The 53,544-nt window shown below is 72.1% G+C and carries 58 protein-coding genes and 1 tRNA gene (2 of these 59 cut by a window edge); 38 read left to right on the plus strand and 21 right to left on the minus strand.

All coding sequences use genetic code 11. From position 1 onward, the window contains the following. On the minus strand, window positions 1–149 hold the 5' end (the start) of the coding sequence (locus ACFWP2_RS12905) for a GNAT family N-acetyltransferase (RefSeq protein WP_380450421.1). It extends 424 nt beyond the left edge of the window; 149 of the gene's 573 nt are visible here — the first part of the coding sequence; the start codon lies at window positions 147–149; its stop codon lies off the left edge, out of view. Between the two features lie 211 nt (window positions 150–360). Here ACFWP2_RS12905 and ACFWP2_RS12910 point away from each other — a divergent pair, with 211 nt between their 5' ends. After that, window positions 361–957 (plus strand): DinB family protein, encoded by a 597-nt coding sequence (locus ACFWP2_RS12910; RefSeq protein ID WP_380450422.1) that lies wholly within the window; start codon window positions 361–363, stop codon window positions 955–957. 57 nt (window positions 958–1,014) lie between these two features. On the opposite strand, the gene ACFWP2_RS12915 is transcribed toward ACFWP2_RS12910, so the two are convergent. After that, the gene (locus ACFWP2_RS12915; protein WP_380450423.1) at window positions 1,015–1,455 is read right to left on the minus strand and encodes a hypothetical protein; all 441 of its coding nucleotides are present in this window, start codon (window positions 1,453–1,455) and stop codon (window positions 1,015–1,017) included. A 566-nt stretch (window positions 1,456–2,021) separates the two neighbouring features. Then, on the minus strand, window positions 2,022–2,699 hold the full coding sequence (locus ACFWP2_RS12920) for a hypothetical protein (protein ID WP_380450424.1): 678 nt from the start codon (window positions 2,697–2,699) through the stop codon (window positions 2,022–2,024). Between the two features lie 256 nt (window positions 2,700–2,955). On the opposite strand from ACFWP2_RS12920, the gene ACFWP2_RS12925 reads away from it, so the two are divergent. Further along, window positions 2,956–3,966: a hypothetical protein gene (locus tag ACFWP2_RS12925; RefSeq protein ID WP_380450425.1), complete on the plus strand. Its 1,011-nt coding sequence runs from the start codon at window positions 2,956–2,958 to the stop codon at window positions 3,964–3,966. Window positions 3,967–4,083: 117 nt separating this feature from the next. On the opposite strand, the gene ACFWP2_RS12930 is transcribed toward ACFWP2_RS12925, so the two are convergent. Together ACFWP2_RS12930 and ACFWP2_RS12935 are read right to left on the minus strand one after the other, a co-directional pair. Further along, window positions 4,084–4,674: an isochorismatase family protein gene (locus ACFWP2_RS12930; protein ID WP_380450426.1), complete on the minus strand. Its 591-nt coding sequence runs from the start codon at window positions 4,672–4,674 to the stop codon at window positions 4,084–4,086. Between the two features lie 252 nt (window positions 4,675–4,926). Beyond that, window positions 4,927–6,261, minus strand: a complete 1,335-nt coding sequence (locus tag ACFWP2_RS12935) for a nicotinate phosphoribosyltransferase (RefSeq protein WP_380450427.1) — start codon at window positions 6,259–6,261, stop codon at window positions 4,927–4,929. A gap of 141 nt (window positions 6,262–6,402) precedes the next feature. On the opposite strand from ACFWP2_RS12935, the gene clpS reads away from it, so the two are divergent. From clpS to ACFWP2_RS12970, 7 genes are all read left to right on the plus strand, one after another. Next, entirely contained in the window at window positions 6,403–6,696 is a 294-nt protein-coding gene (clpS, locus tag ACFWP2_RS12940; protein ID WP_360345960.1) for an ATP-dependent Clp protease adapter ClpS, read from the plus strand. A gap of 149 nt (window positions 6,697–6,845) precedes the next feature. Further along, window positions 6,846–7,418 (plus strand): DUF2017 domain-containing protein, encoded by a 573-nt coding sequence (locus ACFWP2_RS12945; protein ID WP_380450428.1) that lies wholly within the window; start codon window positions 6,846–6,848, stop codon window positions 7,416–7,418. Between the two features lie 199 nt (window positions 7,419–7,617). After that, window positions 7,618–9,072, plus strand: a complete 1,455-nt coding sequence (locus ACFWP2_RS12950) for an amino acid permease (protein ID WP_380450429.1) — start codon at window positions 7,618–7,620, stop codon at window positions 9,070–9,072. Window positions 9,073–9,238: 166 nt separating this feature from the next. Continuing rightward, a complete protein-coding gene (locus ACFWP2_RS12955) occupies window positions 9,239–9,670 on the plus strand; it encodes a M67 family metallopeptidase (protein WP_280680035.1) in 432 nt (143 codons plus the stop codon). A gap of 139 nt (window positions 9,671–9,809) precedes the next feature. Continuing rightward, window positions 9,810–9,929 (plus strand): putative leader peptide, encoded by a 120-nt coding sequence (locus ACFWP2_RS12960; RefSeq protein WP_310593142.1) that lies wholly within the window; start codon window positions 9,810–9,812, stop codon window positions 9,927–9,929. Window positions 9,930–10,053: 124 nt separating this feature from the next. Beyond that, complete coding sequence (locus ACFWP2_RS12965) at window positions 10,054–10,332, plus strand: MoaD/ThiS family protein (protein ID WP_380450430.1); 279 nt, start codon at window positions 10,054–10,056, stop codon at window positions 10,330–10,332. Window positions 10,333–10,405: 73 nt separating this feature from the next. Next, a complete protein-coding gene (locus tag ACFWP2_RS12970) occupies window positions 10,406–11,374 on the plus strand; it encodes a PLP-dependent cysteine synthase family protein (RefSeq protein WP_380450431.1) in 969 nt (322 codons plus the stop codon). A 10-nt stretch (window positions 11,375–11,384) separates the two neighbouring features. Here ACFWP2_RS12970 and ACFWP2_RS12975 read toward each other — a convergent pair whose 3' ends face one another. After that, window positions 11,385–11,834 carry a type II toxin-antitoxin system PemK/MazF family toxin gene (locus ACFWP2_RS12975; protein WP_380450556.1) on the minus strand — a complete coding sequence of 150 codons (450 nt, stop codon included), beginning with the start codon at window positions 11,832–11,834 and terminating at the stop codon, window positions 11,385–11,387. Between the two features lie 196 nt (window positions 11,835–12,030). Here ACFWP2_RS12975 and ACFWP2_RS12980 point away from each other — a divergent pair, with 196 nt between their 5' ends. From ACFWP2_RS12980 to ACFWP2_RS12990, 3 genes are all read left to right on the plus strand, one after another. Further along, window positions 12,031–12,222: a MarR family transcriptional regulator gene (locus tag ACFWP2_RS12980; RefSeq protein ID WP_380450432.1), complete on the plus strand. Its 192-nt coding sequence runs from the start codon at window positions 12,031–12,033 to the stop codon at window positions 12,220–12,222. Between the two features lie 245 nt (window positions 12,223–12,467). Then, window positions 12,468–13,214: an MBL fold metallo-hydrolase gene (locus ACFWP2_RS12985; protein WP_380450433.1), complete on the plus strand. Its 747-nt coding sequence runs from the start codon at window positions 12,468–12,470 to the stop codon at window positions 13,212–13,214. 227 nt (window positions 13,215–13,441) lie between these two features. Beyond that, entirely contained in the window at window positions 13,442–14,782 is a 1,341-nt protein-coding gene (locus tag ACFWP2_RS12990) for an LPXTG cell wall anchor domain-containing protein (protein WP_380450434.1), read from the plus strand. Window positions 14,783–14,965: 183 nt separating this feature from the next. On the opposite strand, the gene ACFWP2_RS12995 is transcribed toward ACFWP2_RS12990, so the two are convergent. The 4 genes from ACFWP2_RS12995 to ACFWP2_RS13010 form a co-directional block, all read right to left on the minus strand. Continuing rightward, window positions 14,966–16,252 carry an LLM class flavin-dependent oxidoreductase gene (locus ACFWP2_RS12995; protein WP_380450435.1) on the minus strand — a complete coding sequence of 429 codons (1,287 nt, stop codon included), beginning with the start codon at window positions 16,250–16,252 and terminating at the stop codon, window positions 14,966–14,968. Next, window positions 16,249–17,334, minus strand: a complete 1,086-nt coding sequence (locus ACFWP2_RS13000) for an LLM class flavin-dependent oxidoreductase (RefSeq protein WP_380450436.1) — start codon at window positions 17,332–17,334, stop codon at window positions 16,249–16,251. Before ACFWP2_RS13000 ends, ACFWP2_RS12995 begins: the two co-directional genes overlap by 4 nt. Before the next feature lie 414 nt (window positions 17,335–17,748). After that, the gene (locus ACFWP2_RS13005; protein ID WP_380450437.1) at window positions 17,749–19,026 is read right to left on the minus strand and encodes a PTS transporter subunit EIIC; all 1,278 of its coding nucleotides are present in this window, start codon (window positions 19,024–19,026) and stop codon (window positions 17,749–17,751) included. A 384-nt stretch (window positions 19,027–19,410) separates the two neighbouring features. After that, a complete protein-coding gene (locus tag ACFWP2_RS13010) occupies window positions 19,411–20,700 on the minus strand; it encodes a PTS transporter subunit EIIC (RefSeq protein ID WP_380450438.1) in 1,290 nt (429 codons plus the stop codon). A gap of 401 nt (window positions 20,701–21,101) precedes the next feature. Here ACFWP2_RS13010 and ACFWP2_RS13015 point away from each other — a divergent pair, with 401 nt between their 5' ends. The 4 genes from ACFWP2_RS13015 to rdgB all read left to right on the plus strand — a co-directional run bounded on the left by ACFWP2_RS13015 (window position 21,102) and on the right by rdgB (window position 23,548). Continuing rightward, window positions 21,102–21,335 (plus strand): glucose PTS transporter subunit EIIB, encoded by a 234-nt coding sequence (locus ACFWP2_RS13015; RefSeq protein WP_030060521.1) that lies wholly within the window; start codon window positions 21,102–21,104, stop codon window positions 21,333–21,335. Window positions 21,336–21,516: 181 nt separating this feature from the next. Continuing rightward, a complete protein-coding gene (rph, locus tag ACFWP2_RS13020) occupies window positions 21,517–22,242 on the plus strand; it encodes a ribonuclease PH (RefSeq protein WP_359915203.1) in 726 nt (241 codons plus the stop codon). 258 nt (window positions 22,243–22,500) lie between these two features. Then, a complete protein-coding gene (locus ACFWP2_RS13025; RefSeq protein ID WP_360356384.1) occupies window positions 22,501–22,890 on the plus strand; it encodes a hypothetical protein in 390 nt (129 codons plus the stop codon). A 52-nt stretch (window positions 22,891–22,942) separates the two neighbouring features. Beyond that, window positions 22,943–23,548: an RdgB/HAM1 family non-canonical purine NTP pyrophosphatase gene (gene rdgB, locus ACFWP2_RS13030; protein ID WP_380450439.1), complete on the plus strand. Its 606-nt coding sequence runs from the start codon at window positions 22,943–22,945 to the stop codon at window positions 23,546–23,548. 69 nt (window positions 23,549–23,617) lie between these two features. Here rdgB and ACFWP2_RS13035 read toward each other — a convergent pair. After that, window positions 23,618–23,701: transfer RNA gene (locus tag ACFWP2_RS13035), tRNA-Leu, on the minus strand. A 7-nt stretch (window positions 23,702–23,708) separates the two neighbouring features. After that, the gene (locus ACFWP2_RS13040; RefSeq protein ID WP_380450440.1) at window positions 23,709–24,371 is read right to left on the minus strand and encodes an HNH endonuclease signature motif containing protein; all 663 of its coding nucleotides are present in this window, start codon (window positions 24,369–24,371) and stop codon (window positions 23,709–23,711) included. A gap of 334 nt (window positions 24,372–24,705) precedes the next feature. Between ACFWP2_RS13040 and ACFWP2_RS13045 the strand changes: the two genes are divergently transcribed. Next, a complete protein-coding gene (locus tag ACFWP2_RS13045; RefSeq protein ID WP_380450557.1) occupies window positions 24,706–27,045 on the plus strand; it encodes a chitinase C-terminal domain-containing protein in 2,340 nt (779 codons plus the stop codon). Between the two features lie 101 nt (window positions 27,046–27,146). Here ACFWP2_RS13045 and bcp read toward each other — a convergent pair whose 3' ends face one another. Continuing rightward, window positions 27,147–27,620 (minus strand): thioredoxin-dependent thiol peroxidase, encoded by a 474-nt coding sequence (gene bcp / locus ACFWP2_RS13050; protein ID WP_380450441.1) that lies wholly within the window; start codon window positions 27,618–27,620, stop codon window positions 27,147–27,149. A gap of 166 nt (window positions 27,621–27,786) precedes the next feature. On the opposite strand from bcp, the gene ACFWP2_RS13055 reads away from it, so the two are divergent. The 3 genes from ACFWP2_RS13055 (at window position 27,787) to ACFWP2_RS13065 (ending at window position 29,982) form a co-directional block, all read left to right on the plus strand. Continuing rightward, window positions 27,787–28,128 (plus strand): DUF3618 domain-containing protein, encoded by a 342-nt coding sequence (locus ACFWP2_RS13055; RefSeq protein WP_380450442.1) that lies wholly within the window; start codon window positions 27,787–27,789, stop codon window positions 28,126–28,128. 219 nt (window positions 28,129–28,347) lie between these two features. Then, window positions 28,348–28,650 carry a co-chaperone GroES gene (locus ACFWP2_RS13060; protein ID WP_049655715.1) on the plus strand — a complete coding sequence of 101 codons (303 nt, stop codon included), beginning with the start codon at window positions 28,348–28,350 and terminating at the stop codon, window positions 28,648–28,650. 162 nt (window positions 28,651–28,812) lie between these two features. Continuing rightward, window positions 28,813–29,982, plus strand: coding sequence for a winged helix DNA-binding domain-containing protein (locus ACFWP2_RS13065; RefSeq protein ID WP_380450443.1), 1,170 nt, complete (start codon window positions 28,813–28,815; stop codon window positions 29,980–29,982). Window positions 29,983–30,017: 35 nt separating this feature from the next. Here ACFWP2_RS13065 and ACFWP2_RS13070 read toward each other — a convergent pair whose 3' ends face one another. Further along, window positions 30,018–32,357, minus strand: coding sequence for a transglycosylase domain-containing protein (locus tag ACFWP2_RS13070; RefSeq protein ID WP_380450444.1), 2,340 nt, complete (start codon window positions 32,355–32,357; stop codon window positions 30,018–30,020). Between the two features lie 265 nt (window positions 32,358–32,622). On the opposite strand from ACFWP2_RS13070, the gene ACFWP2_RS13075 reads away from it, so the two are divergent. The 13 genes from ACFWP2_RS13075 to ACFWP2_RS13135 all read left to right on the plus strand — a co-directional run bounded on the left by ACFWP2_RS13075 (window position 32,623) and on the right by ACFWP2_RS13135 (window position 45,366). Then, complete coding sequence (locus tag ACFWP2_RS13075; RefSeq protein WP_380450558.1) at window positions 32,623–33,480, plus strand: ABC transporter permease; 858 nt, start codon at window positions 32,623–32,625, stop codon at window positions 33,478–33,480. Then, window positions 33,473–34,360, plus strand: coding sequence for an ABC transporter permease (locus ACFWP2_RS13080; RefSeq protein ID WP_380450445.1), 888 nt, complete (start codon window positions 33,473–33,475; stop codon window positions 34,358–34,360). The genes ACFWP2_RS13075 and ACFWP2_RS13080 overlap by 8 nt, the downstream gene beginning before the upstream one ends. A 26-nt stretch (window positions 34,361–34,386) precedes the next feature. After that, window positions 34,387–35,349 (plus strand): ATP-binding cassette domain-containing protein, encoded by a 963-nt coding sequence (locus tag ACFWP2_RS13085; RefSeq protein WP_380450446.1) that lies wholly within the window; start codon window positions 34,387–34,389, stop codon window positions 35,347–35,349. A 179-nt stretch (window positions 35,350–35,528) separates the two neighbouring features. Next, on the plus strand, window positions 35,529–36,806 hold the full coding sequence (locus ACFWP2_RS13090) for a glycosyltransferase family 2 protein (protein ID WP_380450447.1): 1,278 nt from the start codon (window positions 35,529–35,531) through the stop codon (window positions 36,804–36,806). A gap of 2 nt (window positions 36,807–36,808) precedes the next feature. Continuing rightward, window positions 36,809–38,104 (plus strand): nucleotide sugar dehydrogenase, encoded by a 1,296-nt coding sequence (locus ACFWP2_RS13095; protein WP_380450559.1) that lies wholly within the window; start codon window positions 36,809–36,811, stop codon window positions 38,102–38,104. Between the two features lie 190 nt (window positions 38,105–38,294). Continuing rightward, a complete protein-coding gene (locus ACFWP2_RS13100; protein WP_380450448.1) occupies window positions 38,295–39,590 on the plus strand; it encodes a DUF445 domain-containing protein in 1,296 nt (431 codons plus the stop codon). Between the two features lie 122 nt (window positions 39,591–39,712). After that, window positions 39,713–40,831 (plus strand): adenosine deaminase, encoded by a 1,119-nt coding sequence (locus tag ACFWP2_RS13105; protein ID WP_380450449.1) that lies wholly within the window; start codon window positions 39,713–39,715, stop codon window positions 40,829–40,831. Window positions 40,832–40,997: 166 nt separating this feature from the next. After that, a complete protein-coding gene (locus ACFWP2_RS13110) occupies window positions 40,998–41,561 on the plus strand; it encodes a toxin-antitoxin system HicB family antitoxin (RefSeq protein WP_380450450.1) in 564 nt (187 codons plus the stop codon). Between the two features lie 129 nt (window positions 41,562–41,690). Beyond that, window positions 41,691–42,530, plus strand: coding sequence for a DUF4097 domain-containing protein (locus ACFWP2_RS13115; protein WP_380450451.1), 840 nt, complete (start codon window positions 41,691–41,693; stop codon window positions 42,528–42,530). Beyond that, window positions 42,530–43,474: an ATP-binding cassette domain-containing protein gene (locus ACFWP2_RS13120; RefSeq protein WP_380450452.1), complete on the plus strand. Its 945-nt coding sequence runs from the start codon at window positions 42,530–42,532 to the stop codon at window positions 43,472–43,474. The genes ACFWP2_RS13115 and ACFWP2_RS13120 overlap by 1 nt, the downstream gene beginning before the upstream one ends. Beyond that, window positions 43,471–44,250, plus strand: coding sequence for an ABC transporter permease (locus ACFWP2_RS13125; RefSeq protein WP_380450453.1), 780 nt, complete (start codon window positions 43,471–43,473; stop codon window positions 44,248–44,250). Before ACFWP2_RS13120 ends, ACFWP2_RS13125 begins: the two co-directional genes overlap by 4 nt. A 110-nt stretch (window positions 44,251–44,360) precedes the next feature. After that, window positions 44,361–44,951 (plus strand): hypothetical protein, encoded by a 591-nt coding sequence (locus ACFWP2_RS13130; RefSeq protein ID WP_380450454.1) that lies wholly within the window; start codon window positions 44,361–44,363, stop codon window positions 44,949–44,951. Window positions 44,952–45,015: 64 nt separating this feature from the next. Further along, the gene (locus ACFWP2_RS13135) at window positions 45,016–45,366 is read left to right on the plus strand and encodes a hypothetical protein (RefSeq protein ID WP_380450455.1); all 351 of its coding nucleotides are present in this window, start codon (window positions 45,016–45,018) and stop codon (window positions 45,364–45,366) included. A 69-nt stretch (window positions 45,367–45,435) separates the two neighbouring features. Here ACFWP2_RS13135 and ACFWP2_RS13140 read toward each other — a convergent pair whose 3' ends face one another. From ACFWP2_RS13140 to ACFWP2_RS13150, 3 genes are all read right to left on the minus strand, one after another. Beyond that, the gene (locus ACFWP2_RS13140; RefSeq protein ID WP_380450456.1) at window positions 45,436–46,320 is read right to left on the minus strand and encodes a M4 family metallopeptidase; all 885 of its coding nucleotides are present in this window, start codon (window positions 46,318–46,320) and stop codon (window positions 45,436–45,438) included. 115 nt (window positions 46,321–46,435) lie between these two features. After that, on the minus strand, window positions 46,436–46,834 hold the full coding sequence (locus ACFWP2_RS13145) for a hypothetical protein (protein ID WP_380450457.1): 399 nt from the start codon (window positions 46,832–46,834) through the stop codon (window positions 46,436–46,438). 238 nt (window positions 46,835–47,072) lie between these two features. After that, complete coding sequence (locus ACFWP2_RS13150; RefSeq protein WP_380450458.1) at window positions 47,073–47,516, minus strand: nuclear transport factor 2 family protein; 444 nt, start codon at window positions 47,514–47,516, stop codon at window positions 47,073–47,075. A 100-nt stretch (window positions 47,517–47,616) separates the two neighbouring features. Between ACFWP2_RS13150 and ACFWP2_RS13155 the strand changes: the two genes are divergently transcribed. Both ACFWP2_RS13155 and ACFWP2_RS13160 read left to right on the plus strand, forming a co-directional pair. Beyond that, on the plus strand, window positions 47,617–48,234 hold the full coding sequence (locus ACFWP2_RS13155; protein WP_380450459.1) for a TetR/AcrR family transcriptional regulator: 618 nt from the start codon (window positions 47,617–47,619) through the stop codon (window positions 48,232–48,234). Window positions 48,235–48,264: 30 nt separating this feature from the next. Beyond that, window positions 48,265–48,678: a hypothetical protein gene (locus ACFWP2_RS13160; RefSeq protein ID WP_380450460.1), complete on the plus strand. Its 414-nt coding sequence runs from the start codon at window positions 48,265–48,267 to the stop codon at window positions 48,676–48,678. Window positions 48,679–48,975: 297 nt separating this feature from the next. Here the strand turns inward: ACFWP2_RS13160 and ACFWP2_RS13165 are convergent, their stop codons facing one another. The 3 genes from ACFWP2_RS13165 to ACFWP2_RS13175 form a co-directional block, all read right to left on the minus strand. Then, window positions 48,976–49,431 carry a GNAT family N-acetyltransferase gene (locus ACFWP2_RS13165; RefSeq protein ID WP_380450461.1) on the minus strand — a complete coding sequence of 152 codons (456 nt, stop codon included), beginning with the start codon at window positions 49,429–49,431 and terminating at the stop codon, window positions 48,976–48,978. 429 nt (window positions 49,432–49,860) lie between these two features. Continuing rightward, window positions 49,861–50,046, minus strand: a complete 186-nt coding sequence (locus ACFWP2_RS13170) for a DUF397 domain-containing protein (protein ID WP_380450462.1) — start codon at window positions 50,044–50,046, stop codon at window positions 49,861–49,863. 3 nt (window positions 50,047–50,049) lie between these two features. After that, window positions 50,050–50,901 carry a helix-turn-helix domain-containing protein gene (locus ACFWP2_RS13175; protein ID WP_380450463.1) on the minus strand — a complete coding sequence of 284 codons (852 nt, stop codon included), beginning with the start codon at window positions 50,899–50,901 and terminating at the stop codon, window positions 50,050–50,052. Window positions 50,902–51,129: 228 nt separating this feature from the next. Here ACFWP2_RS13175 and ACFWP2_RS13180 point away from each other — a divergent pair, with 228 nt between their 5' ends. From ACFWP2_RS13180 to ACFWP2_RS13190, 3 genes are all read left to right on the plus strand, one after another. Beyond that, the gene (locus ACFWP2_RS13180) at window positions 51,130–51,498 is read left to right on the plus strand and encodes an ATP-binding protein (protein ID WP_380450464.1); all 369 of its coding nucleotides are present in this window, start codon (window positions 51,130–51,132) and stop codon (window positions 51,496–51,498) included. Continuing rightward, window positions 51,495–51,764: a hypothetical protein gene (locus ACFWP2_RS13185; RefSeq protein ID WP_380450465.1), complete on the plus strand. Its 270-nt coding sequence runs from the start codon at window positions 51,495–51,497 to the stop codon at window positions 51,762–51,764. Before ACFWP2_RS13180 ends, ACFWP2_RS13185 begins: the two co-directional genes overlap by 4 nt. A 92-nt stretch (window positions 51,765–51,856) precedes the next feature. Then, complete coding sequence (locus ACFWP2_RS13190; protein WP_380450466.1) at window positions 51,857–52,660, plus strand: hypothetical protein; 804 nt, start codon at window positions 51,857–51,859, stop codon at window positions 52,658–52,660. A gap of 49 nt (window positions 52,661–52,709) precedes the next feature. Here ACFWP2_RS13190 and ACFWP2_RS13195 read toward each other — a convergent pair whose 3' ends face one another. Then, on the minus strand, window positions 52,710–53,544 hold the 3' portion of the coding sequence (locus ACFWP2_RS13195; protein ID WP_380450467.1) for a tryptophan dimethylallyltransferase family protein. The gene runs 293 nt beyond the window's last position; 835 of the gene's 1,128 nt are visible here — the last part of the coding sequence; its start codon lies off the right edge, out of view; it ends in the stop codon at window positions 52,710–52,712.

Below are 53,544 nucleotides of genomic sequence, written 5' to 3' on the forward strand. Positions count from 1 at the left end.
GTGCCGGTGAGCCGGTTGGTCTCCTTGTCGGTGCAGAGCTCCCACATCGGGTCGGTGTGTCGTTCGTCGAGGGGGACGAGCCGGATGGTGGGCCCGTGCAGGGTGGGCTTCACGGCGAGGGCGGCCAGGTCGGTGGCGTCGGCGGTCATGGCCCCCAGGATGGTCGGTCGGCTTCCGTTCGTCCACGCATTTCGTGCTGGTCGTGCGGGTGCGCAGCGGGCTGGAGTGCGGGCGGCGATGGGGGCGCGTGAGGGGGGAACGCGCCGGTGAGTGCGCCGGGGGTGGGGGTGGCAGCATTTCGGCGGCCGCTGGCGGCATTGCCACTGGTGGGGCCCGCCGGGTCGCGGGGATGCTGGGGTCATGAGCACTCCTGAGAGCACGCCGGCAGGGAACACGTCGATCGCCGCCACCGACGGCACCGGAGACGGCATCGTCCCGGACACCAAGGACTGGACCTGGGTGCTGGAACGCCCTTGTCCGGACTGCGGGTTGGACACCCCGCGGGTGGCCCGGGAGGACGTCGCCGGGATGGTCAGGGCCAATGCGGAGGGCTGGCTGACGGTGCTGGCGGGGGACGTGGACGGGCTGCGCCGCAGGCCCGCCCCGGGGGTGTGGTCGGCCCTGGAGTACGCGTGCCACGTGCGGGACGTCTTCCGGCTGTTCGACGTCCGGCTGGGCCTGATGCTGGACCGGGACGACCCGCTGTTCCCCAACTGGGACCAGGACGAGACGGCCGTCGCCGAGCGCTACGGGGAGCAGGATCCGGAGGTGGTGGCCGGGGAGCTGGCGGAGGCCGCGGAGCGGCTCGCCGGGGCCTTCGGGCGGGTGGCCGGGAAGCAGTGGGGGCGGACCGGGAACCGCAGCGACGGGGCGCGGTTCACGGTCGAGTCGTTCTCCCGGTACCTGATCCACGACCCGGTGCACCATCTGTTCGACGTGACGGGCGGGCGGGTCTGAGACCGGCGGGTCCCGGGCGGGCGGGTCTGAGGCCGGGCCGGCGGCGGGGGCGCGGGGTCACCAGCCGGAGGCCTCGCGCAGCATGGTGCGGCGCAGCCGTCCGGCGACGCTGGCGGCGTCGGTGCCGATGACGTCGGCGATCTCGGGGGCGGCGAGGCCGACCACGTAGTGCAGGATCGCCAGGTCGTCGTCGGCCGGGTGGCGGTCCGGGTCGGGGGTCACCTGGCGGGTGTGTGCGGCGACGGTGCCGCGCAGGATCTCCCAGGCGTGCGCGGTCGGGTTGGAGCTGCCCATCAACTCCCGCCAGTGCACCGCGATTTCCGCGAAGGCCTGCTGGACGGCGACGGCTGCGGCGCTGTGCTCGGTCAGCCACACGTGGGCATAGCTGAGGTACCGGGGGCGGTGGAGTTCGCAGAACGCGGTGAACTCCAGTGGTACGTCCGCCGGCTCGCCGGGCCCCGGGGGCGGCTCGGCGGAACTCTCGTGACGGTTGGTCATCTCGGCTTCTCGAAAAGGGAGATGGGTTTCTGACGGTCGATCATCTGTGCTCACTCTACGGTAGGCCCTCGGTGCGCTGGGTGACCAATCCGATGGAATGCCCGGAACCCGCCGCCGCCAGGCCGGTTCCGGTGGCGACCGGGTGCGACGCGGCGGCGGGACGGCCCGGGCGGGGGCCGGCGAGGGCCGGCGGGGCAGTACTGCGCAGTGGCGTGGGAGTCGTAGGTGCGAGCGTGTCGCAGCTGGTCAGAGAGTGTAGGGCGGCTGTGACTGCAAGGCAGTTGATGTGACACCGTAGGGCCTGGGGAGGCTGGCGTCCACGCTCAGGGCGCGAACCTGCGCCCGCACAACCACCCGCACAACCGCACTCACGATCATCGCGGAGATCACCGCGGACGGGGCGCGGTCGCCCTCACGGTGACGGTCGTACGCGTGGTGTTGACGGCGCGCGTGGAGCGGGTGGGGTGGGCGCGCTGCGGGGTCGGGGCCGGGTGGGCACATCGACCGCGCCCCGGCGGCCTGAACGGGACCGGCCGGGGCGGGATGGCGGGTGGGGCGGCCGCCGGTCAGGAGGTCGGCCGGGCCTCCGTGGGGGTGATCCGGTCGGCGGCGGTGCCCCGTTCGACCTGGGTGGGGAAGGCTTCGACGGCCCGCCGCCGGGCCGCCTGCGCCGCTGCGGCAGCCGCGGCCGCCGCAGCAGCAGCGGCAGCCCCGGCGGCGGCCTCCTCGCACTCACGCCGGTGCGCCGCGCCCGAGGCGTGCGTACCCGAGGTGTGCGTACCGGAGGCGTGCGTACCCGCCGAGAGCGTGCCCGAGGCGTGCGTACCCGCCGAGAGCGTGCCCGGGGTGTGCCCGCCGCCCGTGAGGGCTCCGGGGGCGTGCCCCCCGGCGGGCCGTCCCGCGGCTCGTCGTCGGCGGCCGAGCGCGGCCCGGGCGGCGTGTTCCTCGGCGGCCTGTCTAGCGGCCAGGTAGGCCTGTACGGCGGCCATGCCGTAGACGGGCTGGATGAGCTGGTGGCCCTTGAAGAAGGGTCTGGCCGGGGCGAACCCGGCGGCGACCACGAGGTCGCGGATCTCTGCTATCTCGGCCTCACTGCGGGCGGTGAAGCGGACCTCCCAGCCCTTCTTGTACGTATGCCCCTTCTCGCCGCTGCGGCGGGCGGGGTCCGGGCGGCGGACGTATCCGGGCAGACGGCCGAGGCGGAGCTGGGCCGCGCGGAGGCCGGCGGTCTCGTCACGTGACATGACGTAAGCCTAGGCAATCCCCGGGGCGGGATTGACGCCTTGGGGGTCCCTCGCCGTATGCCTTTGATCACTCTGGGTCAGGCGACCAGGTCGGCGATCGTTTTCGATCACATATGACAACCTGATGAGCGTCAATTACTCCAAATGAGTGAGGGTATGAGGACTTTAGTGCGAGCTGGTCCCGGTTTCGCGACGGTTGAGTAACAGTGCGTCAGGGTCCCGGTCGCGGGTCCGGACGGGCGGGGATGGTGTCGGCATGAGCTACCGGATTCCGTCGCCGCCGCCGTCCCTGGAGGAGCTGGCGAAGCGTCAACAGAACGTCGTCACCGCGAGCCAGCTGCGCGCCCGGGGCGTGCCGGCCCGGATCATCACCGAGCACTGCCGTCGGGGCGGCCCCTGGCGGCGGATGCTGCCCAGGGTCTACCTGCTGCAGGCCGCCGAGCCCACCCCCGAGCAGCGGATGTGGGCCGCGCTGCTGTACGCCGCGCAGAACGGCCGCGAGGAGGGGCGCCGGGAGGGTGCGGTGATCACCGGTACGGCCGCGCTGGCGCTGTACGGATTCACCGTCGTGCCCCGGCTGCCTGCGGTGACGGGGGTGGACGTCCTGGTGCCCCGGCAGCGCCGGCTGAAGGACGTCGGTGAGGTCCGGATCCGGCGCACCGAACGGGAGTTGGTGGCCCGATCGGTGCACGGGCTGGCCTGCGCGCCGGTGGCCCGGGCGGTCGCCGACGCGCTGGTCGAGTGGACGGCGGCGGGGCCGTCCGGCGGTCCGGCTCCGGTGCGCGAGGTGCTGAGGGAGGCCGTCGCCCTGCCCGGGAACCGCTGCACAGTACGGGAGTTGGTGGTCGAGCTGACCGACTCCGGGTTGACCTGCGAGCCCCGGGTGCGCGCCGCGCTGGACGAACTGATCGCGGCCGAGCGGGACTTGGTGCTGGAGCAGGTGGGGCAACTGGTGGACGAGCGGCTGCTCCCTGCGCCGCTGAGCGCCCCCGAGCTGCGGATGCGCGGCGGCACGTACATCGCCGTCCCGGACCTCTACTGGCCGGAGCGGGGCGTCGCGGTGGAGGTGGACTCGGAGCTGCGCTGCGTGAGCGAGGGCGAGGCCGCCTGGGTGCGCGGCGGCCAGCACCGGATGGAGTACCTGGGGATCCGCGTGGTGTACGTCTGCGGGGCCCGGCTGGCCGCCGACCCGGACGTGGTCGGCGGCGAACTGCGGGAGGCGTACCGGACGGGCGGGACGGACGTGGTGGAGCTGCTGGTGGTCTGATCGGCCCCGCGAGCCCGCACCGAGCCCATCCCGAGCTCGCACCGAGCGCCCTCCGAGCACCCCCCCCGCAAGCGCGGCCCCGCGACCGCGGAGCCGCACCCGAGGCCCCGGAACCCGCTACGAACGGACCACCGGTGTGCCGACCAGCTCGACCCCGGCCGCCCGCAGCTCCGCCAGCGCGGCGGCGGTGGTCTCCGCGCCGACCCCGGCGGTGAGGTCCAGCAGCACGCGGGTGGTGAAGCCCGCCCGGGCCGCGTCCAGCGCGGTCGCCCGGACGCAGTGGTCGGTGGCGATGCCGACCACGTCGACCTGGTCGACCTGCCGTTCGCGCAGCCACCCCACCGGGCCGCGGTTGTTCTCGTCCAGTCCCTCGAAGCCGCTGTACGCCGCCGAGTGGGCGCCCTTGTCGAAGACCGCCTCGATCGCGCCGGAGATGACGGCGGGTGCGAAGTTGGGGTGGAAGCCCACGCCCTCGGTGCCGGCCACGCAGTGCGGCGGCCAGCTGTCGACGTAGTCCGGCTCGGCGGAGAAGTGGCCGCCCGGGTCGATGTGGTGGTCGCGGGTGGCGAGGATGTGCTGGTAGCCGGGGGAGGACTCGGCGATCAGGTCGGTGATGGCGGCGGCCACCTCGGCGCCGCCGGCGACGGCCAGGCTGCCGCCCTCGCAGAAGTCGTTCTGCACGTCGACGACGATCAGTGCCCGGTGCATGGCTCGCATCCTCGGATCTCGGGGGCCCGCGGGAGGCGGCGCCCCGGTGGGGGAGCCCTCGGGAGTACGCGGCCCGGCCGCGCCGGGCGCGGGGGTACTCGGGGAGCTCCGGGGGAACTCGGGGAACTCTACGGCTGACTCTAGGGAGTGACGCGCGGGGGCGGAAGTCCCCGGGCCGGTCCGGTGGCCCGGCCCCGGCTCAGGCCAAGGCCCGGCTCAGGCCAGGGCCTCGGCTCCGGCCCCGGGCTTCCGTCAGTGGCCCGGCCCGGTCGGCAGGACCAGTTCGGTCGGCAGCACCGGGTCCCCCTTGGACAGCTGGGTGGCCGACAGCGGCAGCGCGGCGCGGGCGCGCACGTGCCGGTCGCGGGCGGCGCTGAGCGGCTCCCGGCCGACGGTCTCGCCGTTCAGCACCAGCGGCACCTGTGTCAGGTGCGGCCGCAGGTCGTCCGGGACGGGTCCGGTGCCGACCACCTCGGCCTCGGCGACCCCGTCGGCGTCGGGCCGGCGGGCCGCCCACTTGCGGCCGCCGATGCTGGTCTTGCCGCCGGCCGCGCGCTTGGCCACCGGCACCAGCGGCCCGCCCTCGGTCTCGGCCCGGGCGACCAGCTTGTAGACCATCGCGCAGGTCGGGTGGCCGCTGCCGGTGACCAGGCTGGTGCCGACGCCGTAGCCGTCCACCGGCGCGGCGGCCAGGGCGGCGATCGCGTACTCGTCGAGGTCCGAGGTGACGATGATCCTGGTCCGGTCGGCGCCGAGTTCGTCCAGCTGGCGGCGGACCCGGTGGGCCAGCAGGGTGAGGTCGCCGGAGTCGATCCGGACGGCGCCCAGTTCGGGGCCGGCCACCTCGACCGCGGTGCGCACGGCCTCGCGCAGGTCGAAGGTGTCGACCAGCAGCGTGGTGCCCTTGCCCATGGAGGCGATCTGCGCCGTGAAGGCGTCCCGTTCGCTGTCGTGCACCAGGGTGAAGGCGTGGGCGGCGGTGCCGGTGGTCGGGATGCCGTGGGTGAAGCCGGCCTCCAGGTCGGAGGTGGCGGCGAAGCCGGCCACGTAGGCCGCGCGGGCGGCGGCGACGGCGGCCTGCTCGTGGGCCCGGCGGGCTCCCATCTCGATCACCGGGCGGCCGCCGGCGGCGGCGGTCATCCGGGAGGCGGCGGCCGCGATGGCCGAGTCGTAGTTGAGGATCGAGAGGATCACCGTCTCCAGGATCACGGCCTCGGCGAAGCTGCCCTCGACGGTGAGCAGCGGCGAGCCGGGGAAGTAGACCTCGCCCTCGGGGTAGCCGTGGATGTCGCCGCGGAAGCGGTAGTCGGCGAGGAAGCGCAGGGTGTCCTCGTCGACCACGTCCTGGTCGGCCAGCCAGTCCAGCTGGGGGGTGGTGAAGCGGAAGTTCTCGACGGCGTCCAGCACCCGGCCGGTGCCGGCCAGGACGCCGTAGCGGCGGCCGCCGGGCAGGCGGCGGGTGAACACCTCGAAGACGGAGCGGCGGTGCGCGGCCCCGCTGCGCAGGGCGGCCTGCAGCATGGTGAGCTCGTAGCGGTCGGTGAGCAGCGCGGTCGAGCAGGCCGCGCGCACTGAAGTGGCGTCCATGCGGATGATGCTACTACCACTTAGCGTCAGAGTGACGATTTCTCGTGGAGCGTGCCGGGCCGGAATCGCCCGGGTGTCCCCCGGATGGCAGCATGGGGCGTGAAAGGGATACGGACGACTGTGCAGCGAGGAGGACCCGGCGTGAGCGTCGCGCCCGTGGAGATCGAGCGCCCGGAGGTCGAAGGGGTGCCGGTGACCGAGCCGGACACGCCCTGGGTGACCATCGTGCACAACGACCCGGTCAATCTGATGAGCTACGTCCAGCACGTCTTCCAGGCCTACTTCGGCTACCCGAAGGACAAGGCCCGGAAGCTGATGATGGACGTCCACACCAAGGGTCGGGCGGTGGTCTCCAGCGGCTCCCGCGAGGAGATGGAGCGCGACGTCCAGGCGATGCACGGCTACGGCCTCTGGGCGACGCTGCAGCACGACTGACCCCGGCCCGACCGGCGCCGGCAGGGCGGGCGCCGACGGGAAGGGCGCCGGCGCGACCGGCGCACAGGCGGTCGGCAACCGGTCGGCCCGATGGGCGCCGGACCGCCGGCCGTAGACCGAAGACGACGAAGACGGGCTGACCGATACAGATGGCTGGGTTGTTCGAGAGCACCGGCGGTGGCGGCGCGGCGATCGCGCTGGACGAGTGGGAGGCCTCCATCCTGCGCTCGCTGGAAGTGCAGTTGCTGGAGCTGATCGGCCCCGGCCCGGGCGGGGAGGGCGACGACCCCCTGGCCGCGCTGTTCGCGGAGGGCCCGACCGAGGCTCCCGCCGACCCGGTGCTGGCCCGGTTCTTCCCGGACGCCTACGGCGACCCGGAGAAGCCGGAGGACGAGGAGGCCAAGGTCGCGTCCGGCGAGTTCCGCCGCTTCACCGAGCTGGACCTGCGGGCCCGCAAGCGGGACGACGCGCTGTTCGTGGTCCGGGCGCTGGACGCCCTCGGCGACGGCGGGGTGCTCAAGCTGGCGGTGTCCGACTGCCAGCGCTGGCTGGGCGCGCTGAACGACCTGCGGCTGGCCGTCGGTGTCCGGCTGGAGGTCACCGAGGACGACGAGGACGGCCTCTACGAGCTGCCGGACGGTGACGAGCGCAAGCCGCTGGTGATGGCGTACCTGTGGCTGGGTGCTCTGCAGGAGTCGCTGCTGGAGGCCATGGCGGACTGATCCCGCGTTCGAATCCTGCCCGCTTCCGGGCAAGCCCCGGCCGTTTCGTCCAGAATGTGGACGATTGGCCGGGGCATTTCTTATGAAAATCGGGCAAACCATACCAGGCCATGCTCAAATAACGCTCAGATGGACACCGCTGTCCGAACTTCGCGTGGTACGACTTCTCCACCCCCGAGACCGACCAGGACGGTGCACATTGGCCGAGAAGTTGTACGACGAAAGGGTCGACAGCACACCGGATGCGGAGGGCTACGAGCGCGGGCTCGGCAGCCGCCAGATCCAGATGATCGCGATCGGCGGGGCGATCGGCACCGGCCTGTTCCTCGGCGCCGGCACCGCCATCTCCCGCTCCGGCCCGAGCCTGATCCTCTCCTACGCCGTCGCCGGCCTGGTGATCTTCGTGATCATGCGGGCGCTCGGCGAACTGCTCACCTACCGCCCGGTGTCCGGCAGCTTCGCCGAGTACGCCCGGGAGTTCCTCGGCCCCTTCGCCGGCTACGTGACCGGCTGGACGTACTGGCTGTTCTGGGTCGTCACCGGCATGGCGGAGACCACCGCCGCCGCCGTCTACGTGCGGTTCTGGGCGCCCGACATACCGCAGTGGGTCAGCGCGCTGACCTTCCTGGTCCTGCTCTACGCGGCCAACCTGATCTCCGTGAAGCTGTTCGGCGAGATCGAGTTCTGGTTCTCCATGGTCAAGGTCACCGCCATCATCGGCATGATCCTGATCGGCGTCGGGGTGCTGACCCTCGGTTTCAGCAAGGCCGGTGACACCGCGTCACTCGGCCACCTCTGGCAGGACGGCGGCTTCTTCCCGCAGGGCATCGGCTCCACCGTGATGACCCTTCAGATCGTCATGTTCGCCTACCTCGGCGTCGAACTCGTCGGCGTCACCGCGGGCGAGAGCGAGAACCCCGAGAAGACCCTGCCGCGCGCCATCAACACGCTGCCCTGGCGGATCATGCTGTTCTACATCGGCGCCCTGGTGGTCATCCTCTCGCTCGTGCCGTGGACCGAATTCCGGCCCGGCGTCAGCCCGTTCGTCGCCGCCTTCGGCAAGATCGGCATCCCGGCGGCGGCCGGCATCATCAACTTCGTGGTGCTCACCGCGGCGCTCTCCTCCTGCAACTCCGGGATGTACTCCACCGGCCGCATGCTGCGCGACCTCGCGCTGCGCGGCCAGGCCCCGGGACGGCTCACCAGGCTCAACTCCCGCCGCACCCCGGCCTTCGCGATCACCGTCTCCTGCCTGCTGATGGGCGTCGGCGTGGTGCTCAACGGCGTCGTCCCGGCCCGGGCGTTCGAGTACATCACCTCGGTCGCCACGGTCTGCGGCCTGTGGACCTGGGCGATGATCCTGATCTCCCAGATCCGCTACCGCCGGGCCTGGCGGGCCGGCCACCTGCCGCCGCCCACCTTCAAGGCGCCCGGTGGCGCCTGGGTCAGCGGCGCCGCGCTCGCCTTCCTCGCGGTGGTCGTGGTGCTGATCGGCCTGGACCGGGACAACCGGATCTCGCTGTTCGTCTTCCCGGTCTGGGCCCTGGTGCTGGTGGTCGGCTACCGGGTGCTCAGGAGCCGCGACCCGCAGGCCGTCCACGGCGCCACCCCGGACCCGCTGCCCGCCGGCGACGGGAACGTGGACGCCCGCTGACCGGACCCGGACGCCCACCGGCCGGACGTGGACACCCACCGGCCGGACCCGGACGCCCACCGCTCGGACAGGGGCCCGGACGCCCGCCGGCCGGACGTGGACACCCACCGACCGCGCCTCGGACGCCCCGGCGGACACCCGCCGGGGCGTGGCTATCCTGGCCCGCATGCTGACCATCACCCGAGAACTCCGCGACCGGATCGTGGCCCACGCCCGCGCCGACCACCCGGACGAGGCCTGCGGCGTGGTCGCCGGACCGGCCGGCAGCGGCCGGCCCGAGCGGTTCGTCCCGATGCTCAACGCCGCCCGCTCGCCCACCTTCTACGAGTTCGACTCGGGCGACCTGCTCAAGCTCTACCGCGAGATGGACGACCGGGACGAGGAGCCGGTGATCGTCTACCACTCGCACACCGCCACCGAGGCCTACCCCTCGCGCACCGACGTGAGCTACGCCTCCGAGCCGTTCGCCCACTACGTCCTGGTCTCCACCGCCGAAGGCGACGGGGAGGACGACCCGTACCAGTTCCGCTCGTTCCGCATCGTGGACGGCGAGATCACAGAGGAAGACGTGCAGGTCGTCGAGGCCTACCCGGCCTGACCGGCACTCCCGCGGACGCGGCCCGCCGCCCCCTCCCGAAGGGGCGGCGGGCCGCCGCCGTCTCAGCCCTGGGAACGGGAGCATCCGGATCCCGAGACGACCATGTCCGAGCGGGCCCGGGAATCTATACGATGAGGCCATGCGTTCCGTCGATGTGAGCACTCAGGCCCCGGGCACCCGCCTCGTGGCGCGCCTGCACATCGACCTGTGCCGGCACGCCGGTGCGATCTGTCCCGGCACGCCCGCGCGCTCGCGCTGAGAGCCGCTTCACCACCTCACCCGGGCCGCCGCCCGCCGCTGACCGGCGACGCCGAGCCCCGGGCGCCCGCCCCGCCGCGTCCGCCGCGGCCCACTCACTCCACGACCCGCACAGGAGCGCACTCATGGCCATCGAGGTCCGCATCCCGACCATCCTCCGCACCTACACCGACGGCGCCAAGGCCGTCGAGGGCAACGGCAGCAACCTCGGGGAACTCTTCACCGACCTCGACGCCCGTCACCCGGGCATCGCCGCCCGCCTGGTCGAGGGCGGCGAGCTGCGCCGCTTCGTGAACGTCTACCTGAACGACGAGGACGTCCGCTTCCTGGAGGGCATCTCCACCGCCCTCGCCGACGGTGACAGCGTCACCATCCTGCCCGCCGTGGCCGGCGGCGCCCACTGATCTCCCGGTCCCCCGGCCCACCGCGGCCGGGGGACCGCCCCTCCACCCTCACCGCCTTGGCCGGAGGCCTCCCTTGCGTTACGACAGTCCGCTCGAAGCCGTCGGCAACACCCCGCTGGTCCGCCTGCCGCGGCTGTCCGCCGCCGTACCCGGCAACGCCGACGGCCTGGTGAGCCTCTGGGCCAAGCTGGAGGACCGCAACCCCACCGGCTCGATCAAGGACCGCCCGGCCCTGCACATGATCGAGCGCGCCGAGGCCGACGGCCGGCTCACCCCCGGCTGCACCATCCTGGAGCCCACCAGCGGCAACACCGGCATCTCGCTGGCCATGGCCGCCAAGCTCAAGGGCTACCGGATGGTCTGCGTGATGCCCGAGAACACCAGCGAGGAGCGGCGCGAGCTGCTGCGCATGTGGGGCGCCGAGATCATCTCCTCCCCGGCCGCCGGCGGCTCCAACACCGCCGTCCGGATCGCCAAGGAGACCGCCGCCGAACACCCCGACTGGGTGATGCTCTACCAGTACGGCAACCCCGACAACGCGGGCGCCCACTACACCGGCACCGGCCCCGAGATCCTCGCCGACCTGCCCACCGTCACCCACTTCGTGGCCGGCCTCGGCACCACCGGCACCCTGATGGGCGTCGGCCGCTACCTGCGCGAGAAGGTCCCCGGCGTGAGGATCGTCGCCGCCGAACCGCGCTACGACGACCTGGTGTACGGGCTGCGCAACCTGGACGAGGGCTTCGTCCCCGAGCTGTACGACGCCGAGGTGCTCACCACCCGCTTCTCGGTCGGCTCCGCGGACGCCGTCCGCCGCACCCGCGAACTCCTCCAGCAGGAGGGCATCTTCGCGGGCGTCTCGACCGGCGCCATCCTGCACGCGGCGATCGGCGTCGGGCGCAAGGCGGCCGCCGCGGGGGAGCGCGCGGACATCGTCTTCGTGGTCGCCGACGGCGGCTGGAAGTACCTGTCCACCGGCATCTACACCGCCGAGTCCACCGAGGCCGCGGTCGAGGCGCTGCAGGGCCAGCTCTGGGCGTAGCCCCGGCCGGCTAGCGGCCCTCCAGCACCTTCCGGGTACGGGCCCAGAGCTGCGGGTCCACCGCGCCGACCCGGCGGCGGAAGGCCGACAGCGGGACCTCGCGCAGTTCGTCGGTCTCCAGCCAGCCGGCCCGGCCGTCCCGGTCGCCCACCGTGCCGGGCGGGAGCGGCAGCACGCCCGGGCGCCCGGCGTGGTGCCTGCTGGTGATCTTCGCGACGGTGGCGGTCCGGCCGTGCACCCGCAGCACCAGGCAGGGGCGGTCCTTGGAGCCGGGCCCGTCCTCGAACGGCACCTGCGCCCACCAGATCTCCCGCGGCTCCGGGTGGGCCCCCGTCCGCGGCCGCGGGCCGGTCGGACCGGCCGGGCGCGGGGCCGGACGGGTGCGCCGCACCAGGGCCGCCGCGGCGGCGGCCAGCAGCGCGACGCCCAGCAGCGCCAGGACGAGCCAGGTGGCGGTCATGCCGTTCATGCGGCGAACCGTACCGGTCGAGGGTGAACGCGACCACCGTGCGGGCCGTGACGGCCGGGCATTTGTCCGCGCATTGCTCCCGGTTCGTCACGGAACCGCCACGATGCCCGTTATCGGCCCGGGGCCCCGGCCGGCCCGGCAAGGCTGCGTCACGAACGTCCGCCCCCGTCGCCCCGGAGGTGCCCCCGTGACCCGTGGCCCCGAGCTGTGGTCCTACGCCGAGATCGCCCGCCACATCAACGTCCGGCCCACGACCGTCCGCAGTTACCGCCGGCACCGGCTGCTGCCCGATCCGGACGTGATCGACGGCAGCGGCCACCCGCGGTGGTACCCGTTCACCATCCGCACCTGGGCCCGCAACCGGCCCCGGCGCCGCTGATCCCCGGCCCGTCAACCACGCCCGCTCCCGTCCCGGGCGTTCTGGTGATTCCGCCCACAGCCCGGCACGGGGACGGGGGCAAAGTGCCGCTCCGCCCTTACCCTCGACACACCAACGCAGTGCTACCGGCCGGTTCGCCGGGCCCGGCCTGCCGTTTTCCATGCCGTTTTCCACGCTGTTCCGGTGGAGGGCGGCGATGCCGTTTTCCAGCAGCAGCCAGGATGTGTCGGGGCGGAGGGGCTCGGATGAAACTGACCGTGGTGGGGTGCTCGGGGAGCTTCCCGGCCGCCGACTCGCCCTGCTCCAGCTACCTGGTCGAGGCCGAGGGCTACCGCGTCGTCCTCGACCTCGGCAACGGTGCCCTCGGCGCCCTCCAGAAGTACACCGGCCTCTACGACGTCGACGCCGTCCTGCTCAGCCACCTGCACGCCGACCACTGCGTCGACCTGTGCGCCTACTGGGTGGCCCGCAACTACCGCGCCGAGGGCTGCCCCGAACTGCTGCCCGTGTACGGCCCGGCCGGCACCGCCGAGCGGCTCGCCCGCGCCTACGACATGCCGGAGAACCCCGGGATGAAGGAGGTGTTCGAGTTCCGCACGCTCACCCCCGGCAGCTTCGAGCTCGGCCCGTTCCGGATCGGCGTCGCCCAGGTCAACCACCCCGTCGACGCCTTCGCCTTCCGGCTGGAGCACGACGGCCGCTCGCTGGTCTACAGCGGGGACACCGGGGAGAGCGCCGAACTCGTCGAACTCGCCCGCGACGCCGACCTCTTCCTCTGCGAGGCCGCGTACATCGACGGCCGCGACACCTACCAGGCCGTCCACCTCAACGGCCGCGAGGCGGGCGAGCACGCCGCCGCGGCCGGCGCCCGCCGGCTCGTCCTCACCCACATCCCCCCGTGGACCGACGCCGAGCACAACCGGCGGGACGCCGCGGCCGCCTACCCGGGGCCGGTCGAGGTCGCCCGGGCCGGTGCGGTGTACGAGATCTGAGCGGCTCGGCGGGGTTCCGCGGGACCGGTGAGGACCGCGGGAAAAAAGTTCCGGGACGACCTGCAACCTCGCCGCCCCTCGGACGTCTTGGAAGGTGAGCGGCGGGAGACACCGCCGCAACGGCCGGCCCGTCGGGCGCGGCCGCGATCACACCAGTCACCAGGCTTGCTTCGTGCTGCCCGGATCCGGCCGTGCCGGTCCGGAGCGGAAATCCAGGGGGGATTCCCATGCGCAAGATCAACCGCGCCCTGAACCGGGCCCGCCGGCTCGTCCCGGCGGTCGCGCTGACCGCCGCACTGGTCGGCGGCGGCGCCGTGGCCGCGACCCCGGCCTTCGCCACCGCCGGGCCGTTCAGCCTCACCGTGAACGCTCCGGCCGTCATCGGGGGTGCGGGTGGGCCGGTCGAGTTCACCGAGCACATCGGCAACCCGGGGGACCAGGGCTCCGCCGTCCTGCTGGAGTTCTCGATCGAGACCAGTCTCGGGACCCCGGAGCACGCGCTGAGCCTGGAGTACTACGACGACTCGCTCGGTGCGTGGCGGTCGGTGGACCTGGAGGAGCGCCCGGGGGCGGACACGATGGTCTACCGGGGCGTCACCGGGAAGCTCCTCGCCCTGGCGGGAGGCTCGGACATCAAGCTGCGCCTCGGCGCTCCCATGGGCACGCCCCACCACGGGGCCACCAACGGTGGTGTCGGTCCGAACCTCACCTTCCGTACCACCGTCCGCGGTTGGGGGCAGGACTCCCCGATCGAGCCGCCGCTCGACGACACCCACGTGATCAAGGTCGACGCGATCCACAACGGCGTGACCGGGGTCCCGGCCACCGCCGTCGCGGGCGGGGAGCCGATCGAGTTCGACGCGGTGCTCAGCAACCCGACCCCCTCGGCCTACACCAACCTCGGCAACGTGCTGTTCACCGACCGGAACGCCAAGGTCGAGGTCCGCGGCGCCGACGGCGGCTGGACCGCCGTGCCGGCCGTCACCGCCACGGCGGAGGATCCGGCCGGCCACTACCTGGACGGTCGCAACTCCTCGGCCGCTCCCGGGAGTTCGCAGACCAAGCGGGTCCGGGTCAGCTACCCGGCCGACACCCCGCCGGGCACGACCCAGGTGAACCCCTGCGTGTTCGTCAACGAGCGTGACGGCACGCCCTTCCTGGGCACCACCATGTGCTCGCCCGGCGCCACCGTCCGGGTCGTCGCCGCGGACCCGAAGCCCACCACCACGCCGACCCCGACCAGCACTCCGACCGGTACCCCGACCGGTACCCCGACCGGCACCCCGGACGCGACCGGGACCCCGACCCCGCCGTCCGGCTCGAAGCCGCAGCAGGGCGGCGACACCCCGGCCGCCCAGCCGGCCGGCGACGTCACGAAGGCGCCGGCCGCCCCCACCCCGCCCGCGGACCGCGCCCCGGCGGCCGGTGCCCGGTCGGTGGGCGGGCAGTTGGCCTCCACCGGTGCGGACGGCGACCGGACCGGCCTGATCGCGGGCGCCGGCGCGCTGCTGGTCGCCGCCGGTGCCGGGACCTTCGTGCTGGCCCGCCGTCGCCGCCGCACCCACTGACGTCCGCCGTGCGCCGTGCGCGGTCCGGCCGGGACGCCCCGGGCGGGCCGCGCACGGCCATGCGACGGCCGTCGGCGGTACCGGTGGCGGGGACTGGCACCGGCCCCCGTCACCGGCACCGGTCGTGGCCGTCCGCGGGCCTCCCGCGGACGGCGGCCCGAGGGACGCCGGTGCGGCGGGGCGTCAGCGCCGCCCGGGCACCGGCAGTCCGAGGTGGTGCCGCAGCGTGGGGCCGGTGTAGTCGGTGCGGAACACCCCGCGCTCCTGGAGCAGCGGCACCACCCGGTCGACGAACTCGTCCAGGCCGCCCGGGGTGACGTGCGGGATGAGGATGAAGCCGTCGGCCGCGTCGTTCTGCACGAAGTGGTCGATCCGCGCGGCGACGGTGGCGGGCGAGCCGATGAACGACTGCCGGCCGGTCAGCTCGATCACCAGCTCGCGGCTGGTCAGCTTCTTCTCCGCGGCCACGGCCCGCCACCGTTCGGCGACGGCCACCGGGTCGGTGTGCCGGACCCTGCCCTGGACCAGGTCGCTGTCGGGGTCGGGGTCGACGGCCGGCAGCGGTCCGTCCGGGTCGTGGTCGGACAGGTCGATGCCCCAGAGCTGCTCCAGGAAGGTGATCGCGGTCTGCGCGCTGACCTGGGCCCGGCGGATCTCGTGGGCCCGTTCGGCCGCCTCGGCGTCGGTGTCGCCGAGGGCGAAGGTGGCCGCGGGCATGATCTTCAGCTCGTCCGGCTTGCGCCCGTACGCGGCGAGCCGGCGCTTGACGTCGGCGTGGAAGGCCTGGCCGTCGGCGAGGGTGGAGTGCCGGGAGAAGACCACGTCGGCGGTGGCGGCGGCGAACTCGCGCCCCTCGTCGGAGTCCCCGGCCTGGATCACCACCGGGTGGCCCTGCGGCGGCCGCGGCAGCGAGAGCCGGCCCTCGACCTCGAACTGCGGGCCGGAGTGCCGGACGGGTTCCTCCCCGGCGTCCCAGAACTCCCGTGCCAGCTGGACGGATTCGGCGGCGCGGGTGTAGCGGTCGGCTCGGTCCAGGTAGCCGCCGCGGCGGAAGTTCTCCCCGGTGAAGGCGTCCGAGGAGGTGACCACGTTCCAGGCCGCGCGGCCGCCGGAGAGGTGGTCCAACGAGGCGAAGCGGCGGGCCAGTTCGTACGGCTCGTTGAAGGTCGCGTTGACGGTGGCGGCCAGGCCGACCCGTTCGGTGACGGCGGCCAGCGCGTTGAGCACGGTGATCGACTCGGGGCGGCCGACCACGTCCAGGTCGTGGATGCGGCCCTTGGACTCGCGCAGTCGCAGGCCCTCGGCGAGGAAGAAGAAGTCGAACTTCCCGCGTTCGGCGGTCTGCGCGAGGTGGCGGAAGGAGGAGAACTCGATGTGGCTGCCGGAGGCCGGGTCGCTCCACACCGTGGTGTTGTTGACGCCGGGGAAGTGCGCGGCCAGGTGGATCTGCTTGAGCGGTCGGTCCGTCATCGGGTCACCTCGGCGAGGGCGGGGGAAGCGGCGGGGGAAGCGGCGGGGGTAGCGGTGGGGGCGGTGGCGTCGGCGGGGCGGGCGGCGTAGCGGCTGGCCGGGCGGGCCAGGCCGAGGTGGTCGCGCAGGGTGCGGCCGGTGTACTCGGCGCGCAGCAGGCCCGCGGCGCGCAGGGCGGGGGTGATGCGGTCGGCCAGCGCGGCCAGGTCGCGGGCCGGGTCGGCGGGGGAGAGGTGGAACCCGTCGACGCCGGTGCCGGGCGCGGTGAGCTCGGCGAGCAGCCGCTCGTCGGCGGCCCGGTCGGGCAGGGCGGACAGGGCGGTGTCGAGCCGGGCGAGGATGCGCGGGCCCTCGCCGGCCCGCAGCCGCAGTTCGGTGGCGGCCGTCAGCCGGGTGGCGCGGTCGGGGGCGTCGAGCAGCACGACGTCGGCGTGCCGGATCGCGGCGGCGACCCGGGCCCGCCCGCCCGGGGAGGCGTCCGGCGCGAGGTCGGCGGCGGTGACCGGCACCACGACCACCGGGCGGCCCTGCGGCGGGCGCGGGGTGATGGACGGGCCGCGGACCGAGAAGTGCGGGCCCTCGAAGTCGATGTAGTGCAGTTTGTCGCGGTCGACGAACCGCCCGGTGGCGGTGTCGCGGATCTCCGCGTCGTCCTCCCAGCTGTCCCAGAGCCGGGCGGCCACCTCGACGGCGTCGGCGGCCTCGGCCCACAGCTCGTCCTCGGGGGCGACCGGGCGGCGGCCGAAGGCCCGCGCCTCGGCCTCGGTCGTGGAGACGCCGACCAGCCAGCCGGCCCGGCCCTCGCTCGCCCAGTCCAGGGTGTTGACCGAGATCGAGGTGTGGAACGGCTCGGTGTGGGTGGTGGTGACGGTCGGCACCAGCCCGACCCGGCCGGTCAGCGGGGCGATCCGGGCGAGGGCGGCGAGCGCGTCGGGGCGACTGGGTGCGGCGGCGAAGGAGTCGTCGAGGGTGACGAAGTCCAGGGTGGCCCGCTCGGCGAGACGGGCGAGGTAGGCGTAGTGCCCGGCGTCGAAGCGGCCGGGGCTGTCGAGGGCGGCGGACAGGTGCAACTGGCGGGGCATGGTGAGCCTGGCTTCCTCGTGCGGACGCGAGCGGGCGCCGGCGCGGCCGTGCGGTGGGCACGGGTGCGCGGGGGCACGCCGGAGCGCGGTGGCGGCCCGCGGGCGGAGCCCGTACGGGCGGGGGAGGGAAGGACCGGCGCCGGGCGGGACGTCAGCCGGGCGGCGGCGGGGGAACGGTCAGCTCAGCCGCGACACGCCGCGGACCACACGCGACCGAAGTCGATGTGGCTGCGGGTGACCAGCGGGCACGAGGCGTTCACCGCTTCAGTTGACCAGGGCGTCCGTCGGTTCGTCAACCTCCGTCTCAGGCCCCGGGCACGTCCGCAGGTGGGCCCGGGTACGCCGAAGGCCCCGCCCGGCCGCTGGGGGAGCAGCGGCGGGGCGGGGCCTCCGAGGCGGGCGGTGACGCGGGCGTCAGGCCTTGGTGACGTCCTCGATCTCGTCGTCGTCCTCGCGACCGGGGGTCTTGAGGTCGAACTTGGTGATCGCGAAGCGGAAGAGGAAGTAGTAGACCGCGGCGAAGACCAGGCCGATCGGGATGATCATCCACGGGTCGGTGGCCTTGTTCCAGGCCAGCGCGTAGTCGATCAGGCCGCCGGAGAAGGTGAACCCGTCGTGCACGCCGAGCGCCCAGGTGACGGTCATCGAGACGGCGGTGAGCAGCGCGTGGATGACGTACAGGACCGGGGCGATGAAGACGAAGGCGAACTCGATCGGCTCGGTGACGCCGGTGACGAAGGAGGTCAGGGCCAGCGAGACCATCATGCCGGTGACGGCCTTGCGGCGGTGGGCCTTGGCGGAGTGGGCGATGGCCAGCGCGGCGGCGGGCAGCGCGAACATCATGATCGGGTAGAAGCCCGACATGAACTGTCCGGCGGTCGGGTCGCCGGCGAAGAAGCGGGTCAGGTCGCCGTGCACGACGGTGCCGTCGGCCTTGGTGAAGTCACCGGTCTGGAACCAGGCGAAGGAGTTCACGAACTGGTGCATGCCGACCGGCAGCAGACCGCGGTTGACCAGGCCGAAGGCGCCCGCACCGAACGCGCCGGCGCCGATCAGGGTGTCGTTCAGGCTCTTGACGGCGTCACCGATCGGGCCCCAGGCCAGACCGAAGAAGACGCCGACGGCGGTGCCGACGAAGGCCATGAGGATCGGGACCAGGCGGCGGCCGTTGAAGAAGCCGAGCCAGTCGACCAGCTTGGTGCGGTGGAACTTCTGCCACAGCACCGCGGCCAGCAGACCGATCACGATGCCGCCGAGCACGCCCGGGTCCTGGTAGACGGGCTTGATCCACTTGTCGCCGTCGACGTGGCCCTCGGAGACGGGGAACGCGGTGAGGACGTTCTTGTAGACCAGGAAGCCGACCAGGGCGGCGAGCGCGGTGGAGCCGTCCGCCTTCTTGGCGAAGCCGATCGCGATGCCCACCGCGAAGAGCAGCGCCAGGTTGGAGAAGACGCCGTCACCGGCGGTGGCGAAGACCGAAGCGACCTTGTTCCAGCCGAGACCGTCCTTGCCGAACACGTCGTCCTGGCCGAGACGCATCAGCAGACCGGCGGCGGGGAGCACCGCGATGGGCAGCTGGAGGCTGCGGCCGATCTTCTGCAGACCCTGGAGGAGATTCTGGCCGAACTTCTTGGCGGGGCTTGGCGTGGTCGGAGCCTTGGCGGGCGCCGATGCCTGCGCAGACTGACTCATGGGGGTGGGTTCCTAACGGCATGGCGGTCGGTCGGGGGGACGGCACAGGGGGCCAACCGCGAACTGGTCTACACCACACGTGGTGTAGACCAGTTTTGTAGCACGGGCGGAGAAGTCGAGGAACCCCGGAAAGCGGCGCGGCCGGGAAGCGCTATGAAATCGAAACCTACCGGCGAATGGCGATCATGGTATCCATCGCGATTGTGACTTTGGCCGACCGCGCAACAAAATCGATTTTGGCTAATCGCGCAACAAAAGCACAGGCTGCCCTGCCAGGCGCGTTGGGCCGGGAGCGGGCGGGCTTTCCGGGCTTTCCGAAATGCCGAAGGCCCCCGGACCGGCGGTCCGGAGGCCATTGCGGGGATAACCCGGCGGCGCTCGGTTTCAGGCCTTGGTGACGTCCTCGACCTCGGCCTCGTCCTCCCGGCCAGGTGTTTTCAGGTTGAATTTGACGATGATGAACCGGAAGAGCGCGTAGTACACGGCGGCGAAGCCGAGGCCGATCGGGATGATCAGCCACGGCTTGGTGGCCAGCCCCCAGTTGATCACGTAGTCGATCAGGCCGGCCGAGAAGCTGAACCCGTCGTGCACCCCGAGCCCCCAGGTCACCGCCATCGACGCGCCGGTCAGCAGCGCGTGCACGGCGTACAGGGCGGGGGCGATGTAGGCGAAGGAGTACTCGATCGGCTCGGTGACGCCCGTCACGAAGGAGGTCAGGCCGACCGAGAGCATCAGGCCGTAGATCTCCTTGCGCCGGTGCGGCTTCGCCGAGTGCGCGATCGCGAGCGCGGCGGCGGGCAGCGCGAACATCATGATCGGGAAGAAGCCCGACTGGAACTGGCCGGCCGTCGGGTCGCCCCCCAGGAAGCGCGGGATGTCGCCGTGCACGATCGTGCCGTCCGGCTTGACGAACTCCCCGAACTGGAACCAGACGAACGTGTTCAGCAGCTGGTGCATGCCGATCAGCAGCAGCGCGCGGTTGAAGAGGCCGAAGATGCCGGCGCCGGCCGCGCCCAGGTCGGAGAGGGTCTGCGAGAAGTCGTTCAGGCCGCGGCCGATCGGCGGCCAGACCCAGAGCGACACCACGGCGGTCAGCATGCCGACCAGGGCGGTGATCATCGGGACCAGGCGGCGGCCGTTGAAGAAGCCGAGCCAGTCCACCAGCCTGGTGCGGTGGTACCGGACCCACAGCCAGGCCGACATCAGGCCGATCAGGATGCCGCCCAGCACGCCCGGGTTCTGGTACGTCGCGGCCGCCGCCTTCGCCGAGCCGTAGTCCACGCACTGGTCGCTGACCAGCACCGTCGGCGGTTTGCAGCTCTCCGGGAAGGCGTGCAGGACCCGGAAGTAGACGAGGAAGCCGACCACGGCGGCCAGCGCCGTCGAGCCGTCGGCCTTCTTCGCCATGCCGATCGCCACGCCGACGCAGAACAGCATCGGCAGGCCGAAGGAGGAGTCGAGCAGGGCACCGCCGGCGGCGGCGAAGACCTTCGCGACGTTGTCCCAGCCCAGTCCGTCCTTGCCGAACACGTCGGGCTGGCCGAGCCGGTTGAGGATGCCCGCGGCGGGGAGCACCGCCACCGGGAGCTGCAGGGACCGGCCCATCTTCTGGAGGCCGCCGTAGAAGGTGTGCCACCAGGTGGTCTGCGGGGTCGTGGCTCCTGCCGAACTCATCCTTCGCCCTCCGAGAGCAGTTGCCGACCGGCGGGCCCCTGCGGGACCCTCGGGCGGGCTCGGGAACACCCGGGGCCGTTCCTGCGTTCCTCGGAGTACACATATATTGGTGTAGACCACTTGGAAGCAGGCCGCACCCCGGAGGCGCGAGCCGCGCTGATCGTCATCCTCGGGCGGCGATCGGGAGCCTGCCCGCCGGAATGGGCCAAAAGTGGACTAACGTGGCGGACCGGACCGGCACGGGTGATGCTGGTCGCGCTGCTCGCCGGCCCGACCGCAGCCGAACCCGCGTCAGCCGATCGGCACGGACCTCACCGCCCGGCGGTCGAGGAACACCCAGCACCAGCGCAGGACGGCACCCGGCAGAGCCGCCGAAGGGCCGAGACAGAGGGAGAAACCAGATGGCCAGCAAGGCTGAGAAGATCGTCGCCGGTCTGGGCGGCATCGACAACATCGAAGAGGTCGAGGGCTGCATCACCCGCCTGCGCACCGAGGTCAAGGACGCCTCCCTGGTCGACGAGGCCGCCCTCAAGGCCGCCGGCGCCCACGGCGTCGTGAAGATGGGCACCGCGATCCAGGTCGTCATCGGCACCGACGCCGACCCGATCGCCGCCGACATCGAGGACATGATGTGAGCTGAGCCACCCAGGCCCGGCCCGCCCGGCCCGCCGCCCCGCTCAGGGGGACGGCGGGCCGCGGCGCATCCGGCCGCCTCCCGGCCGCCTCCGGGGGACGGCTCCCCGCCGCTTCGCCGCAGCCCCTGCCGCCCTCGCCGCTTCCCGAACCGGCCCGCCGGAGCGACTACGCTCAGTGCCTATGTCACGCATCGACGGCCGCACCCCCGAACAGCTCCGCCCGATCACCATCGAACGGGGCTGGAGCAAGCACGCCGAAGGCTCCGTCCTCATCTCCTACGGCGACACCAAGGTGCTGTGCACCGCCAGCGTCACCGAGGGCGTGCCCCGCTGGCGCAAGGGCAGCGGCGAAGGCTGGGTCACCGCCGAGTACTCCATGCTCCCGCGCGCCACCAACACCCGCGGCGACCGGGAGGCCGTCAAGGGCCGCATCGGCGGCCGCACCCACGAGATCAGCCGGCTCATCGGCCGCTCGCTGCGCGCCGTCGTGGACCACCGCGCGCTCGCCGAGAACACCATCGTCCTCGACTGCGACGTCCTCCAGGCCGACGGCGGCACCCGCACCGCCGCCATCACCGGCGCGTACGTCGCCCTGGTCGACGCCGTCGCCTGGGCCCGCGACAAGAAGCTGCTGCGCGCCAAGGGCCAGCCGATCACCGGCGGCGTCAGCGCCGTCAGCGTCGGCATCATCGACGGCGTCCCGATGCTCGACCTCCAGTACGAGGAGGACGTGCGCGCCGAGACCGACATGAACATCGTCTGCACCTCCGACGGCCGCTTCGTCGAGGTCCAGGGCACCGCCGAGGGCGCCCCGTTCGACCGCGAGCTGCTGGACCGGCTGCTCGACCTCGGCAGCCTCGGCTGCGCGGAGCTGGACGCGATCCAGCGCAAGGCCCTGGAGGGCTGAACCCGCGCGGGCCCCGCGACCGTGGACCGGATCGGACACACGGTCAGTCCGCGGCCGCGGACGGCCGTTCGGGCGCGGCGCGGACACCCGTGCGGGCCTCGGGCGGAACGGCCCGCCGAACGGCCCGCCGAACGCCCGGCCTGCTGTACAGGCCGGGCCCGGAGACCGTACGGTTCCCGCAGCACTCCCGCTGCGGGAACCGCGCACCTCCCGGCGCGCGTCCCCCACCACGGAACCCGCGCCCCACAGGAGGATCGGATGCCGTCGAGCATCGCCCGCCCCGCCGCCCTCGCCGTGGCCGGACTCATCGCGATCCTTCCGCTCAGCATGGTGAGCTGCTCCGCCGCCCAGAAGGCGCTCGACTGCGGCAACACCGCGGTGCGGATCACCGGGGACATCGCCGACGTCACCCAGGCCTACGACAACGCGAGCAACGACTCGGCGGCCGCCGGGAAGGCCCTGCAGAAGCTCAAGAACGACCTCGACCAGGTCGGGAAGAACTCCAAGAACACCGACGTCGCCAAGGCCGTGACCGATCTGCAGAAGCAGGTCGAGAACGTGCAGCGGGCCGCCGACCGGAACGAGATCCCGAACCTCAAGCCCCTCGGTGACGCGGCCGGCAACCTCACCTCGGTCTGCACCGGCTGATCGCCTCCGGTAGCCCGGCGGGGCGGGCCGGGCGCTCGGTAGGGTGGGCGATATGTCCACCCGCCTGATCCTCGCCACCCGCAACCAGCACAAGGTCACCGAGCTCCGCGCCATCCTGGCGGACGCCGGCCTGGACGTCGAACTCGTCGGCGCCGACGCCTACCCGGAGATCCCCGACGTCCCCGAGACCGGTGTCACCTTCGCCGAGAACGCCCTGCTCAAGGCGCACGCCCTGGCCCGTGCCACCGGCCTGCCCGCCGTCGCCGACGACTCCGGCCTCTGCGTGGACGTGCTGAACGGCGCGCCCGGCATCTTCTCCGCCCGCTGGTCCGGCAAGCACGGCGACGACGCCGCCAACCTCGACCTGCTGCTCGCCCAGCTCTCCGACATCGCCGAGCCGCACCGCGGCGCCCACTTCTTCTGCGCCGCCGCCCTCGCCCTCCCCGACGGCACCGAGCGCGTCGTCGAGGGCCGCCTCCTCGGCACCCTGCGCACCGCCCCGGCCGGCGACGGCGGCTTCGGCTACGACCCGATCCTCCAGCCCCTCGGCGAGACCCGCACCTGCGCGGAGCTCACCCCGGCCGAGAAGAACGCCATCAGCCACCGCGGCAAGGCCTTCCGCGCCCTCGCCCCGGTGGTCAAGGAGCTGCTGGCCTGACGGCAAGTCGGAAAACCGAAGGCCCGCCCCGAGATCCTCCTCGAGGCGAGCCTTCGGTTCCAAGGCACGTGCGGCCTGAGGGACTCGAACCCTCACGGGATTTCTCCCACGGGCACCTAAAACCCGCGCGGCTGCCGATTACGCCAAGGCCGCATGGCCTTCAGTCTAGGGCTTTGTACTGGGCTGAGGCACCGCCCTTCTTCCGCCTGCAGTAGGTCGGGGTGGTGGCGTGGCAGTTGGGGCAGAGCAGCCGGAGGTTGTCCGGCCGGTTGTCCGACCAGTCGCCGTTGATGTGGTCGACCTCCAGGGTCATCGGTCGGCCGTGCCACTCGGGGCCGGTGCCGCAGCCCTCGCACAGCTCGGGCCTGCCAAGCTCGGCCAGTGCACTGCGGATCCGCGAGCCGGGCAGCCGCTTGGCTTCCGTGGGTCGTCGAACGAGGAGCCGGTCGGCGGGGATCCTGTTGGGGAGTCGCTTGCCGCGGGCGTGGGCCTGACCGGTGAAGTGGGAGGTGTCGATGCCGAGCGCCTTGATGCGGCGTCCGATGTGGGCCTGGGTGCCACCGGCTTGGCGCTTGTGGAGGTAGCGCACGACCCCGGCCACGCTGTGGCAGGCCGAGACGGCCTCCTGGAGGACCTCCCGGGTGTAGACGCTTCCGGTCGGGCGGAAGTGAGCGGTGTCGATCCCGTACTCGGTGAGCTTGCGGCGCAGGTACTTGCGCCGGTCGGGGTTGGGCTCCCGGCCGAGTGCGGTCAGCATCTCGTCGAGCGAGCCGGCAGTGGCGGCGATGCTCGTGAGAAGTTCGGCGGTGTACTCGATCGCCATGGTTGTTCCCCCTTCGGGCAGGTGTGTGCCCGTCCCCCGGTATGCGAACGATCGGCGTGTGGATCGGTTACGGGCGCTGGGATGTTTAGGCACTGACTATCAATTGGTACAGACCTATTGACCTATGTGGTTCAGACCACATACCTTCTGCGCCAATTGCAATCCCCCACGTGCGTGCTCCCCCACAGGCACGCGCCGACACTCTCTCCTGGAGGACCGAGTGTTGATCCGAAACACGGCGGAGCGGCGTCCCACCGCCTCCCACCGCCGGAAGAGCCCGGCCGCGCGGGCCGGTGTGGCCTCGCTGGCGGCGGCCTCGCTGGCCGGACTGCTGATGGCGACGCTGGGTGCGGCGCCCTCGCAGGCGTCGGCGGCGGTCGACAACGCGGCCTGTCGGCCGGACGGCCTGTACCAGACTCCCGGGGTGGACGTCCCGTACTGCTCCGTCTACGACACCGGCGGGCGCGAGAAGATGGGCGCGGACCACCAGCGCCGCATCATCGGCTACTTCACCGGCTGGCGCACCGGCAAGAACGGCGACCAGCCGTACCTGGTGAACGACATCCCCTGGGACAAGGTCACCCACCTGAACTACGCCTTCGGCCACGTCGGCGGCGACAACAAGCTCTCGGTCGGCACCGACGGCCCGACCAACGAGGCCACCGGGATCTCCTTCCCCGGCGTCCCCGGTGCCGAGTTGGACCCGAGCCTGCCGTACAAGGGCCACTTCAACCTGCTGACGAAGTTCAAGAAGCAGTACCCGAACGTCAAGACCCTGATTTCGGTGGGCGGTTGGACCGAGACCGGCGGCTACTTCGGGGACGACGGCAAGCGCGTCAACTCCGGCGGCTTCTACTCGATGACCGTCAACGCGGACGGCAGCGTCAACCAGGCCGGCATCGACACCTTCGCCGCCTCCTCGGTCGACTTCATCCGCAAGTACGGTTTCAACGGCGTCGACATCGACTACGAGTACCCGACCTCGATGAAGGACGCCGGCAACCCGCTGGACTGGCAGCTCGCCAACGCCAAGCGCGGCTCGCTGGCCAAGGGCTACGCGGCGCTGATGAAGACCCTGCGCGAGAGCCTGGACAAGGCCGGCGCCGCCGACGGCAAGCACTACCTGCTGTCGGTCGCCGCCCCGTCCTCCGGCTACCTGCTGCGCGGCATGGAGACCTTCCAGGTGGCCAAGTACCTGGACTACGTCAACATCATGTCGTACGACCTGCACGGCGCCTGGAACAAGTACGTCGGCCCGAACGCCTCGCTGTTCGACGACGGCAAGGACGGCGAGCTGGCCGCCGCCAACGTCTACGGCACCGCGCAGTACGGCGGCATCGGCTACCTGAACGCCGACTGGTCGTACCACTACTTCCGCGGCTCGATGCCCGGCGGCCGGATCAACGTCGGCCTGCCGTACTACACCCGCGGTTTCAAGAACGTGCAGGGCGGCACCAACGGCCTCTGGGGCACGGCCTCGGCGACCACCTGCCCGGCCGGTTCCGGTCTGACCGCCTGCGGTGACGGCGCGGTCGGCATCGACAACATCTGGAACGACAAGGACGACGCGGGCAAGGAGTCCCCGGCCGGGTCGAACCCGATGTGGCACGCCAAGAACCTGGAGAAGGGCATCCTGCCCGACTACCTGGCCAAGTACGGCGTCTCCGACACCGCGCTGCAGGGCACCTACACCCGCAACTACAGCTCCACCCTGGTGGCGCCGTGGCTGTGGAACGACACCAAGAAGGTGTTCCTCTCCACCGAGGACGAGCAGTCGGTGGGCGCCAAGGCGGACTACATCGTCAACCAGGGCGCCGGCGGCGCGATGATCTGGGAGCTCGCGGGCGACTACAGGTGGGACGCCACCGCCAACGGCGGCAAGGGCGAGTACGTCCCCGGCTCGACGCTGACCTCGCTGATGTACGACAAGTTCAAGTCGGCGGCCCCGTACGGCGCGACCCGTTCGACGACCGCGCTGCCGCAGCAGACGCTGCCGATCGACGTGTCGTTCACCAACTTCGCGCTGGGCGACTCGAACTACCCGATCAACCCGAAGCTGCACATCGTCAACAACTCGACGCTGACCCTGCCGGGCGGCACCGAGTTCCAGTTCGACTACGGCAACTCGGCCCCGGGCAACGCCAAGGACCAGTCCGGCTTCGGCCTCCAGGTCATCAAGCAGGACAACCCGGGCCCGGGCAACGTGGGCGGCCTGAAGGGCACCTACAACCGGGTGTCGGTCAAGCTGCCGGGCTGGCAGTCGCTGGCTCCGGGCGCCTCGATCGACATGGACTTCGTCTACTACCTGCCGGTGTCCACGCCGTCGAACTGGACGGTCAACGTGGGCGGCACGCTGTACGGGATCAAGGGCGACCTGACCCGCGGTGCGGTGGACGGCGGCACGCCGACCCCGACGCCTACCCCGACCTCGTCGCAGACGGCCACCCCGACGCCGACGCCGACCGCGACCGGGACGCAGACCCCGACCCCGACGCCGACGCCGACCTCGGGCACCTGCACCGCCGCCCCGAGCTGGGACGCGGGCACCACCTACGCGACCCCCACCAAGGTCTCGTGGAAGGGCCACTACTACCAGAACAAGTGGTGGACCAAGGGCGACGACCCCGCGGCCAGCGGCGCGTGGGGCGTCTGGAGCGACCTCGGGGCCTGCTGATCAGGCCGGTCCGCTGAGGTGAGGAACGGCGGTGGCGGCGCACCCGGTCGGGGGGTGTGCCGCCACCGCTTCGTCGTGTCCGCGGGCTCCGCGCAGGGGGCTCAGGCCCCGACCTTGAGGTCGCGCAGCAGCTTGGCGACGTGCCCGGTGGCCCGCACGTTGTAGAACGCGTGCTCCACCTTGCCCTGCTCGTCCACGACGATCGTGGAGCGGATCACACCGAGGTAGGTGCGGCCGTAGTTCTGCTTCTCGCCGAAGGCGCCGTACGCCTCCAGCGCCTCCTTCTCCGGGTCGGACAGCAGGGTGACCTTGAGGTTCTCGGCCTCGCGGAACTTGCCCAGCTTCTCCGGCTTGTCCGGGGAGATGCCGATGACGTCGTAGCCGGCGCCCGCGAAGGCCTCCAGGTTGTCGGTGAAGTCGCAGGCCTGCTTGGTGCAGCCGGGGGTCAGGGCGGCCGGGTAGAAGTAGACGATGACCTTGCGGCCGGCGTGGTCGGCGAGGGACACCTGGTTGCCGTCGGCGTCGGACAGGCTGAAGGCGGGCGCGGTGTCGCCGGGCTGGAGGCGCTCAGTCACGGTCGTGTTCTCCTGAAGGCTGGGACGGACGGTCGTACCACGGCAAACTTACCTCCGATGGTGGGTGGGGCCGCGCGACCGTGTTCGGCAACTGACACACTGGGTCAGTCGCACCGATCGCACGGATCGGACGGAACAACATCGGCGAGTGAATGGGGTGGCCCGAGTGGGCGAGGCGAGCACGCAGGACAAGTCGGCGCGGACGACCTCCCAGATCGAGGCGGACATCGAGCGGACGCGTGACCGGCTGGCGGGGACCCTCGACGAGCTGGCCGTCCGCATCCACCCGAGCACCATCTCCGCCCAGGTCAAGGCCAAGGCGGCGGCCGCCGTCGAGGAGCGGACCGCCCGGGCGTACGTGGCCGCCAGCGGCGTGGTGGAGAAGGTCCGGGCGCAGTTCGTGGACGAGAAGGGGCAGCCGCGCCGGGAGCGGATCGTCCCGGCCGCGCTGGTCGGGGTGGGCCTGGTGCTGCTGGTCGCCTCGTCCCGCAAGCGCCGCAAGGACTGAGCACCGTACGACGGAGGGGCCGGGCGCGCGGTGCGTGCCCGGCCTTCCGCATGCCGGGCCTTGTTCATGGCGGGCCTTGCTCATGCCGGGCTGGCGTCACGCTCCTCGCCCGGGGGAGGTACCTTCGGGACCGTGAGTACCAACGACGAACCGACCCGCTCCGAGCACGTGCAGGAGCCCGCCCGTCACGACCGGCTCGGCGAGAAGCTGCCGATCCGGATGCTGCACGACCGTGTGCTGGTGCGCATCGAGGGCGGCGAGGGCGAGCGCCGCTCGACCGGCGGCATCCTGATCCCGGCCACCGCGGAGCTGTCCAAGCGCTGTACCTGGGCGGAGGCCGTCGCGGTGGGCCAGAGCGTGCGCTCGGTGGAGCCCGGGGACCGGGTGCTGTACGACCCGGAGGACAAGCTGGAGGTCGAGGTCCGCGGCGCCACCTACGTGCTGCTGCGCGAGCGCGACCTGCACGCCGTCGCCGCGACCCGCTTCGGCGACACCGAGGGCTCGACCGGGCTGTACCTGTGACGGTCTGATCCTCCTGCTGCCCCGCGGTGCCCCCGACTCCGGTCGGGGGCACCGTGCTTTCGGTGCGGGTGGCGACTCGGGCGTGGCGGCGACTCGGGCGGGCGGGGACTCGGGCGTGGCGGGTGCCGAGGGACTGTCGGTGGGGCGCGCTAGGGTCCCGGCATGAGTGTGCCGGTGATCGGGGATGCGGAGCGTCGGGCCAGGCTGGGGCGGCGGCACCTGCTGGTGCCGTCGGTGCGGGCGGCGCGGGTGGAGGACGTGGCCGACGCGGTGGTCGGGCTGCACGCGTCGGACCCGGCCACGGTGTACCTGTCGGCCTGCGCGCGGCTGGCGGCGCCCTCGGCGGCGGAGGTGGACCGGGCGCTGTACGAGGACGTCTCGCTGGTGAAGCTGCTGTCGATGCGGCGGACGATCTTCGCGGTGACGGAGGGCTTCGCCCCGTACGTGAGTTCGGCGGCGGCGCGGGCGATCGCGGCGAAGGAGCGGGCGACGCTGCTGAAGCACCTGCGGGACTTCGCCGAGGGCTGGGACGAGGCCCGGCTGGGGGAGACGGAGCGCGAGGTGCTGGCCGCGCTGGCCGTCCGCGGCGAGGCGACGACCAGGGAACTGTCCGAGGACGTACCGCAGTTGCGCGAGACGATGCTGATGTCGGCGGGCAAGGCGTACGAGGCGAAGCAGAGCGTGGGCAGCCGCCTGCTGCGGCTGCTGGCCTCGGACGGGCACGTGCGCCGCTCGCGTCCGCGCGGTTCGTGGTTGAGCAGCAGCTACCCGTGGGCGCTGGTGCCGCAGTGGCCGGAGGTGCCGGTGCGGGAGGCGAAGGCCGAGGTGGTGCGGCGCTGGCTGGCGGCGTACGGGCCGGCGACGGTCGAGGACGTGAAGTGGTGGACGGGCTGGACGCTCGGGGACGTCCGCGGGGCACTGGCGGATGTCGGGGCGGTGGACGTGGCGCTGGCCGGCGGGGTGCCCGCGCTGGTGCTGCCGGGGGACGAGGGGCCGGCGGCGGAGCCGGAGCCGTGGGCGGCGCTGCTGCCCGGGCTGGATCCGGCGGTGATGGGCTGGCGCGGGCGGGACTGGTACCTGCGGGCGGAGGACGTGCCGGCGCTGTTCGACCGGGCGGGCAACGCCGGGCCGACGGTGTGGTGGTGCGGCGAGGTGGTGGGCGGCTGGGCGCAGCGCGCCGACGGCGGGCTGGTGTGGCGGCTGTTCCGGGACGTCGGGGCCGAGGCGGAGCGCGCTGTCGAGGCCGAGGCCGAGCGGTTGGCGGGCTGGCTGGGGGAGGTGCGGGTGACGCCGCGGTTCCGTACCCCGCTGGAGCGCGAACTGGTGGCGTAGGCCCGGGCGTAGCGGCCTCCCCCGCGGCGCCCGCCCTACGGCGTGGGCGGCGCCGCCGGGCGGCTGGCGGGGCCGCCGGTGGCGCTGGGCGGGGCGGTGGGGCGGGTCGGCTGGATCTGGCTGGGCCGGGGGGTGGGGCTGGGCTGGTCCGGGTCCGTGGTCGGCTTGGGCGCCTGCGGGCTGGGGGTGTTCGGGCCGGGTGCGGGTCGGCCGGTGGCGGCGGGGGCGCTGGGGGCGTGGTCGGTTGGTGTGCCGGGGGCCGGGCCGGTGCCGGCGGGTTCGCCGCCGGTGGCGGGGGTGGTGGCCGGGGCGGTGGCGCTGGGGCTGGTGCCGGCGGGGGCGGTGGGCCAGGGGGTGGCGGCGGGGGTGCCGTGTCCGGTCTGGAGGTCGAAGTCCTGGGTGGGGGTGCCGTCGAGGGCGGCGGTCATGTAGGCGGTCCAGATCCGGGTGGGGAAGGTGCCGCCGTTGATCCGGGTGAGTCCGGCGGTGCCGGCCAGCGGTTCCTTGGCGTGGGTCTTCGGGTTCTCCCGGAACAGGCCGACGGTGGTGGCGAGTTCGGGGGTGTAGCCGGCGAACCAGGCGGAGAGGTTGGAGTCGGTGGTGCCGGTCTTGCCGGCGGCGGGGCGGTTGAGGTCGAGGGCGGCGGCGCCGGTGCCGCGGGTGCTGACGACGTCGCGCAGCACGTCGGTGACGGAGTCGGCGATCTCCCGGTCGAGGGCCTCGGTGGGGTTGTGGTCGGGCATCTTGGGGACGTCGACGGCGCCGCCGGGGTTGACGCGTTCGAGTTTGAGGACGGACCAGGGGGTGTGGGCCTGGCCGTGGTCGGCGAGGGTGGCGTAGGCGCCGGCCAGGTCGAGGGCGCTGGGGGTGGCGGTGCCGAGGGTCATCGAGGTGTTGGCCGGGTCCATGCCGCGGACGGTGTCGGGGATGCCGAGCTTGACGGCGGTCTCCCGGACGCGGGCGAGTCCGGCGTCGACGCCTTCCTGCGCGTACACGGAGTTGACGGACTTCACCATGGCGTGGCGCAGGGTGATGTTGCCGTAGTCGATGTCGTCCTCGTTGGGCGGGGCGTAGGGGGTGGGGCCGCCGGTGACGGGGCGTTCGCTGGTGCCGTCGTAGCGGGATTCGGTGGTGATGGGGCGGCCGTCGGGGGTGTGCTGGGCGACCAGGCCGGCGGCGAGGTCGATCGGTTTGAAGGTGGAGCCGATCTGGTTGTCCTGGCGCAGCGCGTCGTTGTAGGGCTGCTTGGCGTAGTCGGGGCCGCCGTAGACGGCGACGACCCGGCCGGTGGCGGGTTCGACGGAGGCGCCGGCGACCCGGACGTCGGTGTCGGTGGTGGGGCGGGCCTGGGGGTCGAGTTCGCCGGTGAGCCGGTCCTGGACGGCCTGGACGAAGGCGTCCTGCCGGGGCTTGTCGAAGGTGGTGGTGATGCGCCAGCCGCCGGCCTTGAGGGTGGCGGCGTCGAGGGTGCCGGAGGAGACGAGGTAGTCGTCGGCGACGCCGACCAGGTAGCCGGCCTGGCCGGCGAGGCCGGTGGCGGGCTGGGGGTCGATGGGGTCGGGGAAGGTGGTGGCGGCGCGGTCGGCGGGGGTGAGGAAGCCGAGCTGGACCATGCCGTCGAGGGTGTAGTTCCAGCGGGCGACGGCCTTCTCGCGGTTGGCGGGGGTGGCGGTCTTGACGTCGTAGAGGCTGGGGGCCTGGAGCAGGGAGGCGAGGTAGGCGCCCTGGGCGGGGGTGAGTGCGGAGACGTCGACGCCGTAGTAGGCGTGGGCGGCGCTCTGGATGCCGTAGGCGCCGCGGCCGAAGTAGCTGCTGTTGAGGTAACCGGCGAGGATCTCGCGTTTGTCGCGCTGCTGGTCGACCTTGAGGGCGATGAGCAGTTCGCGGCCTTTTCGCTCGATCGTGCGGTCCTGGGTGAGGTAGTAGTTCTTGACGTACTGCTGGGTGATGGTGGATCCGCCCTGCATGCCCTTGCCGAGCAGGGTGTTCCAGCCGGCCCGGAGCATGCCCTTCAGGTCGATGCCGCGGTTCTGGTAGAAGGTGCGGTCCTCGGCGGAGACGACGGCCTGCTGGGTGGGCAGCGGGATCTGGTCGATGGTGACGTCGGTGCGGTTGACGGCGCCGGTGCGGGCGATCTCGGTGGTGCCGTCGGCGTAGAGGTAGATGTTGTTCTGGGCGACGGCGTGGGCGTTGGGGTCGGGCACCGGGACGATGACGTAGAGCACGGCGAAGCCGCCGACGGCGAGCAGGAACAGCGCGGTGAGGGTGCCGAGGGTGACCCGCCAGGTGGGCAGGAGCCGGCGCCAGAGCGGGAGGGCGCGGCGGGCCTCGCGGCGGGCGGCCCGTTTGGCCTGGCGTCGGGTGCTCAAGGTCATGCCGAGATTATCTGCTATTTGACGTCGGCTCAGGCTGGAAAAACCGGGTGCGGGTGGTGCGGGCCGGAGGTACGGTGAAAGGTGCAAACCACATAGCGCACCCACTGTCGCAGCTCCGCCCGTCCGGCCCGGTACCCCCCGGGTGGGGCCGGTCGGAGCCGCTGGGGCGTGCGCGCCGGTGCTCGCGGGCATCCGTCTGCCCGCGTCCGTCAGCTCGTATCCGTCTGCCCGTATTTGTCGACAAGGAGACAATATCGTGAGTTCCGTGCACGCCGAGGCGCCCGCCGGGCGGCCTCCCGATCCCACGCCCGTCGGATTCCCCCTCGGGCTCTACGCCGCCGTCGCCCGCGGCGCCTTCCACCGCCACACGACCTACCGGGCCGCCACCCTGGCCGGCGTCTTCACCAACACCGTCTTCGGCTGCATCCTCGCCTACACCTTCATCGCGCTCTGGCGGGCCCGCCCCGGCCTGGGCGGCTACGACGTGAGCCAGGCCGTCACCTACATCTGGATCTGCCAGGCGCTGATGCCCACCACCGCGATCTTCGGCGGCGGCGTCGAGGACGACCTCCGGGCGCGGTTCCGCAGCGGCGACATCGCCGTCGACCTCTACCGGCCGGTGGACTTCCTGGGCTGGTGGCTGGCGAGCGACCTCGGCCGGGCCGGCTACCACCTGCTGGTCCGCGGCGGGGCGCCGCTGCTGATCGGCGGGCTGATCTTCCAGTTCCGGCTGCCCGAGCGGCCGCTCACCTGGCTGGTCTTCCTGCTCTCCGTGCTGCTCGCCGAGGTGGTCAGCTTCGGGCTGCGGTTCCTGGTCGCCCTCACCGGCTTCTGGCTGCACGACTCCGAGGGGGTGAGCTCGGTGACGATGGTGGTGACGATGTTCCTCTCCGGGATGCTGCTGCCGCTCACGCTCTTCCCCGGCTGGCTCGGCGACCTCGCCCGGGTGCTCCCGTGGGCGACGCTGGCGCAGGTGCCCGCCGACCTGTTCCTGGAGCACACGACCGGCGCGGCCGTGCTCGGGCCGCTCGGCCTCCAACTCGCCTGGGCCGCGGTGACGCTGGCCGCCGCGCGCGGCGTGCAGGCGCTCGCGACCCGCAAGGTGGTGGTCCAGGGTGGCTGACCCCGGCCTCGGAGCCCCCGCCGTCCGCACCGTCGCCGGTGCCCGCCGGGCCGACCGCACCGGCTGGTACGCCCGTGCCCGCTGGGCCGCGCGCGCCTGGTGGCTGTGCGCCGCCATGTGGACCCGTTCGAGCATGTCCTACCGGGCCTCGTTCACCATGATGTTCGCGGCCAACCTGGTGATCACCTTCCTCGACTTCGCCGTGATCGTCCTGATGTTCCGGCACACCGCCACGCTCGGCGGCTGGACCCTGCCCGAACTCGGCTTCCTCTACGGCACCTCCGGCTTCGCCCTCGGCATGGCCAACCTGCTGGTCGGCAGCATCGACTCGCTCGGCGACCGGATCCGGACCGGGACGCTGGACGTGATGCTGATCCGGCCCGCCCCGGCCCTCGCCCAGCTCTGCGCCGAGCGCTTCTCGCTGCGCCGGCTCGGCCGCCCGGCCCAGTCGGCGGCGGTGCTGCTCTGGTCGCTCGCCGCCCTGGACGTCGACTGGACCTGGGACAAGACGCTGCTGACGGTCGTCCTGCTGATCAGCGGCACGGTCATCTACTGCGCGATCTGGATCGGCTTCGCCTGCCTGCAGTTCTGGTGGGGCGAGACCCGGGAGTTCCAGAACTCCTTCACCTTCGGCGGCGGCGTCATGCTCCAGTACCCGCCGACGGTCTTCGCCAAGGAGCTGGTGCTCGGCGTGGTCTTCGTCGTCCCGCTGGCCTTCGTCAACTGGCTGCCCGCGCTGCACGTCCTCGGCCGGCCCGACCCGCTCGGCCTGCCCATCGCCTTCCGGTTCGCCTCCCCGGCCGTCGCCGCGCTCTGCGTCCTCGCCGCCGGACTCGCCTGGCGGGCCGGGCTGCGCGCCTACCGCGGCACCGGCAGCTGACCCCCGCCCCCCTCGAAGGAGATTCCATGGCACTGATCGAACTCCAGGACGTCCGCCGCAGCTTCACCGTGCGCACCCGCACGGGCCGGTTCAGCCGGGCCAAACGCGAGGTCCGCGCGGTGGACGGGCTCGGCTTCACCGTCGAGGCCGGCGAGTGCGTCGGCTACATCGGGCCCAACGGGGCCGGCAAGTCCACCACCATCAAGATGCTCACCGGCATCCTCGTCCCCAGCTCCGGAAGGCTGCGGGTGGCCGGGGTCGACCCGGCCCGCGAACGCGTCGCGCTGGCCCGCCGGATCGGCGTCGTCTTCGGCCAGCGCACCACGCTCTGGTGGGACCTGCCGCTGCGCGACTCCTTCGAACTCGCCCGCCGGATCTACCGCGTGCCCGACGCCCGGTACCGCGAGAACCTCGGCCGCTGCGTCGAACTGCTCGACCTCGGCGGCCTGCTGGACACCCCGGTGCGCCAGCTCTCGCTCGGCCAGCGGATGCGCGGCGACCTCGCCGCGGCGCTGCTGCACGACCCCCAGGTGCTCTACCTGGACGAGCCGACCATCGGCCTGGACGTGGTCAGCAAGGGCCGGGTGCGGGAGTTCCTGCGCGAGGTCAACCGGGACCGGGGCACCACCGTGCTGCTCACCACCCACGACCTGACGGACATCGAGCAGCTCTGCGGCCGGGTGATGGTGATCGACCACGGCCGGGTGGTGTACGACGGCGCGCTGGAGGGCCTGCACGCCACCGGCCGCAGCGAGCGGACGCTGGTGGTGGACCTCGCGCAGGAACTCGCGCACCCGGTCGAGGTGCCCGGGGCCCGGGTCACCAGGATCGAGGGGCCGCGCCAGTGGCTGGCCTTCCCGGCCCAGGAGAGCGCCGCGCCGATCGTCGCGGCCGTCGCCGCGCGCTACCCGCTGGTGGACCTGTCGGTGCGCGAACCGGCCATCGAGGACGTGATCGCCCGGATGTACGCGGAGGTCGCGATCGGCTGACGGGGCGGGTGTGCGTGCGGCGGTCTGGGCGGGTGTGCGGCGGTCGGGGGCCGTCCGGCCGCCGCACGTTCTTCGCGCGCCCTTGCGATGTCCGGGCGTGCGTTCGGACCCCTTCGCCGGTGCGGGTGATCATCGTGACCCCGGGCCTCCGAGGTGAGTTGACCCGGCATCACTCACCGATGCCGGAACCGGAGGCCCGCCGCCCGATGGCCGTACCCGACGTGACCGTGGTGGTCGCGGTCTACAACACCATGCCGTACCTCACCGCCTGCCTGGACTCGCTGGTCGGGCAGTCCCTGGCACCGGGGCGGCTGGAGGTGGTGGCCGTGGACGACGGCTCCACGGACGGCGGCGGGGAGCTGCTGGACGAGTACGCCGCCCGCCACCCCGGGCTGTTCACGGTGGTGCACCAGCCCAACTCGGGCGGCCCGGCGGGCCCGACCAACCGCGCCCTGGAGCTGGCCCGCGGCCGCTACGTGCTGTTCCTCGGCGCGGACGACTGGCTCGGCGAGGAGGCGCTGGAACGGCTGGTCGCCGCCGCCGACGCCTGGGGCTCGGACGTGGTGGTGCCCAAGCAGGTCGGGGTGAACGGGCGGCTGGTCCCGCAGGGGATCTTCCACGCCGACGCCGAGTCCGTGGGCTTCGCCGACTCCGCGCTGGCCTGGGCGCTGGCCGACACCAAGCTGTTCCGGCTCGACCTCCTCCGGCGCCACGGGCTGCGCCGCGACGAGCGGTTGAAGGTCTTCTCGGACCAGCCGTTCACCCTGGAGGCCTGCCTGCGGGCGGCCAGGGTGTCCGTCCTCGCCTCCTACGACTGCTACTTCCTGGTGCTGCGCGAGGACCGGGGCAACGTCACCGAGCGGGCCGGGGTGCTGGACCGGCTGCGCGGGATCGCCGCACTGCAGCAGGTGGCCGCAGAACTGGCCGTGCCGGGCGAGGAGTTGGACGCCATCCGGGCCCGCAGTTTCACCTGGGACGTGCCGCGCCTGCTGGAGGAGGGATTCCTGCTGCTGGCCGAGGACGTGCAGGAGCGGGTGTGCGTCGAAGTCGCCCTGCTGGTCGAGCGGTTCGGCGCCCGCGAGGTGTACCGCCGGCTGCCGGTCGCCGAGCGGGTGCGGCTCGAACTCGCCTGCGCGGTACGGCCGGACGCGCTGCGCGACCAGATCCGCTACCAGGCGGCGCACGGCGATCCGCCGGCGGTGATGGACGGCGGGCGGCGGTACGCGAGCTTCCCGGCGTTCCGGGACGCCCGGCTCGGCCTGCCGGACGAGCTGTTCCTGCTGCCGGAGGACGCGGGCGCGGGGGCGGTCGAGGGAGCGGTCGAAGGTGCCGCACCGCCGCTCGGACTCGCCCGGCAGCTGTGGCGCGGGCTCGTCCCGGAGCAACTGCGGCGCCGGCTGCGGCGCCACCCGGCGTGGCGCCGGCTGGCCGACTCGGTGAACGGAGGACGGGGATGAGCCTGGACGTCTGCGTGGTCGGGCTGGGCAAGCTGGGCCTGCCGCTGGCGGTGCAGTTCGCGCTGAAGGGACACCGGGTGACCGGCGCGGACATCGCGCCGGCCGTGGTGGACAGCGTCAACCGGGGCGTGCCGCCGTTCCCCCGGGAGGCGGGCCTGGACCAGGCGCTCAAGCGGGTCGTCGCCGAGGGCCGGCTGCGGGCCACCACCGGCACCACGGCCGCGGTGGCCCGGGCCGAGGCCGTCGTGCTGGTCGTCCCGCTGGTCACCGCCGCCGACGGCAGCCCGGACTACGCCCTGCTCGACGCGGCCACCGACGCCGTCGCGGCCGGGCTGCGCCGGGGCACCCTGGTCAGCTACGAGACCACCCTGCCGGTCGGCACCACCCGGCAGCGCTGGGCGCCCCGGCTGGCGTCCCGGTCGGGGCTCGCGGCCGGGACGGACTTCGCGCTGGTGTTCAGCCCGGAACGGGTCCGCACCGGACGGGTCTTCGCCGACCTGCGGCGCTACCCCAAGCTGGTCGGCGGCCTGGACGCGTCCTCCACCCGGCGCGGCGCCGAGTTCTACCGGGCGGTGCTGGACTTCGACCCGCGCCCGGACCTGCCCCGGCCCAACGGCGTCTGGGAGCTGGCCTCGGTGGAGGCGGCCGAGTTCAGCAAGCTCGCCGAGACCACGTACCGGGACGTCAACATCGCGCTGGCCAACCAGTTCGCCCGGTACGCGGACGAGGTCGGGGTGGACTTCGCGGAGATCGCCGAGGCCTGCAACTCGCAGCCGTACAGCCACCTCCACCGGCCGGGCATCGCGGTCGGTGGGCACTGCATCCCGGTGTACCCGCGGCTGTACCTGTGGAACGACCCGGGCGCGACGGTGGTCCGGGCGGCGCGCGAGGCCAACCTGGCGGTGCCGGGGTACGCGGTGGGCGTGCTGACGGGGGCGGTGCCGGGCGGGATCGCCGGGCAGGGCGTGCTGGTGCTCGGCGCCTCGTACCGGGGCGGGGTCAAGGAGACGGCGTACTCCGGGGTGTTCCCGCTGGTCGAGGCGGTGCGGTCGGCGGGCGCGCGGCCGTACGTCAGCGATCCGCTGTACGAGGCGGAGGAGTTGGCGGCGCTCGGGCTGCCGCCGTACGGCGGGGAGCCGGTGGTGGCGGCGGTGCTCCAGGCGGACCACCCCGAGTACCGGGACCTGTCGCCGGTGGACCTGCCGGGCGTGCGGGTGCTGTTGGACGGGAGGCGGTGCACGGACCCGAAGCGCTGGGCGGGCGCGGAGGTGCGGCGGATGGTGCTGGGCGGGGCGTGAAGCCCGCCGTCGGGGAGCCGTCGGGGAGCCGTCGGGGAGCCGTCGGGGTGCCGTCGGGCACCGGGGGAGTCACCGGGGAGCCGCCCGTCAGGGGCGCGGAGTCCGGGCTGTTCGGCGTTCAACCCCGGGCCGGGGCGCGTGATCGCGAGGCGCGCCCCCGTCCGCGCCGGGCAGCGGGCAGACTGGCGGGGTGAGTGACGATGCCTTCAGCGGGACCGGCCCCGGGGTCCGGTTCACCGCGGCCGACGAGCAGAAGAGACGCGGCGTCCGCCGGATGAAGACCATCGCGACCGGCCTGCTGGCCTTCGCGACCGTGGTCTTCGCCCTGTCGACCTGGGCCAGGGCGGCCGGCGCCGGCCCCTGGGCGGGGTACGTGGCGGCCGCCGCCGAGGCGGGCATGGTCGGCGCGCTGGCCGACTGGTTCGCGGTGACCGCGCTGTTCCGCCGGCCGTTCGGCCTGCCGATCCCGCACACCGCGATCATCCCGACCAAGAAGGACGCCTTCGGCCGCTCGCTCGGCGACTTCGTCGGCGAGAACTTCCTCTCCGGCCACGTGGTCCGCGGCCGCCTGGCGGCGCTCGGCATCGGCCGCCGGCTGGGGGAGTGGCTGGCCGCGCCGGGCAGCGCCGAGCGGGTCACCAAGGAGGCCTCGGCGGCGCTGCGCGGCCTGCTCGCGGTGCTCCGCGACGACGACGTGCGGGCGGTGGTCGCCGAGGCGGTGACCAGGCGGGCCCAGGCCACCTCGGTGGCCGAGCCGATGGGCCGGATGCTCGGCAAGGTGGTCGCGGACGGCGGGCACCACGGGGTGGTGGACCTGGTCGCCGTCCGGGCGCACGGCTGGCTGACCACCAACCACGAGGACGTGGTCCGCAAGGTCACCCAGAAGACCCCGGGCTGGACGCCCCGGTTCATCGACCACCAGGTCGGCGAGCGGGTCTACAAGGAGCTGCTGCGCTTCGTCACCGACATCCGGGACGACCCGGACCACCCGGCCCGCGGCGCGATCGACAACTTCCTCGCCGACTTCGCGGCCGAGCTGCAGACCGACCCGGAGACCATCGCCCGGGTCGAGCGGGCCAAGGGCGAGCTGCTGGCCCGCCCCGAGGTGCAGGACCTGATCAACTCCACCTGGGCGGCCGTCCGCACCCTGGTGATGGGCGCCGCCGAGGACGAGGACAGCGAACTGCGCCGGCGCATCCGCGACGGCGTGCGGCGCTTCGGCGAGCGCCTGGCCACCGACCCCAAGCTCCAGGCCAAGGTGGACGGCTGGCTCCAGGACGCCGCCCAGTACCTGGTCGACACCTACCGCACCGAGATCACCTCGCTGATCTCCGAGACGGTGGCGGGCTGGGACGCCGACGACGCCTCCCGCAAGATCGAGGCCAACGTCGGCCGCGACCTCCAGTTCATCCGGATCAACGGCACCGTGGTCGGCGCCCTGGCCGGGCTGCTGATCCACACCGTGGCGGTGGCGCTCGGCGGGTGACCCCGGCGGGCCGGCCCGGGGGCGGTGCCCGGGCGGCCGGCCCCTCGGCGGTTGGCCCCCTCGCCGGTCGGTCCCCCGACGGACGGTCCCGGGCTCGGCCTATCCTTGCCAGCAGATGTCCTGTGCACGCGCGTAGAAGGAAGAAGGGAACCACCGTGGTCCAGCCGGACGGAAGTCGGATCGGCCCCAGTGTCAGTCGGATCGAGCCCGCAGACCGGAGCATCGAGGCGTTCATCGCCGGGATGCCCAAGGCGGAGCTGCACGTCCACCACGTCGGCTCGGCCTCGCCGCGCGTCGTGGCGGAACTGGCCGCCCGGCACGCCGGGAACTCCAAGGTGCCGACCGACCCGGCGGCGCTCGCCGAGTACTTCACCTTCACCGACTTCGCGCACTTCATCGAGGTCTACCTGAGCGTCGTGGACCTGGTCCGGGACGCCGAGGACGTCCGCGCGCTCACCTACGGCGTGGCCGAGGACATGGCCCGGCAGAACATCCGGTACGCCGAGCTGACCATCACCCCGTACTCCTCGGTCCGGCGGGGCATCCCCGAGGTCGCCTTCATGGAGGCGATCGAGGACGCCCGGCTGCGCGCCGAGAAGGAGCTCGGCGTGGTGCTCCGCTGGTGCTTCGACATCCCGGGCGAGGCGGGGCTGGAGTCGGCCGAGGTGACCGCCCGGCTGGCCACCGAGCTGGCCCCCGAGGGCCTGGTCAGCTTCGGCCTGGGCGGTCCGGAGATCGGCGTGCCGCGCCCGCAGTTCAAGCCGTACTTCGACCGGGCCCGGGCGGCGGGCCTGCGCAGCGTCCCGCACGCCGGCGAGGCCACCGGGCCGGAGACGGTCTGGGACGCGATCCGGGTGCTCGGCGCCGAGCGCATCGGGCACGGCACCCAGGCGGTGAAGGACCCGGCCCTGGTCGACTACCTGGGCGAGCACCGCATCCCGCTGGAGGTCTGCCCGACCTCCAACATCGCCACCCGGGTCGTGGAGCGGATCGAGGACCACCCGATCAAGCGGATGGTCGAGGCCGGGCTGCTGGTGACGGTCAACAGCGACGACCCGCCGATGTTCGGCACCGACCTCAACACCGAGTACGCGGTGGCGGCGCGGCTGCTGGGCCTGGACGAGGCCGGGGTGGCGGGGCTGGCCCGCAACGCCGTCGAGGCCTCCTTCCTGGACCAGGCGGGCAAGACCCGGCTGGTCGGGGAGATCGACGCCCACCTGGCGGCCTGGCGGCGGTCGTAGCCCCTCGCCGCCCGCGTTTCCCCTGGTGAACCGCCCCGTCGACCTCCGGTCGGCGGGGCGGTTCCGTTGTCGGCGCCGGCCGGCGCCGGCTCCGTTCGAGTGATGGCGCCACAGTGGCGCCAGAAATGGCTCGACGTGGCGCCATCGCTGTGCCATGCTTACGGCCATGGACCTCACGCCGTACGTGGAAAACCTCCGGAACGAGCTCGCGGTGGCCGCCGCCACCGGCGGGGACGAAGCCCGCGCGCTGGCCGAGCGGCTGACCCTCCCGCTGGAGTCGGCCGTGCGGCTCACCCTGCTCAACGCGCTCTCGGCCGCCATGGGCGAGGTCACCCGTGACCTCGCCCCCGGCTCGGTGGACGTGCGACTGCGCGGACTCGACCCCGAGTTCGTGGTGACGGCGCCGCCCGGCTCGGACGCCTTCCACGGCGACACGGCGCCGCCGGTGGCACCACAGCCGGCGCCCGTGGTGCCACCTGTGGTGCCTTCGGTGGCATCGGAGGCGGACGAGTCGGGCACGGCCCGGATCAACTTCCGTCTGCCCGCGCACCTCAAGGCCCGGGCGGAGGAGGCCGCCGCCGAGGCCGGTCTCTCGCTCAACGCCTGGCTGGTCCGGGCCCTGGCCGGTGCGCTGGAGGGCGGCGAGCCCGTCCGCAGGCCGGCGGCCGATCCGGGCAGCCGGGTCGCGCGCAGCGTCGGCGGCCAGGGCTTCACCGGCTGGGTCCACTGAGGCCTCCGCAGTACCCCGAACATCCGCACGACCTCTCGCACCACCTCCCGCACCACCTTCTGCACCTTCGACGTCACCCCCGCTCCGACCAGCGGGAACACCAACACGAGTCAAGAGGACGGGACAGCCATGCCTACGTACGAGATCGACGGACCGATTTCCGCCATCCTCGAGTTCGACATCGGCTCGGTCTGGATCAAGGCGAGCAAGCGCACCGACGCCGTGGTCGAGGTCCGGCCGGCCAACCCGGCCAAGGAGGCGGACGTCAAGGCCGCCCAGCAGACCCAGGTCGACTTCTCCGGCGGCCGGCTCGGGATCAAGGCTCCCAAGCAGCGCAGCGTGTTCAGCGGGAAGAAGGGCGCGATCGAGGTCCTGGTCGAGCTGCCGGCCGGGTCCGAGGTCCACAGCGAGTCCCCGATGGCCGAGTTCGTCACCGAGGGCCCGCTCGGCGCCTGCCGGCTGAAGACCTCGCTCGGCCGGATCCAGGTCGAGAGCGCCGAGAGCGCCCGGCTCGACAGCGGCTTCGGGGACGTCCGGCTCGGCGCGACGACCGGGGACGCCGAGGTGACGGGGGCCGGCCGGATCGAGATCGGCTCCGTCGGGGGCCGGCTGACGGTCAAGAACAGCAACGGCGACACCGAGATCGACGAGGTGTACGGCGAGCTGAAGGCCAACGCCTCCAACGGCCGGATCCACGTCGGCCTCGCCGAGGGCAACGTGGACGCCAAGTCGGCGCACGGCCACATCCGGGTCGGCCGGGTGGTCCGCGGCCAGGTCACCCTCCAGACCAGCGTGGGGGACGTCGAGGTCGGCATCGCGGAGGGCACCGCGGCCTGGCTCGACGTGCACAGCAAGGTCGGCGGCGTCCGCAACGACCTCGGCCCCACCCAGGGCCCGGGCGACGCCGTGGAGACGGTCGAGGTCCGCGGCCGCACCCAGGTCGGCAACGTCGTCGTCCGGAGGGCGTGATGGCGGCCTACTCCACCACCCCGGCGATCTCGGCGACGGCACTCACCAAGTCCTACGGGGACAAGGCGGTCCTGGAGGGCATCGACCTGGAGATCCCGGCGGGCAGCGTGTTCGCCCTGCTCGGGCCCAACGGCGCCGGCAAGACCACCACCGTGCAGATCCTCTCCACCCTGATCCCCGCCGACGGCGGCTCGGCCCGGGTGGCCGGGCACGACGTGGAACGCGAGGCCGACGCGGTGCGCAGGGTGATCGGGGTGACGGGCCAGTTCTCGGCGGTGGACAACCTGCTCACCGCCGAGGAGAACCTGATGCTGATGGCCGACCTCAACCACCTCCGCCGTCGGGAGGGGCGGAGGCGGGCGGAGGAGCTGCTGCGGCGCTTCGATCTCACCGAGGCCTCCCGCAAGGCCGTCACCACCTTCTCCGGCGGCATGCGGCGCAAGCTCGACCTCGCGATGACCTTGGTCGGCGACCCGAAGGTGATCTTCCTGGACGAGCCGACCACCGGGCTGGACCCGCGCAGCCGGCGCACCATGTGGGAGATCATCCGGGGCCTGGTCGCCGACCACGGGGTGACGATCTTCCTCACCACCCAGTACCTGGAGGAGGCCGACCAACTCGCCGACCGGATAGCCGTCCTGGACGGCGGCCGGATCGTCGCCGAGGGCACGGCCGAGGAGCTGAAGCGGGTCGCCCCCGGCGGGCGGATCCGGCTCCGGTTCGCGGACGCCGGCTCGCTGGCCACCGCCGCCGCACTGTTCGACTACGCCACGGCCGACATCGAGGCGTTGCGGCTGGAGATCCCGGGGGACAACTCCGTCCTCACCGTGAAGGCCGTGATGGACGCGCTCGACAACGCGTCCGTGCAGGCCGAGTCGCTGGTCGTGGAGACGGCCGACCTGGACGACGCGTTCCTCCAACTGACCGGGGAGGGTGTGCGATGAGCATGGCCACGAGCACGGCCGGACACGCGCTCAGCGACTCGCTGACCATGCTGCGCCGCAACCTCAAGCACGCGCTGCGGTACCCGTCCCTGACCTTCGCGGTCGTGGTGATGCCGGTCATGATGCTGCTGCTCTTCAACTACGCCTACGGCAGCACGCTGGGCGCCGGCATCGGCGGCGGCCACTACATCGACTACGTGACGCCCGGCATCGTGCTGATGGCGGCCACGTCCGGGTCGCTGGTCACCGCGATCGGCATCTGCACCGACATGACCGAGGGCATCGTCAACCGCTTCCGCACGATGGCCATATCGCGCTCCGCCTTCCTGGCGGGGCACGTGGTCGGCAGCGTCATCCAGACCATGATCGGGCTGGTGCTGGTGATCGGCGCGGCCCTCGCGATGGGCTTCCGGCCGAACGCCGGGCCGGTGGAGTGGCTGGCCGCGATGGGCCTGCTGCTCTTCCTCACCATCGCCCTGACCTGGATATCCGCCGGCATCGGCCTGGTGGCCAAGACGGTCGAGAGTGCCAGCAACATGCCGATGCCGCTGCAGTTCCTGCCCTTCATCGGCAGCGCCATCGTGCCGACCGACTCGATGCCGACGGCGATGCGCTGGTTCGCCGAGTACCAGCCCTTCACCCCCATGATCGAGACCCTGCGCGGGCTGCTGATGGGCACCGGGATCGGCACCAGCGCCTGGAGCGCCCTGGCCTGGTGCACGGTACTGACGCTGGTCGGTTACTTCTGGTCGAGGAGCGTCTTCTACCGGCGGTGACGGGGGTACGGCCGGTGGGCCGGGCGGCCCGGACGACGGAGCACCCGTCATCCGGGCCGACCGGCAGTTCCGTGTAAAGTCCCGGCAAAGGACAACTCCGGGGGGAGCAAATGACGGTGGCGCGCCGCAGGCAGGTCGTCTGGTGGCTCAGGGGCATCGCACTGGCGTCCGTCCTCGTCTACCTGCCGGGCTACTTCTCCTCCCGCCAGGGCGGGTTGGTCGAGGTCGAGCGCTGGCTGAACCACCCGGTGCTGCTGCTCGGGGCGGCGATCACGCTGGCCGTGGCCTCGGTGGTGGTCCAGTTCGAGTTCCGCAGCAGGTGGGCGCAGATCGGCTGTGCGGCCGTCCTGTCGCCGCTCCTCGTCATCGGGGCGGGGGTCGGAGCCGTGGCGTACATCTTCGGCGGCGACGGTCGGCTGGTCGACCGCAAGCCGGACCCGAACCGCTCGGACCACGTGCTCAAGGTCACCGACATCGCCTTCTCGATCGATCCGGTCTACCGGGTGGAACTGCTGACCGGCAGCGGCTGGTCGGCCCGCCACTGGGGCCTCGGCACCTGGGACGAGGGCGCCGGCTTCGTCAGGGCCGAATGGTCCGGCCCGGGGCGGGTCACGGTGACCTTGGAGAAGGAGATCGAGGTCTACACCGTGGCCGAGGACGGGACGCTGAGCGGCCCCTCGGTGACGCCCCGGCGCCGATAGCTCGGTCTTCGTCGAGCTGGGGCTCTACGCCGGCGCGGGGCAGATCGTCTGGGGCATCGGCCTGGTGGCCCTGGGCTTCGGAGCGCCGCTCGCCTTCCTGTCGTACGTGTTCGGCGAGAGCGAGAGGTCGTTCCACCAGGAGGCGGCTCCGGGCCGCCCGGACCGGGTGCTCATGGTCGCCGACGTCGCCGGGGGCTTCTCGGTCGATCCGGTCTACCGGATGGAGCTGGTGTCCGGTTCGGGCTGGTCGGCCCGCCACTGGAGCGTGGGCGTCCGGTGGAAGAGCAGCCGCGCCGTCTGGGACGGCCCGGATCGGATCACGGTCACCGGGGGTTCGGCGGTCATGGTGTTCGACGTCCTTGCCGACGGCAGCCTGAGCGCCCCGCGGGAAGAGCCTCTGCCCCCGAAGCACTGAGGCCGGCCGGGCCCCACCTCCGTGAGCTGAGGAGGGGCCCGGCCTTCGGCGGCGTCCCGGCCGCCGGGTTCAGCGCAGCACGCCGACGGTCTTCCACGCCGCGTTGACGGCGTCCAGTTCGGCGCCGGTGCCGTACAACTCCTCGGCGATGGTGGCGGTGAGCGTCGCGAAGTCTTCGAACGTCGCCTCGGTGTCGAGCTTCCCGCCGGTGACGGCCTCGTACCAGATCCGGCCGGCCTTCTCCCAGGCGTTGCCGCCGATGGCGGTCGCGGTGAGGTGGAAGGCCCGGTTGGGGATGCCGGAGTTGATGTGGACTCCGCCGTTGTCCCGGTGGATCTCCAGCTCTGCGTAGTCGTCCATGTGCCCGGGTTGCGGGTCCTTGCCGACGCGCTGGTCGTCGTACGCCGTACCGGGCTCGGCCATCGAGCGCAGGCCCTTGGCCTTGATGCCCGGAGCGAACACCCCGGTGCCGACGAGCCAGTCGGCCCGGTCGGCGGTCTGGCCCAGCGAGTACTGCTTGACGAGGGAGGCGAAGACGTCGCTGACGGATTCGCTGAGGGCGCCCGGCTGGAAGACGTAGGCCAGGTCGGGGTTGAGGATGAGCTTGGTCAGCGGGCCCGCGACCACGTCGAGCAGTTCCTGGGGGCGCGGCTGGAAGATGGTGCCGTCACCATCGGCGAGAGCAAACCGCTCGCCGTCCCAGAAGGCGTTGAATCCCGGCATGCCGTGGTGGACGGTCGCGCGCAGCGGACCGCCCTTGCCGTCGAGGGAGTCCCGGCCGTAGACGGTGTGGAAGAAGTCGGCGATGGTGCCGATCGCGTCATAGACGGCGTTGACGGTCTCGTCCGCGCTCTCCGCCTCGCCCTCAGAGCGCACCAGCGTGCCCGGGAGGGTGTCCTGTTTCTTGGCGTCGTAGATCTCGCGGCGCAGTACGGGAGTTGGGTCGGTTTCCATGCGGTCCAGTCTGATCGTCGATTGCTGTGACGGATTGGTGTCAGGCGATATGGCGCCGTGTCATGGATGGGTGTGATAGTCCCACCAAGGCTTCGGGCGGGAGCGCCCGAGCGCTTCACCAGCGGTCGATGCCCATGGTTGTGGCCGCGCTGTGGACGGCGTTGTAGTGCGGGATCGACATGTCGGACTTCTTCTGGTCCGCCGGCAGCTTCCGGTCGGTGGCACGGAACTCGTCACGGGCCTCCGCGAGGAGGCTGGTGCCGTGGGAGACCGGAACGTCCTTGGTGCCGTGCGCCGGGTGGGACTTGGCGGCCGTCTTGCTGCCCGCGTTGATCAGGGTGTTGCGGGCCTGGTTGTAGTCGGCGACCTTGACCGTCTTCGGGTTGCGGAGCTCCGCCTGCACCCCGGCCGTCGACGGCGTCTGTTCGGCGGCCACGGCGGCGGGAGTGGCAGCGGCGGTGAGCGCACCCGTCACGATGACGGTCGCGAAGGCGTTCCGAAGGGACCTGTGCATGAGGGTGTCCTTCCGACAAGGAATGCGTCACGGATTCGCACCCTCATGAACACCGAAACGGTCAGGGTGCGAACGCCTCCGCCCTACCCCGGACCCCGGCGGCGGAAAACCGGCTTCCGTTCGGGAAGTTCGCCGACGATGAGATCAGGCCTTTGCCTGATTTTGCTTCCATAGGATCAGCTCAGTGGACCGGACGCGAACGGGGCGGGCTCATCGGGATCCCTCCCCGCCGCTGTGGTCACCCCTGCTGGTTCACGGCGGCGAGCAACTGGTCGGCGCGATCGCCCGCCACGGCGAAGGCGAGGTGGTCGTGGTAGTCGCGGGTCTCGACGATCAGGCCGTCCCTGGCGCGCAGCACCTGGATGTTGGCGGTGCGGAAGGTGCGACCGGTGGCCGGGTAGAGGCCGACGTAGTCGAACTCGGCGATCACCACCTCGGGGTCGTCGGTCCCGTGGACGCGGAGGTTCTCCGCGCGCAGGCGGATCTCGTCGGAGGCGGCCAGGGCGGCGAAGCGCTGACGGAGTTCCTCCCGGCCCTGGACGCGGCGCGGGGGCGTCGGGGCGAAGACGATCTCCACCACGGCGTCGTCGGCGTACAGCTCGGGGACCTCGGTCCACTTGCCCGCCGAGATGCGGTCCAACAGCTGCGCGTGGACCTCGCGGGGCGTAGCGGGTGCAGGCATGGCTGACCTCCGTGATCGCGCCGCCTACAATCGGATAGGCGACTCCGTTTCCGACGATACGGATACGCCACTCCGTTTGTCCAGGGATGGCGAGGTCTTCATGACGTCCGATCAGATACCTTCCGTCGAGGGCGCGAAGCCCCTGCGCGCCGACGCCCGGCGGAACCGCGCACGGCTGCTGGAGGTCGCCGAGGCGGTCTTCGCTGAGCGGGGCACCGGCGCGTCCACCGAGGAGATCGCCCGGGAGGCGAAGGTCGGCATCGCCACCGTGTTCCGGCACTTCCCCACCAAGGAGGCGCTGCTGCGAGCGGTGCTCGTCCGATGGATGGAGCGGATGGGGGAGGAGGGGCGACGCCTTGCGGACGAGTTGGGGCCGGCGGATGCCCTCTTCGCGTTCTTCGACCTGGTGCTGGACCAGTCCCCGGCCAAGAACGCCTTCGCCGCGGCACTGGCGGACGCCGGAGTCGACGTCAAGGCGGCGACCTCGGAGTCCGGTCAAGCCCTGCACGAGGTGCTCACCGCACTCCTCGAAGACGCCCAGCGGGTGGGCGCGGTGCGGCCGGACCTGGAGCTGCCGGAACTGACGGCGATCCTCGTCGGCACCTGCCGCATGCTGGAGCACCTGGACGGCCACCCGGAATCCGCGAAGCGCGCCCGCGCGGTCGTCCGCGACGGCCTGAAGGCCGGCGCCGGGGGTCGAGACTGTGTCGAACAGTAGCCGTACTGGTCGGAACGCCGGGGAGACGAGATGACCCGCTTGTCCACTGTCGCACTGCTGGGCGCCATGGCCCTGATGCTGCTCGAAACCATCGCAATGGTCCTGTTCTTCTGCATAGCCGTGCCGATGTTCGCGGGCGGTATCGCCTTCGAGGACGAGGTGGCGCCCACGCCGCGCTACCTGCCGTACGGGTCCCTGCTGGTGGGCATGGTGATGGCCGGGGTCAACGGCTGGGCGGCCAGAGGTCTGTGGGCGATGCAGTCTTCGTCGCCGGGCAAGGCGTCCCGCGGTGCCGCGGCCTTGGTGGGGGCGGGATCGGTGCAGGTGGTGCTGCTCGGCTACGGCCTGCTGTCGGGGGAGTACCTGTTCACGCTCTTCGCGGTGGCAGTGCTGGCCGCGCTCGCCGCACTTGTGAGGCCGGCGTTCGCGAGGCCGGCCGGCTGAGGCGGAGGGTGTGAGTGGAGTGGGAAGTCGGGCTCCCCGACTTCCCACTCCGTGGGGAGGGGTGCGTCGGTCAGTGGTCGGAAAATGCGGAAGGGTCCGGCATCCTGGTAGATGCCGGACCCTTCCGACTGTGGAGCGCCAGGCCCGGGTTGCACGGACTCTTCCTACTGAAAGTAGGACGTGCTCTGGTAGCACCGCTGACGCCTGACGAGGAATCATCTCCCTCGCGACATCAGGAATATTAGCAGCTCAGCGCCTGTGCGACGAATCGCGTCCCCGGGTGGGTGCGAGCGTCGGTCAGAGCGCTCGCGTCATGAACGTGCTGTTCGGGTCGGGGCGGTAGTCGGCGAACGGTTCGCAGGGGACGAATCCGAACTTTTCGTACAGCTTCCTGGCCGGCAGGAAGAAGTCGGGCGTGCCGGTCTCCAGGCTCAGCTTCGTGAAGCCCATGCGCCTGGCCTCGGTGATGATGTGTTCCAGTAGAAGGGACGCGACGCCGCTCCGCTTGCGCAGGGGGCTCGTGCGCATCGACTTGAGTTCGGCGTGGTCGGCGTCCAGGCGCTTGATCGCGCCGCAGCCGACCAGAACGCCTTCGTCCCGTACCGACCAGAAGCTGATCCCGGGCCGGCGGAGGGCGCCGAGGTCGAGGGCGTGGGTGCTCTCCGGCGGGGAGATGGCCCGCATCTGCCGGACGTGCTCGGCGAGGAATTCGGCGATCTCGGGGCCGGCGAGGTCGTCCGTCGCGATCTGCACTGTCGCTCCTGTCCTGAGCCGTGAACGCGGAAGGGTCCGGCATCCGTGTGGATGCCGGACCCTGTCCGGTTTGGAGCGCCAGGCCCGGGTTGCACGGACTCTTCCTACTGAAAGTAGGACGTGCTCTGGTAGCACCGCTGACGCCTGGCGAGAGATCGTCTCCCTCGCGATGTCGAGAATATTAGCAGTTCAGCGCCCATGTGCCGAATCGTGGGACCCGGGGCTGACGGTCGGAAAACACGGAAGGGTCCGGCACCCTGAGGGGCGCCGGACCCTTCCGACTGTGGAGCGCCAGGCCCGGGTTGCACGGACTCTTCCTACTGAAAGTAGGACGTGCTCTGGTAGCACCGCTGACGCCTGACGAGAGATCATCTCCCTCGCGACGTCAGGAACAGTAGCAGCTCAGCGCCCGTGCGCCGAATCGGCGAGTCAGACGGCGAACTCGCCCGCGCGGATCGCGGAGACGAGGTCGCGCCACTCGTCGACATCGAGTTGCGCGACGGCTTCGGGCCGAAGGCTGCTGCGGACGTAGACGGCCTCGGGTGCTATGGCTACCTCGGGGCAGCTTGCGCCGTCGGGGCAAGCTGCGGGGCGCTTCCAGTGGAGTGTTTCCATGGCTTAGATCTCTTTCTTGATGAGCCTGATGGCATCACGAGACTGGCTCTCGGTGAGAGACCGCTCGGTCATCTTGTCGATGATGTAGCGGTAGTTCTCCAAGTGCTTCTGCTCGTGAAGGAAGGCTGGGCCGCCGACTGCGTCGAGTTGGACGGTGTCAAGGCGTAGCACCGGGCCGTTGGCGTGGATGATGCCTTGGCCTGCGCCCAGGAATCCATTGGTGCTGAAGGTGATCACCCGGAGTGTCACATGCGGCAGCTCCGAGTACTCGAGCAATCTGTCCATCTGTTGTCTTGCTGCGTCGCGACCACCGAACAGCATCCGCAGGGCGGCTTCGTGGACCAGCGCCGAGTATGGCTCGGCTCCCTCTCGCATCAAGAACGCCGAGCGCTGCACTCGGTGCTCGACACGTGCTTCAAGGAGGCGCGGTGAGAGCGGCGGGTAGACATTCTTGAAGATTGCCCGACCGTACTCCTCGGTTTGCATCACGCCAGGAACATGCGAGACCTGGTACGTGCGCATTCCCTTGGCGAAGTACTCCATCTCCGCGATGTCCAGGAAGCCGACCGGCACCGAGCCGCGGTAGTCCTCCCACCAACCTCTGTGGCGCTCCTCGGCCATGGAGCCGAGCGCCTCGACGTAGGCGGCATCCGCCTCTTCGAAGTCGCAGGCGAGCATCCTCACGCGCTCGGCGCTGATCGGGTACTGCCCCTTCTCGATCTGCGTGATCTTCGTACGGGCAAACCCAAACAGTGCGGCAGCCTCGGCAGTTGTGCGGCCGGCGCAGTCGCGCATCTTCCGCAGCTCGATGCCGACTCGTTCCTGCCGGGCGGAAGGGGTAGTTCGTGGTGGCATGCCCCAAGCATCCATCGCGAACCGGCGAGGGGTCCAGCAATCAATCGATCGAGTGAGGGGTGGGGTTGAAGTACCCCTACATGTACCACCGATGCTCTACAGTCGGTGATGCACCGATCACCGATGCGGGCGTCAGTAACGCTGCCGCGCACCGCAGAGCACCCATGCCCGGACTGGCTCACGGCGACAGCTCGCTCGGTTCCTCCTTCCATCCCCCTGGGAGACGCAGTGCGTAACCTCAACTCCCCCTCCCTCACCCTCTCCCGCGACGCCCTGCGCGACGGGATGACCAGCGCCGGTTGGCCGCCCTCCCTCATCGCGGACGCCGAACTCGCCATGGTCGAACTCATCGTCAACGCCTGGCGCCACGGCGAGACGGCCTCGCCCGTCATCCTGATCCACCACCGTGCCAACACCCTCCGCGTCGCGGTCTCCGACCGCAGTCCGCTCTGCCCGGAGGTGGGTCCCCTCGCCCTCCTCTCCGAGACCGGCCGCGGCCTCCAGCTCGTCGCCGGCCTCACCCACCGCTGGGGCGTCGACCCCCAACACCTCGGCAAGACCATCTGGTTCGAGCTGGAGCAGGACGGTGTCGCGTGAGCGCCCACCACCCCATCCACCCCGGCGACCCGGCCCTGCTCCACCTCACCTCGCGCCAGGTCGCCGAACTGATCGTCGAACTCCGGACCGAGGGGCGTGAGTTCGGCCTCCTCTGGCCCTCCGCGACCCCGGGTGACATCAACCTCCGCGGCCACCGCCTGGTCGACATCGGCAACGTCCCGGTCAGCACCCTGATCAACCTCCTCGCGCTCATCCGCGAGTTCAGGCGTGACCGCGACATCCACCACCGGCCCGAACCGACCTAGAGGTCCCCGGGCCGGATCCTCCGGAGCGATGCCCGCCCACCCGGTCGAGTGGGAGACTCACTTGGGACATGACGACCCAAGGAGTTCAGGGCATGCCGACAGATGCCACCGACGGACCGGACCCGTCAGAATCGATACCCGGTCAGCGAGTTCTCGATCTCCTGGACAAGGCCATCGGCCTCCAGGGCCCGCTGGTGCGCAAGAACATCGCCCGTGCCCGCCAGCGGAACCCGGAGGCGACCCCGGAACAGGTGGTCCGCACCCTGGAGCGGATGTACGTCAGCGCCCTGGCCGGAACGGGTGCCGCCGTCGGCGGCGTCGCGGCCGCGCCCGGTGTCGGCACGGGAGCCGCACTGGCCCTGTCGGCAGGCGAGTTCCTCTCCTCGCTCGAACTGAGCGCTCTCTTCGCGCTCTCCGTGGCCGAAGTCCACGGCGTCCCCATCGACGAGCTCGAACGCCGCCGGACGATCGTGATGGGAATCATGCTCGGCGGGAGCGGGTCCGGCGCCATCACCAGGATCGCCGAGCGTTCGGGGCAGCACTGGGGGCGCCAGGTCGTGGCCAAGGTGCCCTTGGAGACGCTTCGGCAGATCAACAAGGTCCTGGGGAAGAACTTCGTCACGAAGTACGGGACCAAGCAGGGCATCATCGTCCTCGGCCGGGTGGCGCCGTTCGGCATCGGCGCCGTGATCGGCGGCGGCGCGAACGCCGCACTGGCCGCACTGGCCGTGAAGGCCAGCCGTCGCGCCTTCGGCCCGGCCCCGACGCCGTGGCCGGAGCCGACCAGCGGCAACACGCCTCCGTCAGCGGAGTCGGACACGCCGCCCTCGCCGCACCACCCGGCACCCGAAGGAGCCGCGGCCGAGGAATCCGCACCCGGCGTGTTCACGCCGTAGCAACCCGCCCTGTCCCCTGCCGGTCGACTTCTCCGGCAGGGTAGGTGGGTCAGTCCGCGGGCGCCGCATAGGTGTTGAACCGCAGGTACAGCCCGATGTGCGCCGGAACGCCCGGCGCGATCGTCCGGTAGCTGCACAGCTCCTGCAAGCCGGTGTCGCCGGCCGGCAGTCCCGCCGTCAGCCGCCTCACCACCTCGGCGTGCGGGCGCGGATCGACGCCCTCGATCCGCATCAGCTCCGCGATCCGCCCGGCGGCCTCGGCGTCGCTGCGGGCGTTGCCGGGCAGTCGCAGGTAGACGTTGGCCTCCTCGGGCCCCGTCGCGCCTTCCCGGAACGCCAGGCAGGTCATCGGCTCGTTGTCCACGATGCCGCCGTCCCGCCCGTAGATCACGGCGCGGGCGCGGGCCGCCCGTGCCGAGTCGTGGCGGTGCGACAGTGCGGCCACCGTGTCCAACTCGCCCATCGGCATCGGGAGATGGCGGAAGTAGACCTTCACCCGGGACCTGCTTCCGCCGTCCAGGTCGAGGGCGAAGAACTCCACCTCGTGCCCGCGCAGGGCGAGTTCATCACATCGCCGGCCGACCGGTTCCCAGGCCTCCGCCAGCCCCAGCCGGTGCATGGCTTCGGCCATCACCTCATGCGTCCGGTCCAGGCCGTGCGCCTGCGGGTTGAGGTACGCCTTGTAGTGCGGTCGCTCTCCGGGCTGCCAGGCCAGGGAGTGCCAGACGGTGGGCCGGTTGCGATCGGGGCGGGGCGTGACGAACAGGTCCTCGACGTCCAGGTACCGCTCGATGCTGACGCCCGGCCGTTCGGCGAGCCGGAGTGTCAACTCCCGCCCGGCTTCCTGGCATCCGAGCGGAGAGCGGTCGAATCCCAGCGACTCG

Source organism: Kitasatospora sp. NPDC058444 (assembly GCF_042721415.1).
GTDB lineage: Bacteria > Actinomycetota > Actinomycetes > Streptomycetales > Streptomycetaceae > Kitasatospora.

What these genes read in the sequence shown, in the direction of transcription:
- ACFWP2_RS12910 (WP_380450422.1), top strand. Translation starts at nt 361, where the DNA reads ATGAGCACTCCTGAGAGCACGCCGGCAGGGAACACGTCGATCGCCGCC.
- ACFWP2_RS12915 (WP_380450423.1), bottom strand. Translation starts at nt 1,455, where the DNA reads ATGACCAACCGTCACGAGAGTTCCGCCGAGCCGCCCCCGGGGCCCGGC.
- ACFWP2_RS12920 (WP_380450424.1), bottom strand. Translation starts at nt 2,699, where the DNA reads ATGTCACGTGACGAGACCGCCGGCCTCCGCGCGGCCCAGCTCCGCCTC.
- ACFWP2_RS12925 (WP_380450425.1), top strand. Translation starts at nt 2,956, where the DNA reads ATGAGCTACCGGATTCCGTCGCCGCCGCCGTCCCTGGAGGAGCTGGCG.
- ACFWP2_RS12930 (WP_380450426.1), bottom strand. Translation starts at nt 4,674, where the DNA reads ATGCACCGGGCACTGATCGTCGTCGACGTGCAGAACGACTTCTGCGAG.
- ACFWP2_RS12935 (WP_380450427.1), bottom strand. Translation starts at nt 6,261, where the DNA reads ATGGACGCCACTTCAGTGCGCGCGGCCTGCTCGACCGCGCTGCTCACC.
- ACFWP2_RS12945 (WP_380450428.1), top strand. Translation starts at nt 6,846, where the DNA reads ATGGCTGGGTTGTTCGAGAGCACCGGCGGTGGCGGCGCGGCGATCGCG.
- ACFWP2_RS12955 (WP_280680035.1), top strand. Translation starts at nt 9,239, where the DNA reads ATGCTGACCATCACCCGAGAACTCCGCGACCGGATCGTGGCCCACGCC.
- ACFWP2_RS12960 (WP_310593142.1), top strand. Translation starts at nt 9,810, where the DNA reads ATGCGTTCCGTCGATGTGAGCACTCAGGCCCCGGGCACCCGCCTCGTG.
- ACFWP2_RS12965 (WP_380450430.1), top strand. Translation starts at nt 10,054, where the DNA reads ATGGCCATCGAGGTCCGCATCCCGACCATCCTCCGCACCTACACCGAC.
- ACFWP2_RS12975 (WP_380450556.1), bottom strand. Translation starts at nt 11,834, where the DNA reads ATGACCGCCACCTGGCTCGTCCTGGCGCTGCTGGGCGTCGCGCTGCTG.
- ACFWP2_RS12985 (WP_380450433.1), top strand. Translation starts at nt 12,468, where the DNA reads ATGAAACTGACCGTGGTGGGGTGCTCGGGGAGCTTCCCGGCCGCCGAC.
- ACFWP2_RS12990 (WP_380450434.1), top strand. Translation starts at nt 13,442, where the DNA reads ATGCGCAAGATCAACCGCGCCCTGAACCGGGCCCGCCGGCTCGTCCCG.
- ACFWP2_RS12995 (WP_380450435.1), bottom strand. Translation starts at nt 16,252, where the DNA reads ATGACGGACCGACCGCTCAAGCAGATCCACCTGGCCGCGCACTTCCCC.
- ACFWP2_RS13000 (WP_380450436.1), bottom strand. Translation starts at nt 17,334, where the DNA reads ATGCCCCGCCAGTTGCACCTGTCCGCCGCCCTCGACAGCCCCGGCCGC.
- ACFWP2_RS13005 (WP_380450437.1), bottom strand. Translation starts at nt 19,026, where the DNA reads ATGAGTCAGTCTGCGCAGGCATCGGCGCCCGCCAAGGCTCCGACCACG.
- ACFWP2_RS13010 (WP_380450438.1), bottom strand. Translation starts at nt 20,700, where the DNA reads ATGAGTTCGGCAGGAGCCACGACCCCGCAGACCACCTGGTGGCACACC.
- ACFWP2_RS13015 (WP_030060521.1), top strand. Translation starts at nt 21,102, where the DNA reads ATGGCCAGCAAGGCTGAGAAGATCGTCGCCGGTCTGGGCGGCATCGAC.
- rph (WP_359915203.1), top strand. Translation starts at nt 21,517, where the DNA reads ATGTCACGCATCGACGGCCGCACCCCCGAACAGCTCCGCCCGATCACC.
- ACFWP2_RS13025 (WP_360356384.1), top strand. Translation starts at nt 22,501, where the DNA reads ATGCCGTCGAGCATCGCCCGCCCCGCCGCCCTCGCCGTGGCCGGACTC.
- rdgB (WP_380450439.1), top strand. Translation starts at nt 22,943, where the DNA reads ATGTCCACCCGCCTGATCCTCGCCACCCGCAACCAGCACAAGGTCACC.
- ACFWP2_RS13040 (WP_380450440.1), bottom strand. Translation starts at nt 24,371, where the DNA reads ATGGCGATCGAGTACACCGCCGAACTTCTCACGAGCATCGCCGCCACT.
- ACFWP2_RS13045 (WP_380450557.1), top strand. Translation starts at nt 24,706, where the DNA reads ATGGCGACGCTGGGTGCGGCGCCCTCGCAGGCGTCGGCGGCGGTCGAC.
- ACFWP2_RS13060 (WP_049655715.1), top strand. Translation starts at nt 28,348, where the DNA reads ATGCTGCACGACCGTGTGCTGGTGCGCATCGAGGGCGGCGAGGGCGAG.
- ACFWP2_RS13065 (WP_380450443.1), top strand. Translation starts at nt 28,813, where the DNA reads ATGAGTGTGCCGGTGATCGGGGATGCGGAGCGTCGGGCCAGGCTGGGG.
- ACFWP2_RS13070 (WP_380450444.1), bottom strand. Translation starts at nt 32,357, where the DNA reads ATGACCTTGAGCACCCGACGCCAGGCCAAACGGGCCGCCCGCCGCGAG.
- ACFWP2_RS13085 (WP_380450446.1), top strand. Translation starts at nt 34,387, where the DNA reads ATGGCACTGATCGAACTCCAGGACGTCCGCCGCAGCTTCACCGTGCGC.
- ACFWP2_RS13090 (WP_380450447.1), top strand. Translation starts at nt 35,529, where the DNA reads ATGCCGGAACCGGAGGCCCGCCGCCCGATGGCCGTACCCGACGTGACC.
- ACFWP2_RS13110 (WP_380450450.1), top strand. Translation starts at nt 40,998, where the DNA reads ATGGACCTCACGCCGTACGTGGAAAACCTCCGGAACGAGCTCGCGGTG.
- ACFWP2_RS13115 (WP_380450451.1), top strand. Translation starts at nt 41,691, where the DNA reads ATGCCTACGTACGAGATCGACGGACCGATTTCCGCCATCCTCGAGTTC.
- ACFWP2_RS13120 (WP_380450452.1), top strand. Translation starts at nt 42,530, where the DNA reads ATGGCGGCCTACTCCACCACCCCGGCGATCTCGGCGACGGCACTCACC.
- ACFWP2_RS13125 (WP_380450453.1), top strand. Translation starts at nt 43,471, where the DNA reads ATGAGCATGGCCACGAGCACGGCCGGACACGCGCTCAGCGACTCGCTG.
- ACFWP2_RS13130 (WP_380450454.1), top strand. Translation starts at nt 44,361, where the DNA reads ATGACGGTGGCGCGCCGCAGGCAGGTCGTCTGGTGGCTCAGGGGCATC.
- ACFWP2_RS13140 (WP_380450456.1), bottom strand. Translation starts at nt 46,320, where the DNA reads ATGGAAACCGACCCAACTCCCGTACTGCGCCGCGAGATCTACGACGCC.
- ACFWP2_RS13145 (WP_380450457.1), bottom strand. Translation starts at nt 46,834, where the DNA reads ATGCACAGGTCCCTTCGGAACGCCTTCGCGACCGTCATCGTGACGGGT.
- ACFWP2_RS13150 (WP_380450458.1), bottom strand. Translation starts at nt 47,516, where the DNA reads ATGCCTGCACCCGCTACGCCCCGCGAGGTCCACGCGCAGCTGTTGGAC.
- ACFWP2_RS13155 (WP_380450459.1), top strand. Translation starts at nt 47,617, where the DNA reads ATGACGTCCGATCAGATACCTTCCGTCGAGGGCGCGAAGCCCCTGCGC.
- ACFWP2_RS13160 (WP_380450460.1), top strand. Translation starts at nt 48,265, where the DNA reads ATGACCCGCTTGTCCACTGTCGCACTGCTGGGCGCCATGGCCCTGATG.
- ACFWP2_RS13170 (WP_380450462.1), bottom strand. Translation starts at nt 50,046, where the DNA reads ATGGAAACACTCCACTGGAAGCGCCCCGCAGCTTGCCCCGACGGCGCA.
- ACFWP2_RS13175 (WP_380450463.1), bottom strand. Translation starts at nt 50,901, where the DNA reads ATGCCACCACGAACTACCCCTTCCGCCCGGCAGGAACGAGTCGGCATC.
- ACFWP2_RS13190 (WP_380450466.1), top strand. Translation starts at nt 51,857, where the DNA reads ATGCCGACAGATGCCACCGACGGACCGGACCCGTCAGAATCGATACCC.